We start from the raw sequence: 43,284 nt of genomic DNA on the forward strand, positions 1-43,284 counted from the left end.
GCCGCCGCCTGCTGTGGTCCCGCTGTCTTGAGCGGTTGTGCCGCCGCCTGCTGTGGTCCCGCTGTCTTGAGCGGTTGTGCCGCCGCCTGCTGTGGTCCCGCTGTCTTGAGCGGTTGTGCCGCCGCCTGCTGTGGTCCCGCTGTCTTGAGCCGTTGTGCCGCCGCCTGCGGCCGTCCCGCTGTCTTGAGCTGTTCCGCCGCCGCCCGCTGCCGCCCCGCTGCCTTGAGCCATCCCGCCGTCACGCGGAGTCGTCCCGCCGCCCGGAGTCACCCCGCCGTCATGCGGAGCCGTCCCGCCGCCCGGGCCCTCGCGCCGCGCGGGCTCACCCGTCCGGTCGGTTCCCCGGGAACCTTCCCCGGCGGCCCCGTCCGCCGCGTGGGCGCGGTTCGCGCTCGCCACCATCGCTCCGCTCCCCTCGATCGCCGCACGCCCGGCCGCAGGCTGCTCATTCCGGCCCGCGAGTGGACCCGCGGTGGCGGCCATGGTACGTATGACGCTGGACGTTATACGTACAACGTCATCCACGACCCGCGACGTGCTCGCGACAACCCGACGCAATCCACTGGAATCAACCGGAATCAACCGGAACCACCGGAATTCACCGGAAACCGCAGGAAGGGGCAGGCAATGGCGGCTGGCTACGGGGAACTGCTGCGCACCCCACACGCGGCACGGCTGCTCACCGGCACGCTGCTGGGACGGCTTCCGAACGCCACCGCCGCCCTCGCCGTGCTGCTCTTCGCCCGCGCCGAGGGCGGCAGCTACGCCCTCGCCGGGGCGCTCTCGGCCGTCTACGGCGCGGCGAACGCGGTGGGCCAGCCGCTGCTGGGCCGGGCCGTGGACCGCCTCGGCCAGCCCCGGGTGATGCTCCCCGCCGCCGTGGCCTCGGCGCTCGGGATGGTCCTGTTCGCCGTCGTCGGGCTCGAGCCGCTGCCCGTGGCGTACGTGGCGATGCTGATCGCCGGGCTGTTCACCCCGCCGCTGGAGGGCGGGCTGCGGGCGCTGTGGCCCACGGTGCTGCGGCGCGAGGACCAGGTGCACGCGGCGTACGCGCTGGACGCCGTGGCCCAGGAGGTGATGTTCGCGGTCGGCCCGCTGCTGGTCACCCTGTCCGTGGCCGTGTGGTCCGAGGCGGCCGCGCTGCTGGTCATCAACGCCGTCGGGGTCGCGGGCGCGCTCTCCGTCGTGGTCTCGCGGCCCTCGCGGCAGTGGCGCTCCGCGCCGCGCGAGGCGCACTGGCTGGGCGCGCTGCGCTCGCCCGGGCTGCTGGTGCTGCTCGGCTCGTTCTTCTTCATAGGGCTCGCGCTCGGCGCGATCGCGGTGGCCGCGGTGGCGTACGCCGACGAGCACGGCGGCGGCGCGGTCTCCAGCGCGCTGCTCTCCGCCCTGGGCGTGGGTGCGCTGGTCGGTGGCGTCGTCTACGGCGGCCGCACCTGGCCCGGCGCGCCCGAACGGCGGCTGCGGCTGCTCGTGGCCGCGCTGGCACTGGGCTATCTGCCGCTGGTACTGGTGCCGGGCGTCATCGCGATGACCGTCCTCGCCGGCGTGGCGGGCGTGTTCCTCGCCCCGGCACTGGCCTGCGCCTTCGTCGTGGTGGACCGCCACGCGCCGTCCGGCACGGTCACCGAGGCGTTCTCCTGGCTGGTGACCACCTTCGTGGTGGGCAACGCGGTCGGCACCGCCGTGGCCGGGCCCGCCGTCCAGTTCGGCGGGGTGGCCCCCGGATTCGCGGTGCCGGCGGCCGGTGGCGCGGCCGCGCTGGCGGTGCTGCTGGCGGCCCAGCGGTTCCTCCTGGACGTGCCGCGACCCGTCGTCCGGCCGACCGCGTACCGAACACCGGATGAACCTCGTGCGGAAAATGATCGCAACCATGCCGCCGAACCCGGTTTCAGAGCACGCCATCAGGCGTAATGTTCAGGCATGGACCGCCGCATTTTCGGGCTGGAGAACGAGTACGGCGTCACGTGCACATTCAGGGGACAGCGCCGGTTGTCTCCTGACGAAGTGGCGCGGTACCTCTTCCGCCGTGTCGTCTCCTGGGGCCGCAGCAGCAATGTCTTCCTGCGCAACGGCGCCCGCCTCTATCTCGATGTGGGCTCGCACCCGGAATACGCGACACCCGAGTGTGACAACGTGACCGAGCTGGTCACCCACGACAAAGCGGGCGAGCGCATTCTCGAAGGTCTGCTCGTGGACGCGGAGCGCCGCCTGCACGAGGAGGGAATCGCGGGCGACGTCTATCTCTTCAAGAACAACACCGACTCCGCGGGCAACTCCTACGGCTGCCACGAGAACTATCTGGTGGCACGGCACGGGGAGTTCTCCCGGCTCGCCGACATTCTCATCCCGTTCCTGGTGACGCGACAGCTCCTGTGCGGCGCGGGCAAGGTCCTCCAGACCCCCCGCGGCGCGGTCTACTGCGTCAGCCAGCGTGCCGAGCACATCTGGGAGGGCGTCAGCTCCGCCACGACCCGCTCCCGGCCGATCATCAACACCCGCGACGAACCCCACGCCGACGCCGAGCGCTACCGCCGGCTGCATGTCATCGTGGGCGACTCCAACATGTCCGAGACCACCATGCTGCTCAAGGTCGGCGCCACCGACCTGGTGCTCCGCATGATCGAGGCGGGCACGGTGATGCGCGACCTGACCCTGGAGAACCCCATCCGGGCGATCCGCGAGGTCAGCCACGACATCACCGGGCAGCGCAAGGTGCGGCTCGCGAGCGGGCGCGAGGCGTCCGCCCTGGAGGTGCAGCAGGAGTACTACGAGAAGGCCGTCGACTTCTGTGAGCGCCGGGGCATCCGCACCGGCATGGTCGAGCGCGTCCTCGAGCTGTGGGGCCGCACCCTCGACGCGATCCGCACCGAGGAGCTCGACCGGATCGGCACCGAAATCGACTGGGTGATGAAGTACCAGCTCATCGAGCAGTACCGGGCGAAGAACAACATCACCATGTCGCATCCCCGCATCGCCCAGATAGACCTCGCCTACCACGACATCCACCGCCGCCGCGGCCTCTACTACCTGCTGGAGCGGCGCGGCCAGGCAGCCCGGGTCTGCAACGACTTGAAAATCTTCGAGGGCAAGTCGGTGCCACCGCAGACCACCCGCGCCCGGCTGCGCGGCGACTTCATCCGCCGGGCCCAGGAGCAGCGCCGCGACTTCACCGTCGACTGGGTGCATCTGAAGCTCAACGACCAGGCGCAGCGCACCGTGCTGTGCAAGGACCCCTTCCGCTCGGTCGACGACCGGGTGGAGAAGCTGATCGCCGGTATGTGACCGGCGTACGGCTTACTTCCCCTCGGGCCCCGTGCGTTCTCCGGACGGGGCCCGAGTCACGTCGTAGAGTGGCGCGCACTGGCCATCTCAAGATCTACCTAACGAGGACTCCGTGCGCCGACGCTCCGTACTCCTTGCCGTGCCCGCGGGCCTGCTGACCGTCGCGGGCTGCGGTGACGAAAAGTCAGGGTCCGACAAGACCAAGCCGTCCCAGGAGCCGACGAACCAGAGTCCCTCACCGGCCCCCAGTGGCAAGATCGTCTCCGGCCCGGTGCCGCCCATTACCGCGGGTAAGAAGTTCGGTGAGAAACCGAAGGTCGCCAAGGGCTCGGGGAAGCCCTCGCAGAGTCTCGCGGTCAAGACGATCAGCCAGGGCGACGGCAAGAAGACGGTCAAGGGCGACTGGCTCCAGATCAACTACCTGGCGCAGATCTGGGACACCGGGAAGGTCATCGACAACACCTTCGACAAGAAGAAGACCGCCGCTTTCCCGATCGGCAAGGGCCAGGTCCTCCCGGGCTGGGACCAGGGACTGCTGGGCCGGAACCTCGGCAGCCGGCTGGAGCTGGCCGTCCCGCCCGCGTATGCCTACGGCAAGCAGGGCCAGCCGCAGGCCGGTATCAAGGGCACCGACACGCTGGTCTTCGTCATCGACCTCGTCGGCGCCTACAACGCCAAGAGCTCGGCCAAGGGCAGCAAGGTGGACCAGGCCAACACCGACCTGCCCAAGGTGTCCACCAACACCGACGGCAAGGCGCCCAGCATCACCGTTCCCAAGAAGTCCGCGCCGAAGAAGCTGGTCTCCGAGTACGTCATCGAGGGTGACGGCAAGGAGGTCAAGAAGACCGACGCGCTGCTCGTCCAGTACCGCGGCGTGCTGTGGGACGGCGGCAAGGAGTTCGACTCCACCTACAAGCGCGGCGAGCTCGCCCAGTTCTCGCTCCAGCAGGTCGTCAAGGGCTGGTCGCAGGGGCTGACGGGGAAGAAGGTGGGCAGCCGGGTGCTGATCGTCGTGCCCCCGGACCTGGGCTACGGCAAGGCGGCCCAGAAGGGCATCCCCGCCAACTCCACGCTGGTGTTCTCCGTGGACATCCTGGCGATTCTGTAGCCTGTGCGGGTTGCCCACCACGTCACAAGGAGCAATTTCGTGAGCATCGAGAAGCCCGAGGTCGACTTCCCGGGCGGCGAGCCGCCGGCCGAGCTGGAGATCAAGGAGATCTGGGAGGGCGACGGGCCCGAGGCCAAGGCCGGCGACAACATCGCCGTCCACTACGTGGGCGTCTCCTTCAGCACGGGTGAGGAGTTCGACGCGAGCTACAACCGCGGCACCCCGCTGCGGATCCAGCTCGGTGTCGGCCAGGTCATCTCCGGCTGGGACCAGGGCCTCCAGGGGATGAAGGTCGGCGGCCGCCGTCAGCTCATCGTTCCGCCGCACCTCGGCTACGGCGACCGGGGCGCCGGTGGTGGCCGGATCAAGCCGGGCGAGACGCTGATCTTCGTCTGCGATCTGATCTCCGTCTGAGACGGCCGTCCGTCGCGCCGAGGGCTCCTGCCGGTGAGCAGGAGCCCTCGGCTTTTGCCGCGCGTCCCGGTAGCGGTACGGTCACGTCGTTAAGGTCACGAAGAAAGGGCGTCGATGGCGATTGCCAAGGCCGAGCGGTTGATGAACCTGGCCCTGTGCCTGCTGGGAACGCGGCGTCCGCTGACCAAACGGGAGTTGCGGGGCTCCATAGAGGCGTACCTCCAGACCGACACGGCCAATGACGAAGCGTTCAACCGCATGTTCGAACGCGACAAGGACGATCTGCGTGAACTCGGCCTGATCATCGAGACGGTGGAGGGCCTCGACGGTGAGACCGGCTATCTCGCCCGCCGGGACAGCAACCGCCTCCCGCCGATCACCCTCGACGCCGAGGAGGCCGCCGCCCTCGGCCTCGCCGCCAAGGTCTGGCAGCAGGCCCGGCTCGCGGGCGCCGCCAGCGGCGCGCTCCAGAAGCTGCGCGCCGCCGGGATGCCGGTCGCCGAGGACCCGTACGACACGCCCGGGCACAGCGCGCTGGAGCCGCGCATCCCGGTCCATGAGAGCGCCTTCGAGCCGCTGATGCTCGCCTGCCGCGACCGCCGCCCCGTCGTCTTCGACTACCGCAAGGCGAACGCCGCGCGCCCCGAGCAGCGGCAGGTCGAGCCCTGGACCCTGGAGTGCTGGCGCGGCCACTGGTATCTCGCCGGATGGGACCGGGACCGCGCCGCCGAGCGGGTCTTCCGGCTCTCCCGGATCACCGGCCGGGTCCGGCTGCGGTCCGGCGCGTTCACCGCCGAGGTGCCCGACCACGTCACCGTCCGGGAGACCGTGGAGAGCTGGGCGGGGGAGACGGCCAACGGCACCGCCCGGATCCGGCTGCGCTCGGGCCACGGCTATCCGCTGCGGGCCAAGGCGCTGTCCACCCGGGAGGCCGGCGACGGCTGGGACGAGCTGGAGATTCCGTACGGGCACGGCCTGGACGCCTGGCTCGTGGAGTTCGGCCCGGACGTGGTGGTACTGGCGCCCGAGGAACTGCGGGCGGATGTCGTGGACCGGCTGCGCGCGGTCGCCAAGGGCTGAGGGGACGGATCTACTTCATCATGGCCGGAAACGCCATTGACCAGACCCGGCGGATGCTCTCCCTGGTGACGTATCTGCGCGAGCGCCCCGGCGCCCGCGTCGCCGACGTCGCCCGGGCCTTCGGCATCAGCGAGGACGAGCTGATCGCCGACCTGGATGTGCTGCCGCTGTGCGGCACCAGCTTCCGCGGCGGCGATCTGATGGACATCGACACCGACGGCGAGCGGATCTGGTGGCACAACCCCGATGACGTGGCCGAGCCGCTGCGGCTGGCCGCCGACGAGGCCACCGCGCTGCTGGTCGCCGCCCGCGCCGTCGCCACCCTCCCCGGGCTGCGCGAGGGCGACCGGGACGCGCTGCTGCGGGCCACCGCCAAGCTGGAGGCCGCGGCGGGCGAGGCGGCGGGCGCCAGCTCCCGGCTCTCGGTGATCTTCGAGTCGGAGGGCGGGGTCTTCGCCGACGTCGACCGCGCCATCTCCGAGCGCCGCAGGCTGTGGCTGCGCTACTACTCACCCGCGCGTGACGAGGTCACCGAGCGCGAGGTCGACCCGATCCGGCTCTTCGCCGTCGGCCGCACCTACATGGAGGCGTGGTGCCGCCTCTCCGAGGCGCGGCGGACCTTCCGGCTGGACCGGGTCGTGGAGATCAAGCTGCTGGACGACGCGTCCGATCCGCCGCCGATCGAGCTGCGCGACCTGTCGGAGCTGTCGTCCGCGCTGGTGCAGACCGGCGCCGAGGACCCCGAGGTGGTCGTCGAGGTCGGCCCCGGCGGGCGCTGGGTCGCCGAGTACTACCCGCACGACAGCGCCGATGAGCTGCCCGACGGCGGCCTCCGGATCACGCTGCGCGCGCCCGATCCCGGCTCGCTGCGGCGCCTGGCGCTGCGGCTGGGCAGGGACGGCAGGATCGTCTCGCCGCGGGAGCTGGCGGACAGTGCTCGGGACGCGGCGCGGCAGGCGCTCGCGGCGTACGGTGAGTGAAGGGACGCACACAGTGACCGCACGGGGGAGTGCCACGTCGGTGATCTTCAAGGCAGCCTGTCCGCAGTGCCGCGGCCGGTTCGAGCTGGCCGCGGGCGCCCTGCGGCTGGCCATCGGGGCCAGCCACCGCACCACCTTCTACTCCTTCACCTGCCCCGACTGCGGAACCGCGGTGCGCAAACCGGCGGGGGAGCGGATCGTGGAGCTGCTCACCGGCGGCGGGGTGCGTACACTGCGGCTCCACTCCACCGTCTAGGCTCTGCCGCATGCTCTGGCCGATGCTCGCCCTCGCCCTCGCCTTCTGCGGAATCGCCGTTCTCGCCGTGCTCTCGGTGCGGGTGTACGCGGAGGTCCGCAGGCTGGCCCGGCAGGTGTCGGCCAGCTCGGAGCGGATCACCCGGGCGGCGGAGGACCTGGAGCGGGCCTCTGCTCCGCTGGGGTCAACCGTCGACGCGCTGCGTCGGCAGTGAGGGCCACGCTGCGTCGGCAGTGACAGCTGCTCCAGGTCGGCGATGACGGCCGCCGCTGACGGGCGCTCTGCTGCCGCACAGCCAAGCGGGGTACGCTGACAATTCGTGGCCCCGGAAACGAGGCGGAGGGCCGCAACCCGGAGTCCGCACGGGGATTGCTTACGGTTTACCCCCGCGCGCTACGATCGCTGACAGCACGGCTGCCGGACATCTGTCCGACCGGTCGGGCAGCCCCACCCCCAGCCGCCTCGGTGAGAAGGTAGACGCTTATGCTGTTCGGAAAGATCGGCGTTCCCGAGATTCTCCTCATCCTTGTCGTCGTGCTGCTGCTGTTCGGTGCCAAGAAGCTTCCGGACATGGCGCGCTCGCTGGGCAAGTCGGCCCGGATCCTCAAGAGCGAGGCGAAGGCCATGAAGTCGGATGGCCAGCAGCAGAGCGCACCGGCCGACCCGCCCCACCCCGGTCAGGACGACGCCACTCACCGCACCATCCAGGCCGCGCCCGGAGACGTGACCAGCTCGCGCCCGGTGTCGGAGCCGAGCGACACCACCAAGCGCTGACCCAGGGCCACTTGAAGGCGGCGCGAAGGGCCGCCACCGGACGCACGAGATGAGGACGTGGGTTGCTCAAGTCTGCCCGCAAGAAGGAGAAGGACCCCGAGGGGCGGATGCCCCTGGCTGAGCACCTGCGTGAGCTGCGCAACCGGTTGCTCAAGTCGGTCCTGGCGATCTGCGTGGTCACGATCGTCGCGATGTTCTACTACAAGGACATCGCCCAATTCCTGATGCAGCCGGTGCTGGACGCCGTCGGCTGTGGCGGGGTCTCGCTGTCCGATCTCTCGGGCAACGGGAGCAAGGGGCACGATTGCGCCTACTTCACCGTGAACGGTCTGCTGTCGCCGTTCACGATCATGCTGAAGGTCGCGTTCACGACCGGGCTGGTAGTGGCCACCCCGATCTGGCTCTACCAGCTGTGGGCCTTCCTCGCACCCGGGCTGCACCGCAACGAGAAGAAGTACGGCCTGTTCTTCGTCGGGCTCGGCGTACCGCTCTTCGTCTGCGGCGCGTACTTCGCGTACATGATCCTTCCGACCAGCGCCAAGGTCCTTCTCGGCTTCACCCCGGAGGGGGCCAACAACCTCCTCCCGCTGGACGACTTCCTCGATCTGCTCGCCCGGATGATCGTCGTCTTCGGACTCGCCTTCGAGCTTCCGCTGCTGCTGATCCTGCTGAACTTCACCGGCGTCCTCACCGGGCGCCGGATGCTCGGCTGGTGGCGCGCCATGATCATGGGGATCACGGTCTTCGGCGCCATCGCCACTCCCAGCACCGACCCGATCGGCATGTTCGCCCTGGCCGGGCCGGTCGTCGTGCTCTACTTCGGCGCCGTCGGCGTCGCCCTGCTCAACGACCGGCGCAAGGCGCGCCGCCGGGAAGCCGACCCGGACTTCGGGCTGAGCGACGACGAGGCATCCCAGCTGGATCTGACCCCCGAGGCCGTGGCCGCGCCCAGCGCCAGGCCGGAGCTCACCGACGGGGACGACTCCGGCCCCACGCGGCGCAACGGCTACGACGACGTCACGTAGCCGTATCCGGCCGTGCGCCGCCGTATCCGGCATATCCGGCCGTACCCGGTCATACCCGCCCGCCTGTGGCCGCCCCTCCGGCGGCCCGGCGGGCGGCTTGCCGAGCGGCCCGGTCCGGCGGGCCGAACAAAGCCCCGATAAAGATCGCGTGCGCTGTCGGAGGTGGCCGGTAGGCTCGTAGATACGATGACCGACGAGCTATCTCCCGCCGAGCGCTATGCGGCGTCCCGCACCCGGGCCGCCGAGCAGGCCACCGCGCTGGCCCCCTTCCGCGAGATGTACGACTTCGAGCTGGACCCGTTCCAGATCGAGGCGTGCAAGGCCCTGGAGAGCGGCAAAGGTGTGCTGGTCGCCGCTCCCACCGGCTCGGGCAAGACCATCGTGGGCGAGTTCGCCGTCCACCTGGCGCTGACCCAGGGCCGCAAGTGCTTCTACACCACGCCCATCAAGGCGCTGTCGAACCAGAAGTACACCGACCTGGTGAAGCGCTACGGCGCCGACCAGGTCGGCCTGCTCACCGGGGACAACAGCGTCAATTCCGAGGCCCCGGTGGTGGTGATGACCACCGAGGTGCTGCGGAACATGCTCTATGCCGGTTCCCAGTCGCTGCTCGGCCTCGGCTATGTGGTGATGGACGAGGTCCACTACCTCTCCGACCGGTTCCGCGGCGCCGTGTGGGAGGAGGTCATCATCCACCTCCCCGCGTCGGTGACACTGGTGTCACTCTCCGCGACCGTCTCCAACGCCGAGGAGTTCGGCGACTGGCTGGACACCGTCCGCGGCGACACCGAGGTCATCGTCTCCGAGCACCGCCCGGTGCCGCTGTGGCAGCACGTGCTGGCCGGACGCCGGATGTACGACCTGTTCGAGGAGAAGCACGGCCAGGACGGCGACCAGGGCGGACGCCGCGAGGTCAACCCCGATCTGGTCCGGCTGGCCCGGATGGAGAACAGCCGCCCCTCCTTCGGCCGCGACAAGCGCCGCGGCCGCAATATGCGCGAGGCGGACCGAGAGCGCGAGCGCCGTCAGCGCACCCGGATCTGGACCCCCGGCCGGCCCGAGGTGATCGACCGGCTCGATGCCGAGGGGCTGCTTCCGGCCATCACCTTCATCTTCAGCCGGGCCGGCTGCGAGGCCGCCGTCCAGCAGTGCCTCCACGCGGGGCTGCGGCTCAACGACGAGTCGGCCCGCTCCCAGGTGCGGGCCATCGTCGAGGAGCGCACCGCCGGGATCCCCGACGAAGACCTCCATGTGCTGGGGTACTTCGAATGGCTGGAGGGCCTGGAGCGCGGCATCGCGGCCCACCACGCCGGAATGCTCCCCACCTTCAAGGAAGTCGTCGAGGAGCTCTTCGTCCGCGGCCTGGTCAAGGCGGTCTTCGCCACCGAGACCCTCGCCCTGGGCATCAACATGCCCGCCCGCTCGGTGGTGTTGGAGAAGCTGGTCAAGTGGAACGGCGAGCAGCACGTCGACATCACCCCCGGTGAGTACACCCAGTTGACCGGCCGTGCCGGGCGGCGCGGTATCGACGTCGAGGGCCATGCGGTGGTGCTGTGGCAGCGCACCATGGACCCCGCGGCGCTCGCCGGGCTGGCCGGCACCCGTACGTATCCGCTGCGCTCCTCCTTCAAACCGTCGTACAACATGGCGGTCAACCTGGTCTCCCAGTTCGGGCGGCACCGCTCGCGCGAGCTGCTGGAGACCTCCTTCGCGCAGTTCCAGGCCGACAAGGCGGTCGTCGGGATCTCCCGTCAGGTGCAGCGCAACGAGGAGGGCCTGGAGGGCTACCGCGCCTCCATGACCTGCCACCTCGGCGACTTCGACGAGTACGCGCGGCTGCGCCGCGAGCTGAAGGACCGCGAGACCGAACTGGCCCGGCAGGGCGCGGCCCAGCGGCGCGCGGCCGCCGCGGTCGCCCTGGAGAAGCTGCGCCCCGGCGATGTCATCCATGTGCCCACCGGCAAGTTCGCCGGGCTCGCCCTGGTGCTGGACCCCGGGCTGCCCGCCGGGCGGGTGGGCGGCCACCGCGGCATGGAGTACCACGACGGGCCGCGGCCCCTGGTGCTCACCGCCGAGCGGCAGGTCAAGCGGCTGGCGTCGATCGACTTCCCGGTCCCGGTCGAGCCGCTGGACCGGATGCGGATCCCCAAGTCGTTCAATCCGCGCAGCCCCCAGTCGCGCCGCGATCTGGCCTCCGCGCTGCGCACCAAGGCGGGCCACCACGATATGCGGCGGCACCGCAAGGAGCGCTCGCCAGCCGCCGACGACACCGAGATCAGCAGGTTGCGCGCGGCCATCCGCGCCCACCCCTGCCACGGCTGCTCCGACCGCGAGGACCACGCCCGCTGGGGCGAGCGCTACCACCGGCTGCTGCGCGACACCCGGCAGCTGGAGCGGCGCATCGAGGGCCGTACGAACACCATCGCCCGCACCTTCGACCGGATCTGCTCCCTGCTGAGCGAGCTCGGCTATCTGCGCGGTGACGAGGTCACGGACGAGGGCAGACGGCTGGCGCGGCTGTACGGCGAGCTGGACCTGCTGGCCAGCGAATGCCTGCGCGAGGGCGTCTGGGAGGGGCTGCCCCCCGCCGAGCTCGCGGCCTGTGCCTCCGCGCTCGTCTACGAGGCGCGGACGGCCGATGACGCGCTGCCGCCCAAGCTGCCCACGGGCCGCGCCAAGGACGCGCTCGGCGAGATGGTGCGCATCTGGGGGCGGCTGGATGCCCTGGAGGAGGACCACAAGATCAACCAGGCGGAGGGCGTCGGCCAGCGCGAGCCGGACCTGGGCTTCGCCTGGGCCGCCTACCGCTGGGCCTCCGGCCACGGGCTCGACGAGCTGCTGCGCGAAATCGACATGCCCGCCGGTGACTTCGTGCGCTGGACCAAGCAACTGATCGATGTGCTCGGCCAGATCGCCGCCGCTGCCCCCGAAGGCACGGTGGCGCGCAGCGCCCGCCGCGCGGTCGACGGGCTGCTGCGCGGAGTCGTGGCGTACTCCTCGGTCGGCTGAGCCCGTCGCCACCGCGGTGGGCTCAGACCGGGTCGTAGGTGAAGGGAAGGGTGTTGCTGTTGCCCGCGGGGGTGTGGAGCTGAACATTGACGGTTCCGGCCGCATGGGCCGGAGCCGTCGCCACGGCCAGGTTGTCCGAGAGGACGCTGAAGGAGGCCGGGACCCCGCCGAAGGTCACGGAGTCGGTGTACGTGAGGTTGGAACCGTTGATCGTGACGGAGTCGCCGCCGAACGACGAACCCTCGTCCGGGATCAGCGAATCGATCACCGGGGCGCCGAGATACGTGTAGTACGGGTTCCCCGGGCCCAGGGTGCTGGTGCCGCCCGGTGTGGTCACGGTGACCACGACCGTGCCGGTTCCGGGAGGAGCGGTCGCCGTCAGCTGGTTGTCGGAGATCACGGTGAAGCCGGTGGCGAGGGTGGGGCCGAAGTGGACGGCGCTCGCCAGGGCCAGGCCGCTGCCGGTGACGGTGACGGAGTTGCCGCCGGTGTCGGGACCGAACTGCGGGCTCACACCGGTGACGACCGGGGCGGCGACATAGATGTACGACAGCGGATTGCTGATGCCCCCCGGGGTGGTGACGGTCACGTTCACCACCGACGCCGGCCCAGCGGGTGCGGTGGCGGTGATCTGGGTGGCGGTGTTGGTGAGGATGGTGGCGGGGGTGGCGCCGAAGAGGACTTGGGTGGCGCCGGTGAGGTTGGTGCCGGTGAGGGTGATGGTGTTTCCGCCGGAGGTGGGGCCTGAGTTGGGGATGAGGTTGGTGAGGGTGGGGGCGGAGACCGTGGTGTAGGTGTAGGGGAGTGTGTTGCTGGTGCCGCCCGGGGTGGTGACGGTGACGTTGACGGTGCCGGCGCCAGGGGGTGCGGTGGCGGTGATCTGGGTGGCGGTGTTGGTGAGGATGGTGGCGGGGGTGGCGCCGAAGAGGACTTGGGTGGCGCCGGTGAGGTTGGTGCCGGTGAGGGTGACCGTATTGCCGCCGCCGGTGGGCCCCGAGGCCGGGCTGAGCGCGGTGAGTACCGGAGCCGCGACCGTCGTATAGGTGAAGAACACGTTCTGGGTGCTGGTGCCCGTCGGCCCCGTGACCGTGACCTTGGCCGTGCCGCTCCCCGGCGGAGTCCTCGCCGTGATCTGAGTGTTGCTCACGACGACCACATTGGTGGCGAGATTCGGGCCGAACCGGACCACGGTGGCGCCGATGAAGCCGGAACCATTGATGGTGACGGGGGTGCCCCCGGCCGGATTGCCTTGTGCGGGGCTGACGCTGGTCACTACGGGGGCCATGATGCCCTTCTCCTTCTTGAGCCGTGCGGACGGCCGTGCCCTGACCGGCGGGACGTCGGCCAGGGCACGGGGGATCGGAAATCACCGTGTGCCATGCGGGGTGCTGACTCGGGGGACGACCGTGCGGGGCGTGCCCGCGCACGGTCGGTCGATCAGGTGACGGTGAAGCCGGCGGGGCCGGATGTGCCGCCACACGTGGTGATCGTGAAGGCCCCGGCGCCCGCGGCCGCCGCGGCGGGCACCGCGGTGACGATGGACGTGGCATCGATGGGTGTGTAGGCCAGTCCCGTGAAGGCGGTGGCCGCCGAGTCGGTGAAGGTGACGTCGGTGATGCCGATGAGGCAGGTGGCGCCGGAGATGGTGGTCTCGGTCCCCGGCGCGCCCGTGGCGGGGGTCAGTGTGGCGGTGGTCAGACTCGGCGCGTTGTAGTAGTCGATCAGGGTGGCGCCCGCGCTGCCCGTGCCGCCGGCCGTGGTGACCGTGACCTGCTGGGTGTCGAAGCAGCCGGCCGGGGTGTGAGCCGGAGCGGTGACGGTGACCTGGGTGTTGCTGCCGCCGGCGGCGAACGCGACCGGCGTGAGCGCGCCCACGTTGACGGTGCCCCCGGACGCGAAGCCGGTGCCGAAGACCGTGATCGAGCCGCCGGCGGCGGGCAGGCAGGTCTCGTTCAGCCCCGTGGTCGTCGGCCGCACGATGACGAAGAACGGCACCGAGTTGGTCCTGGTCCCGTTCGACAGGTTGGTGCTGACCGAGACCTGCCCCGAGCACGGCGCGGAGGAGGGGACCACGAAGGTGACCACGGTGTTGGAGACCGCCGTCGGGCTGACGACGGCGCCGCCGAAGTTCACCGAGACGGTCGTGCCCAGCGATGTGCCGTTGATGTTGACGGTGGTGCCGACCGTGCCCTGGCTGGGGCTGAGGGAGGTGATGGGCATGAGTTTTCTCCTGTTCGATCGTCTTGCTGTGGGCGGGTGTGCCGGGAGAGGAGGGACGGGCACGTGGCCGTTGCCCGCACCGGCTTCCGTCGCGCAGAGGGGTGGAAGGGGAGACGGACCCTCGGGGGCCTGGGACGCCATGGCCTTCAGCGGGGACCGCATGACCGGTGATGGCGACTTGAGAGGGACTCGACTCGTGCCCGGGTGCCGGCCGTAGGAGGGCGAGTCATGCATGGAACGGGTCGGCGCCGAGGTCACCGTGGTGCCGAAACTCTCGCTCGATGAAAGTCAACCAAAAGAGGGATAGGTGTGGAAGGTGCGAAAAAGGCTCGAACGGAGCTCATATGACGATATGTCAAACCTTCGCGATGAACTCCCGCGAGCCGGAGTGCGCCCTCCGGGCCGCCGGATCGACGCCGGTCGCTCCGCCGCGCTTGCCCAGGCGGCACATGCGGCGGCCCCGGCCGGGTGCTCCCGGCCGGGGCCTGGGGTCGGAGGAAGTTCGCTACGGTTCGGGCAGCGCCCCGAAGGGGTGCGGGGCTGTGCCTATGTGCGGCTCCGCCGCGTGGGGGCGACCAGCCACGAGGGTGCCGCGGTCGGCCGCCTACGTGGCGCCCGCCGAGTGCGCGGCGCCCGCCGCCTACGCGGCGGCCCCGGCCGGATGCTCTCGGCCGGGGCCTGGGGTCGGAGGAAGGTCCGCTACGGTTCGGGCAGCGCCCCGAAGGGGTGCGGGGCTGTGCCAATGTGCCGGCTCCGCCGCGTGGGGGCGACCAGCCACGAGGGTGCCGCGGTCGTCCGCCTACGTGGCGCCCGCCGAGTGCGCGGCGCCCGCCGCCTACGCGGCGGCCTCCTCGGCCCCCGCGCCCTCCTGCTCCGCCTCGACCTGCTGGTTCCACTCCCGCTTCGACGCCTGCCAGCCGTCCTCGTCATGGCCGCGCCGCCAGTAGCCGGAGATGGACAGCCACTCGCGCGGGATCTGGCGCTCCAGGCGCAGATGGCGGCGGATCTCCTTCACGAAGCCCGCCTCGCCGTGGACGAAGGCGTGGATCTGCCCGGGCGGGAACTCCAGCCCCCGCACGGCCGCCACCAGCGCCTCGCCGACCGGCGCCGCGCCCCGGTGCAGCCAGTTCACCTGGACCCCCTCGTCCATGGTGACCTTGAGTTCCTCCGTCTCGTCCGCCACCTCGATGAACACGTGCACCGGCACCTCGGGCGCGCCGTCCGCCCGGCTGTCGGCGAGCCGCTCCAGCGCCGTGGCGATCGCGGGCAGGGCGCTCTCGTCGCCCGCCAGCAGATGCCAGTCGGCCTCGGCGCTGGGGGCGTACGCGCCGCCCGGCCCCATGAAGTGGATCTCCTCGCCCGGCTGGACCCGGGCGGCCCACGGTCCGGCCAGCCCTTCGTCGCCATGGGTCACGAAGTCCACCGTCAGCTCGCGGGCGGCCGGGTCCCACGCCCGCACCGTGTACGTCCGTGTGACCGGCCACTGCTCGCGCGGGAACTCGGCACGGATCCGCTCCAGGTCGAACGGCTCGGGGTAGACGGCGCCCCCGGTCGGGAAGAGCAGCTTGATGTAGTGGTCGGTCCACTCGCCCGCATGGAAGGCCGCGAGGCCGTCGCCGCCCAGGACGACCCGCACCATATGCGGGGTCAGCCGGTCGGTGCGCACCACCTGTGCGCGGTGCGGCGTGCGCGTCTTACGGGCCGGACGGTCCGCCATGGCGACCTCCCTGATCAACAAGAGTTAGGTTTACCTAACCTAACAGCTCATTCCTCAAGAGTGGACAGCAGTCTGCGCAAAGATCCGCCCAATCCCCAGCGCTCCGCCAGCGCCGCCACGGCTCCAGGGTCGCGCGGTGACCGCGGCAGCGTCGGGTCGAAAGCGGGAAGCGCCACGTCCGAGGCGACCCGCACCACCTTCGGGGCGACCTCGACATACGCCCGCGCCTCGGCCAGCCGCTTGCGCTGGGCGGGGGTCAGCTTGGCGGCGGGGTCGTCGACGGCGGCCATGATCCCGGCCAGGTCGCCATGGGCGGCCAGCAGCTTGGCCGCGGTCTTCTCGCCGACGCCGGGCACCCCCGGCAGCCCGTCGCTGGGGTCGCCGCGCAGCAGCGCCAGCTCCGCGTACCCCCGGCCGGACACTCCGTACTTCTCGCGCACGTAGGACTCGTCGACCAGCTGGAGGGTGCCCACGCCCTTGACGGGGTAGAGCACCCGCACCCCGCGCTCGTCGTCCACCAGCTGGAACAGATCGCGGTCGCCGGTGACGATGTCGACCGGGCCGGCCGCCCGGCCGGTGAGCGTGCCGATCACATCGTCGGCCTCGTAGCCCGCGGCGCCGATCCGGGCGATGCCGATCGCGTCCAGCACCTCGTCGATCATCGGGACCTGCGGGGAGAGGGTGTCCGGCACCTCCTCCTGGTCCACCCCGGCCCCCTCCGGGGCCTCCTCGGCCACCCGGTGGGCCTTGTACGTGGGGATCAGGGCGACTCGCCAGGCCGGGCGCCAGTCGAAGTCCATGCAGGCCACCAGGTCGTCCGGGCGGTGGTCCTGGACGAGCCGGGCGATGAAGTCCAGGAGTCCGCGCACGGCGTTCACCGGTGTGCCGTCGGGGGCCCGGACCGAGTCCGGGACCCCGAAATAGGCTCGGAAGTAGAGAGAGGCGGTGTCGAGGAGCATCAGGCGTCGGGTCACGATCCGACTATGCACTACCCCACCGACAGCGATCCCGAGGATAATGTGAACTGGATCACCGTTTGGTTTACGCCAAACCGATCGGGGCAGGCGCGCCCCCGGAGCGAACCCGTTCAGTGATTCAACTTTTTGCGGCGGTCAGCGGTCCGATGCCGTACCGCTCCACGACCCGCCGGCGGGGGTGGCGGGTCGCTTTTTGGTGCGATCTGAGAGGTACATGTGGCCAAATTGCGAGCCGAGCACCTGTACAAGGTGTTCGGCAGACGACCCGATGAGGCGGTGGCGCAGCTGGAAGGCGGCGCCGACCGCGAGGAGCTCCGGGCGAACGGTACGACCGCGGCGGTCGTCGATGCCTCCTTCGCCGTCGAGGCGGGCCAGATCTTCGTCGTCATGGGTCTGTCCGGGTCCGGCAAGTCCACCCTGTTGCGGATGCTGAACGGGCTGCTGGAGCCGACCGCCGGGCGGGTGCTCTTCGACGACGACGACCTGACCGCGCTCTCCCCCAAGGGTCTGCGCGAGGTCCGGTCCCGCAAGATCAGCATGGTCTTCCAGCACTTCGCCCTCTTCCCGCACCGCAGCGTCCTGGAGAACGCCGCCTACGGCCTCGAGGTGCAGGCCGTGCCGCGCGAGGAGCGCGTCCGGCGCGCCACCGAGGCGCTGGAGCTGGTGGGCCTGGCCGGCTGGGAGAAGTCCTGGCCCGATGAGCTCTCCGGTGGTATGCAGCAGCGCGTCGGCCTCGCCCGGGCCCTGGCCACCAACGCGGACATGCTGCTGATGGACGAGTCCTTCAGCGCGCTGGACCCGCTGATCCGCCGCGATATGCAGGACCAGCTGCTCCAGCTCCAGAAGCGGCTCAAGAAGACCATCGTCTTCATCACCCACGACCTGAACGAGGCCATGCGGCTCGGCGACCGCATCGCCGTGATGCGCGACGGCCGGATCGTCCAGATCGGCACCGCCGAGGACATCCTGGTCACCCCCGCCAACGACTACGTCGCCTCCTTCACCCAGGACGTGGACCGCAGCCGGGTGCTCACCGCCGGCGCGATCATGTCCGGGCCCGAGGAGGCGCTGGGCACCAAGGGCGACGACGGCGCCACGCTGCGCACCGCGCAGGACGTGCTGGCCGCCGCCCCCGCCACCGTCACCGAGGGCACCCCGATCATCGAGCTGTTCCAGCCCTGCTCGCGCAGCGGAGTCGCGGTCGCCGTCACCGACGACGCCGGCGCGCTCACCGGCGTCGTCACCCGCGCCCGGCTGCTCGCCGCCCTCGGCGAGCAGGACGGCGGGCCCGACGGGTCCCAGCCGCCGTCCGGTGGCGCTCCGAAAGCGCCCGAGACCACCAAGAAGGTGATCACCGGTGCCTAGGCTTCAGCTCGGCGACTGGATCAACTCCGGCGTCAACTGGCTCCGAGACAATCTGAGCTGGCTCTTCGACTTCATCTCCAGCGTCGTCCAGGGCATGTACGACGGGGTGAACACGGTGCTCAGCGGCCCCGAGCCGCTGCTGCTCGCGGGCATACTGGCGCTGCTCGCCTGGTGGCTGCGCGGGCTGCTGCCCGCCGTGCTCGCCTTCCTGGGATTCGCCCTCATCGACTCGATCGAGTTGTGGGGCGAGGCGATGAACACCCTCGCACTGGTGCTGGTCGCCGGTGTGATCACCATCGTGTTCGCGGTGCCGCTCGGCATCTGGGCCTCGCGCAACCGCGCGGTGAGCGCCGTGATCCGTCCGGTGCTGGACTTCATGCAGACGATGCCCGCCTTCGTCTACCTGATCCCCGGCATCTTCTTCTTCGGCCTCGGGGTGGTCCCCGGTGTCGTCGCCACCGTCATCTTCTCGATGCCCCCGGGCGTCCGCATGACGGAACTGGGCATCCGGCAGGTGGACGCGGAGCTGGTCGAGGCGGCCGACGCCTTCGGTACCCATCCGCGCCGCACCCTGCTGCGCGTCCAGCTCCCGCTGGCACTGCCCACCATCATGGCGGGCGTCAACCAGGTGATCATGCTGGCGCTGTCCATGGTCGTCATCGCCGGTATGGTCGGCGCCGAGGGCCTGGGCTCCACCGTCTTCCAGGCGATCAGCTCCGTCGACGTGGCCATGGGCTTCGAGGGCGGTATCGCGGTCGTCATCCTGGCCATGTACCTGGACCGGATGACCAGCGCGCTCAATCAGCGCGTCTCCCCGCTGGCCCGCCGCGCGCTGGCCAAGGAGAAGGCCAAGGCGCTCAGCGGCCTGAAGGTGCTGCACTGGCGCCCCGCGACCTCCGTCGCCATGGTCGGCGTCGTCGTCCTGGCGCTGGTCGCCGGCGGCATGAGCATGTTCGGCGGCGACGACGAAGGCCCCAAGGTCTCCGCCAACGTCGGCAAGGGCCAGTCGGTCAACATCGGCTACATCAACTGGGACGAGGGCGTCGCCTCCACCTTCCTGTGGAAGGAGCTCCTGGAGCAGCGCGGCTTCAAGCCCAAGGTGCAGTCGTACGACGTCGGCGCGCTGTACACCGGTATGGCCGCGGGCAACATCGACTTCGAGACGGACTCCTGGCTGCCCACCACCCACGCCTCGTACTGGTCGAAGTACAAGAGCAAGCTGGAGAACCTGGGCTCCTGGTACGGCCCCACCTCCCTGGAGGTCGCGGTCCCCTCGTACGTCAAGGGCGTCAAGACCCTGGAGGACCTCGAGAAGAAGTCCAGCACCTTCAAGAAGAAGATCGTCGGCATCGAGCCCGGTGCCGGTGAGATGAAGCTGATGCAGGACAAGGTCATGCCGAGCTATGGGCTGAACAAGAACTTCAGCCTGGTCAAGGGCTCCACCGCGGCCATGCTCTCGCAGCTGGACCGCTCCTACTCCAAGAAGGAGCCGATCGCGGTCACCCTGTGGTCCCCGCACTGGGCGTACGACAAGTACAAGCTCACCAAGTTGAAGGACCCCAAGGGCGCCTTCGGCAAGGGCGACCACATCGACTCCCTCGCGCGCAAGGGCTTCTCCAAGGAGAACCCGCAGGTCGCCAAGTGGATCAAGAACTTCAAGCTGGACGAGAAGCAGCTCACCAGTCTGGAGTCGGCGATCCAGGACGCCGGTAAGGGCAAGGAGCAGCAGGGCGTGCGCGCCTGGCTGAAGCAGAACCCGGGCATGGCCAACAAGCTCGCCCCGGTGCCCGGCGGCGCCGACCAGAAGGGCAAGGACGCGGGTGCCGCGCCGATGATCGGCTACTTCCCGTGGGACGAGGACATCGCCACCACCTACCTGTGGAAGAACGTCCTCGAGCGGCGCGGCTACAAGCCGGAGATCAAGCAGTACGACGTCGGCTCGATGTTCACCGGCATGAGCACCGGACAGGTCGACGTCGAGTTCGACGGCTGGCTACCGGTCGCCCAGAAGCAGTACTGGGACAGATACAAGAAGAACCTGGTCGATGTCGGATCGTGGTACGACAAGACCTCCCTGGAGATCGCGGTGCCGTCCTACGTCAAGGACGTGAAGTCGCTCGCCGACCTCAAGGGGAAGGCCGGTACCTTCGACGGCAAGATCGTCGGTATCGAGCCCGGGACCGGCGAGATGAAGCTCCTGAAGGGCAAGGTGCTCAAGGAGTACGGCCTGGACAAGGAGTACAAGGTCAGTGACGGTTCCTCGCCGGCGATGCTGGCCGAGCTGGAGCGGTCGTACGCCAAGAAGGAGCCGGTGGCCGTGGTCCTGTGGACCCCGCACTGGGCCTACAGCAAGTACAAGCTGACCAAGCTCGCCGACCCGAAGCAGGCGTTCGGCGCCAGCAACCAGCTCCACACCCTCGCCAACAAGTCCTTCCCGAAGAAGTTCCCCGAGTTCAACGGGTGGCTGAAGAAGTGGCACATGACGGAGAAGGAGCTGGCGAGCCTGGAGCAGGCCGTCCAGGACGCCGGTAAGGGCAACGAGGAGAAGGGCGTCCAGAAGTGGATTGACGCCAACCCCGGCATCGTCGACAAGATGGCGCCGGTCACTTCCTGACCCACCGTCCGCACCACGACACCGCGGCCCGGAGCGTGCGCTCCGGGCCGCGGTGTCGTGCTGTGCGGACCGCGCCGCGCGGGCGGCGGAAAACCGGATGACGGCCCGGGAGGCGGCCCCCTACTGTCGTATCCGTGAACGCACCTCCCGGTGCGAAGACGACGGTTACTTCGGTCGATTTGGGTTCGATTCCTAAAACACTCCGCCCGGTGCGGAGTGGGAAACACACCGTCGTCGACTGTGATCTCGGGAGGCGCGCGCACGGCATCGGAGCGCCTGGTGCGCGGGCCGCGGTTACTTCCTTTCCAGAACGGTCCGCCGCCCACTCCTGACCTCAGGCGCTGCCGACGCACCGGCGCGTCGCCTCCTCCCAATGCCCACTCGGGGGAGAGGCATGACCGCATGACCAAGTTCAACCGCGTCTTCCGGCGCGCCAGGGCCACGACGACCACCTACGAGGGCGGCGCCGCCGTCACCCGCGACAGCAAGTCCGAACTGGTGCTGCTGGCCGTGGTGAACATGGTCGGCGAGCAGACCTTCTACGAGCCCTCCGACGACCGCGACGACCGCTTCCGCGGCCTCGTCCGCAAGGTCGCCGTCGAGGACGCCGACTGGACCGTCCGCTTCATCAGCTGGCTGCGCGCCGAGGCCCTCATGCGCACCGCGTCGCTCGTCGCCGCCGCCGAGGCCGTCGCGGCGCGACTCGCGGCCGGGCTGCACGGCGGCAACCGCCCCATCGTCGACGCCGCGTGTCAGCGCGCCGACGAGCCCGGTGAGTTCCTCGCCTACTGGACCGCCCACCACGGCCGCGCGCTGCCCAAGCCGGTCAAGCGCGGCCTCGCCGACGCCGTCCGCCGCCTCTACTCCGAGCGCTCGCTGCTCAAGTACGACACCGAGAGCCACGGCTTCCGCTTCGCCGACGTCCTGGAGCTGGTGCACGCCGCACCGGACCCCGACAAGCCGTGGCAGGGCGAGCTGTTCCGGCACGCCATCGACCGCCGCCACCAGCGGGACGCCGCGCCCCCGGTCTCGCTGCGCACCCTGCGCGCCCGCACCCGGCTGACGGCCCTGCCGCGGTGGGAGCGCCGTGCCGTGCTGGAGCGGCCGGACGCCGCCGACGCCCTCCGTACGGCGGGCATGACGTGGGAGGCGCTCGCAGGCTGGCTCCAGGGGCCGATGGACGCGGCTGCCTGGGAGGCCGTGCTGCCCTCGATGGGCTACATGGCGCTGCTGCGCAATCTGCGCAACTTCGACCAGGCCGCGCTGCCGGACGCGGTCGCCGAGCGGGTCGCGGCACGGCTGGCCGACCCGGCGGAGGTGGCCCGCTCCCGCCAGTTCCCGTACCGCTTCCTGTCCGCGTACCGGGCCGCGCCTTCGCTGCGCTGGGGCCACGCCCTGGACCGGGCGCTGACCGCGTCCACGGCGGCCGTCCCGGCGCTGCCGGGCCGCACCCTCGTGCTCGTCGACACTTCCGGCTCGATGCAGGCACAGGTCTCGAGCCGTTCCCAGGTGCGCCATGTGGACGTCGGCGCGCTCTTCGGGGTCGCGCTCGCGCACCGCGGCTGCCGGGTGGACCTGGTCGGCTACGCCTCCGGGCACTTCGGCCACCGGCTGACCCCGGGCGGCTCGGTGCTCCGCGACATCGAGGCGTTCTGCGCGCGGATCGGCGAGGTCGGGCACGGCACGGAGACGGGTGCGGCGCTGCGGGCGGCGTACCGCGGCCATGACCGGGTGGTGATCGTCTCGGACATGCAGGCGTTCGCGGAGGCGCGCCCCGGCCGGTCCGTTCCGGTCTCGGAGGCCGTCCCGGCGCGGGTGCCGGTGTTCGGCGTCAACACCACCGGTTACGCGGCTACGTCCATCGACACCGGCCGGCCGAACCGGTACGAGATCGGCGGCTTCAGCGACAAGCTGTTCACGATGGTCGGGCTGCTGTCGGAGGGCCGCGGTGTCGAGGGCGGCGGCCGTGGCGTCCGTGGCGGCCGGACCGTCTGGCCGTGGGAGACGCCGCAGGAGGCGGCGTAGGGGTGGCCGAGCGTTGGGGGCGCGGGCGTTGGGGCCGCGGGTGTTGGGGTGCGGGTATGGGGGCCGTACGGCCGGGTACGCCTCGTCGCGCCGTACGGTGGAGCGATGAGCCCTCGCACTTCCGTACGGCGCGTCGTGTCCCTCGTGCCCTCGCTCACCGAGGCCGTCGCCGCCACCGCCCCGGAGCTGCTCTCCGGGGCGACCGACTGGTGCACCCATCCGCCCGGCCTCACCGCGGAGCGTATCGGCGGCACCAAGAACCCGGACACCGCCCGGATCGCCGCCCTCGCCCCCGATCTGGTGATCGCCAACGAGGAGGAGAACCGTCCCGCCGACCTCGCCGCGCTGCGCGCCGCGGGTATCGAGGTCCTGGTGACCGAAGTGCGCACCCTGGAGCAGGCGTTCACCGAGCTGGAGCGGGTCCTGGTGCGCGGCTGCGGACTGGCCCGGCCCGGCTGGCTGGACGCGGCCGAGGCCGCCTGGGCGGACGTACGGGCCGGGGGCCCGGTGCGGCACGCCGTCGTCCCGGTGTGGCGGCGTCCGTGGATGGTGCTGGGCCGGGACACCTTCGCCGGCGACGTCCTGGCCCGGCTGGGCGTACGCCACCTCTACAGCGGACATCCCGAGCGCTATCCCCGGATCCCGATCCAGGAGCTGACGGCGCGGGAGGCGGATCTGGTGGTGCTGCCCGACGAGCCGTACCGCTTCACGGCCGAGGACGGCCCCGAGGCGTTCCCCGGCCTCCCGGCGGCCCTGGTCAGCGGCCGTCACCTCACCTGGTACGGCCCCTCGCTCGCGGAGGCGCCCGCCGTCCTCACGGCCGCGCTGTCGGCGGCGCGCTGACCGTATGGGGGCCGGGCGCGGTCCGGGGGAGACGATCCGGCCCGTCCTCGCCGACCCGGACCAACCACACCGGCACCTTCACCGGAACACCTTCACCGGAACACCTTCACCGGAACACCTTCACCGGAGGACCTTTGCTGAACGTCATCGCCGTACCCATGGCGCCCGAGGCGGCCCGAGCGGTCCGCGACCGCCCCGACGCGCTGATCGCCACCCCGCTCCCGGACGACGCCGAGGTGCGGGGCGACTGGATCGGCGCGCCCGGCGCACACGGCGGCGCGGTGATCTATGTGCACGGCGGCGGGTTCGCCCACACGATGCCCGAGGCCGAGCGGATGATGGCCTATCGGCTGTCGAAGGCGACCGGACGCCCGGCCCTGCGGGTGGACTACCGGCTGGCGCCCGAACACCCCTATCCCGCGGCGCTCGAGGACGTGCTGGCCGCCTGGCGCGGTGTGCTGGACGAGGGTGTCCCGGCCGCCGAGGTCGTGCTCGCCGGGGAGTCGGCCGGCGCCACGCTGGTGCTCTCCGCCCTGCTGGAGATCGAGCGGACCGGCGGTCCGCGGCCCGGTGCCGCGATCGCGGTCTCACCCATCACCGACTTCGCCCTTACGGGTGCGTCGATCGCCGCCAACGACGGTAAGGACGTGCTGAGCCGGGCCGCCCTCGATTCCCTCAGCGCCCAGTACCTGGCCGACGCGGCCGCCGACCATGCCCCGCAGTCACCGCTGTACGGGGACCCGCGCGGGCTGCCGCCGCTGCTGATCGCCGTCGGCACGGACGAGGCGCTCCTGGACGACGCGCGCCGCTTCGCCGAGGCGGCCGACGCCGCCGGGGTGAGCGTGCGCCTGGAGGAGTACGAGGGCATGCCGCACGCCTTCCACCTCTCCGAGCCGGGCGAGGTGCTGCTGGACCGGATCGGCCGGTGGCTCGCCGACCCGGTCCGCGTCTTCACCGTCAGCGACCCGGACGCGGGCCCCTACGCGCTCACCGGCGGCCCCGACGGCGCCCTGTGGTTCACCTTGGTCCACCAGGGCGCGATCGGCCGCAGGGACGCGGACGGCCGGACCGCCGTCCACCCCGCCGGAGCCAAGCCGACGGTGATCGCCCAAGGGCCCGACGGCGCCCTGTGGTTCAGCGAGTACGGCACCCACCGCATCGGCCGGATCGCGGTGGACGGCACGATCTCCTCCTTCGCGCCGCCGACCGCCGACGGCGGGCCGTACGGGATCGCCGCGGGCCCGGACGGGGCCATGTGGTTCACGCTGTCGGCCGCCGACCGCATCGGGCGGATCACCACGGACGGCGACATCACCGAGTACCCCGCGCCCGGAGCCTTTCCGTCCGCCATGGCGGCGGGGCCCGACGGCGCGATGTGGTTCACCCTCAACCAGGCCAACGCCATCGGCCGGATCACCATGGACGGCCGGACGGCCGCCCACCCCCTGCCGACCGAGGCCGCCGCGCCGGTCGGCCTCGCCCAGGGGCCGGACGGCGCCCTGTGGTTCACCGAGATCGGCGCGGGGCAGATCGGCCGCATCACGGTGGACGGGACCGTCACCGAGTACCCGCTGCCCGACCGCCAGGCCCGGCCGCATGCCATCACCAGCGGTCCGGACGGGGCGCTGTGGTTCACCGAATGGGGCCGCGGCGGGGTCGGGCGCATCACCACGGACGGCCGGATCACGGCGTACGACCTGCCCCGGGCCGACTGCGAACCGCACGGCATCGCCGCGCACGACGGCGCGCTGTGGTGCGCCCTGGAGACGGGAGCCCTGGCCAGGATCGACGTACCCCGTTGACCGCCGGGGTGGGGCGGGGGCCTAAGCCCCCGTCCCACCCCCATCGCCCTCAGCCGTCCACCGAGCAGCAGGAGTCGCGCCGCAGCAGCCGTCCCACCTCCAGCCACTCATCCGCCGACTTCCCGTGCGGCGCCGCCGCGGCACCGGCCCCCGGGAAGGACTCGACCAGCTCGCGCTGCTCGTACGGCACCCCGCCCCGCAGCACCGACACCGTACGTACCAGCGTGTCGAAGTCCGTGAAGGGATCGCCGTCCACGACGGTCAGGTCGGCCAGCTTGCCGACCTCCAGGGTGCCCAGGTCGCCGTCGGCGCCGAAGGCCCGCGCCGGGAGGACGGTCGCCGTGCGCAGCGCTTCCTCCGGCGACAGCCCGAACCGGTGCAGGGCGCGCAGCGCCATGTGCAGATGGAGGCCCACCGGAACCAGCGGCTGGTCCGTCCCCAGGGCCACCACCCCGCCCCTGGCGAGGATCCGCTGGTAGACCCCGATCTCTGTGCGCAGCGTGTTCAGCTGGTCCGCGGTCGGGGGCGCCCCGGCGAGCTGCCGTACGAGCGCGGTGTCCCACGGCGGCATCAGCCGGGTGACCCGCTCGTCCTCGGCCAGCGAGGGGTCCGCTCCGACCAGCGGCGAGGCCGTGAACGGCGTGGCGATGAGCCGGAAGTCGGAGGTCGCGGTGTAGATCTCCGTCAGGTCCTGCTGGGAGTGGCCGGTCGCCGTCGTGGCGTGGCCGTACTCCAGCCGCTGGGTGGCCTGTAGATGCGACGTCAGGTCCTGCCCGAGCTGTATGCCGGGTGAGCACAGATGGCTGCCGGTGCGCACGCCGAGCCGCTCATGCGCGAACCGGGCCGCCTCCTCCATGATCCAACCCGGTGCGCGCACATAGGTCTTGACGAAGTCCCAGTCGAGCGCGGCACCGCGCGCCAGGGAGCGCCGCAGACCGTCGCGGGTGCGATGCGCCCGGCCCATGCTGTACGCCACGCGCGGCCCGTCCAGCAGCTCACCGGTGGCCAGCAGCCGCGGCCCGGCCAGGGCGCCCGCCGCGACGGCCTCCCTGAGGCGCGCCTGCTCATAGGCGAACCCGCCGAGGGAGACCGCGGTGGTGATGCCGTACGCGAGCTGGAGGGCGGTCTGACGGCCGCCATAGGTGTACTGCCAGGGGTGGGTATGGGCGTCCCACAGCCCGGGGATGACGGTGCGGCCGGAGGCGTCGACGCGCCGCTTGGCGGGCCGCCCGCCCCGGTGCGCCTCCACGGCCGCGATGCGTCCGCCGCGCACCACGATGTCCACGTCCTCGCGTACCGTGCCGCCCTTACGGCCATCACCACCGGCACCGCCCTCGCCGCCGGTGCCGTCCCAGAACCGCCCGGCGTGGACGACGGTGTCCGCGGGGCGCGGCCGCCGGTGCTCCAGCGGGATACGGACCGTCCGGGCGGTGCCGCTCTTGACGTCCAGCAGCCGCAGCCGGCCCGCCGACAGATACAGGACGCTGCGGGAGTCCCCGGACCAGGAGGGGTGATCGGCGGCCTCGTCGGTCAGCCGGCGCGGCGCGCCGTCGGGGGTGCCATCCGCCCTCACCGGCAGCAGCCACAGGGCGGACTCGACGATGAGCGCCATATGGCGGCCATCGGGGGACCAGACCGGTCCGGAGTCATAGCGGTCGGAGAGGGAGGTGTGCGGGGCGACGGCATGCTGCACAGCCGCACCCGTACTGGTGTCGATCACCCGGATCAGGTTGTAGCCCTCGCGGAACCGCTGGTTCAGCCGATTGCGATCGCACAGGGCGACATAGCGCCCGTCGGGCGACCAGCTCGGCCGGCCGGGCAGCCCTCCGGCGCCCATCGGCGCGGCGAGCACGCGTTCCGTACCGGCGTCGAGATCGCGCAGAACCAGGTTTCCCGACATGTCGACACTGACGAGCCGCTTGCCGTCGGGGGAGAGCGCCGGATGCACCCGGCCGCCGGAGGCCAGCACGGTCTCCTTGCCCGAGGCGAGGTCCCGGCGGCGCACGGCCAGCAGCCCGTCGCGGTCGTCCGCGTACACCAGGGCGCGTCCGTCGGGCGTCCAGGTGGGAGCCAGCAGATACCGGGTGGGGGCCGCCCGTACGACCCGGCGCGGGGCCCGGCCGCCGGAGACATCGGCGACCCAGAGGGAGTTGAGGGCGGCGAAGGCCACCTTACGGCCGTCGGGGGAGAGCGCGGGCAGATGCAGCCCGCGCACCGGCCGCACCCCGCCACCGTCGAAGTCGTACCGCTTGACGCGGTACCGGGGCCGGTCGACGGGGAGGGTGCCGGAGAAGGGGATCTCCTCGTACGCGAGCGCCTTACGGTCGGCATCCGCACCGGCGCCCCCTGCCCGGGAGGCGCCCTCACCGGCAGCGTCTCCCCCGGCGCCGGACCGCGTCGCCGACGGCAGCCGGAACACCCGGAACCGCCCGTCCACGGTGAGCAGCAACTCGTCCCGCGACACCCAACGGGGCGGCACGGGCTGCACATCGCCCGCGATCGCCACCGGCTCCCCGTCCACGACCAGCGTGCAGGAGGCGGCGGGAGCGGCCGTGGTGCGCAGATAGGCGAGATGGCCGCCCGCCGACACCGACGGCGTCATCACCTGGGCGCCGGCGGTGGGATCGGTGCGCTCGGCCGTGACCGGTCCGGTGCCGTCGGCCCGTACGGAGGCGACCGTACGAGCGCTCAGCGCCGTCCCGGCGAGCGCGCCGCGCACGAACAGCACCCGCTCGCCGTCCGCGGACCAGGCCGGGTCGAAGTCCTCCCAGGCCCCGCCCTGGAGCGGCCCGTCCTGGCCGTCCACCCCCGTGAGCCGGGTCAGCTCACCGCTGGCGACCTCCAGCACCCAGATCCGGTACGGGCTGCCCGCCACGGGGTCGCCGCCGCGCTCGGAGGCGAAGGCGATCCGGGTGCCGTCGGGCGACCAGGCCGGACCGCGGTCATCCCATGGACCGTCCGTTCGCTGCCGCAAACCGGAGCCGTCGGGGCGCAGCGTCCAGACATGGAATCCGCCGCCCCGGTAGGCGCAGACGGCCAGCAGCTTTCCGTCGGGGGAGTACACCGGCCGGGTGGGCTCCAGATCGGCCGGTGTGAGCGCCACGGCCTCGCCGCCCTTGCGGGCCACCGACCACAGGACGTTCTGGACCTCGGCGATCAGGCGGTCGCCGGACGGGGAGAGGGTCGCCGCGCCGTTGGTGGCGGCGGTGAAGGAGAGCGCACCCGCCCGGGTCGGCGCGGCGGCGGCCGCCTCGAGGGGCAGGGTGGCGGCGGTGGCGGCGGCGGTTCCCACGGCGGCGGCCTGGAGAAAACGCCGCCGCGACAGGGCGAGAACATCTGCCGAGGCGGGGGAATTCGAGCCGGTGGAGTTGGGGGAGCTGGTGGGGAGCGAAGCGTCGTGCGAGTCCAACGGTCCTCCTGGAGCAAGGGAGTTGTATGGATCGGCAGTCGATACGCGGTACCAAGCGGCTGATCGTTACACACCCCGCGCCCCGGAGGACAGGGCGTCGATCCCCTTGGCTCGCGGGCCCGGCAAAGAGAGAGTGGGCTTCCATGCGCACAAGATCCATTCGCACCGGATCGACGCGCACCCGGATCGATTTGAGCAAGGAGATGAGACGGCATGTCCGACGGCGGTATCACCCACCGCACCGACCATCTGCCCATGTCCGACGGCGTGGGGGTCGTGACCTACAGCTGGCTGCCGGAGAACGGCGCCGTGCGCGCGATCGTCCAGATCGCCCACGGCGCCGCGGAGCATGCCCGGCGCTACGACCGGTTCGCCCGCTTCCTCGCCGCCCACGGCTATGCGGTGATCGCCTCGGACCACCGCGGCCACGGAGCCACCGCCGATGCGACGGGCGGCTTCGGCGTCGTGGGCGAGGAGGGCGACGGCTGGCGGGCGATCGTCTCGGACCTGCGCACCATCGGCGACCGCGCGCGGGCCGCGCACCCCCGTGCGCCCCTGATCCTGCTCGGCCACAGCATGGGCTCGATGCTGGCCCGCGACTGCGCCCAGGAGTATGGCGAGGAGCTGGCCGGGCTGATCCTCTCCGGCACCTTCCGCTCACTCCCGGGCACCGAGACCGAGGAGGCGCTGGCGGGCATCGCGCGGGAGATCGCGGAACGGGGCCGGAACGGAGCGTCCACCTTCACCCCGACCCTCTTCGCCTCGTTCAACGACCCGTACGAGCGCCTCCAGGACCGGACGGGCTTCGAGTGGCTCTCGCGCGACGCGGCGGAGGTGGCCATGTACGCGGCGGACGAGCGGTGCGGCTTCGCGTTCAGCGCCGGGCTGTCCCAGGACTGGGTCCGTGGCGTCCGTAAGATCAACGACCCGCACCACCAGGCCCGTATCCCGGCCGCGCTGCCGGTGCATGTGGTGGTGGGCACCGAGGACCCGTGCAACCAGGGGATGACGCTCGTCTACGAACTCCTGGAGGACTTCCGCTACGGCGGCACGCGGGAGCTGACCTGGAAGGGATACCAAGGGGCCCGGCACGAGATCCTCAACGAGACCAACCGGGACGAGGTCCAGCAGGACCTGCTGACGTGGCTGGAAAAACACATCTGAACCACCAGCCGGCACGGGCCCGAACCTCTCCTCACCCCCTCACCCCCTCACCGCAGAAAGGCGGAGATCCGCGCCCGCAGCGATGCCGGGTCCAGCCCCTGCCCCGCGAGATGCTCGTCGATCGTGCCGTAGCGGCGCAGCTCGCGCCGGGGAATGCCCAGGCCGAGCACCCGATGCGGGCGATCGGCGAGCGCGTCGTTCACGGCGGCGGTCGAGGTACCCGAGAGATAGGGCTCGACCAGCACGACGTCGCCCACTTCGCCGATCGCGGTGCGCACCGCCGGCGCGTCAAAGGGCCGCACGGTCGTGGCGTAGAGCACGGTGACGTCCAGCCCCGCGACGGCCGTAAGGACGCCATCGAGCATCGGCCCGACCGCGATCACCACACCGCGGCGCCCTCCCCGTACGGTCAGGAAGCGGCCGGGGGCGATGTCGCGCGGGGCGGAGTTGGAGTGCGCCGACAGCCGTACGTACACCGAGTCGTCACCGGCGGCCGCCGCGTCCCGCAGCAGGGTCTCGGCCTCGTCCGGATGGCCGGGCACATGGACGGTCCAGCCGTCGAGCGTGTCCAGCAGGGCCACATCGCCGGGCGCCATATGGGTGTACCCGCCCGCCGGCCAGTCGTACGAACCGGCCGCGCTCACCAGCACCCCGCCCACGCCCTGATGCCCGAAGTCCAGCTTGACCTGCTCAAAGGGCCGCTCGATCAGAAAGCTGGCAAAGGTGTGCAGAATCGGTCGCATCCCGGCCAGGGCCAGTCCACCGCCGACGCCGACCAGCAGCTGCTCTCGGATGCCGACATTGATCACCCGGTCGGGATGCGCCCGGGCGGCGTCCATGAAGCCGTCCTTGCCGATCTCGGCCAGCACGACGGCCAGCCGGGGATCGTCGTCCAGAAGACGGGAGACGACGGAGGCGAAACGCTCACGCATGGTGTCCATGAGAACAGTCCCTCTCACACTGGAATCGCATCAGACCTTGGCCTCGACCCGGGCCACCACGACATGCGGCCGCCCCGGGTGCGGCGCGGTGTACGCCTCGTACAGCGCCTGGTGATCACGCCCGTCCACGGTCGCCGTGGACCACCCCGCGGCCTCGAAGCGCGCGGCGATGCCCCCGGGCCGCCCATGGCTGGCGGAGGCGTTGTCGACAACGACCGCGTGCAGCCGCTCCAGCCCCACGGCCCCGGCGTACGCGATCGCCTCGTGATTGCTGCCCTCGTCCAGCTCGGCGTCCCCGATGAGCACCCACACCGCGGCCCCGGAGAGCCCCCGCGCCCGCAACCCGAGCGCACTCCCCACAGCCAGCGGCAACCCGTGCCCGAGCGACCCACTGCTGATCTCGACCCCCGGCACCAGCACCCGATCCGGATGGTGCCCCAGCGGCGAGTCATACCCCCCGAACCCCGCCAGCAGCGACTCGGGGAAGAACCCCTTGGCGGCGAGCACGGCGTAGTACGCCATCGGCCCATGCCCCTTGGACAACAAGAACCGATCCCGCTCCGGCGCATCCACCCCCTCCGCCGAAACCCGCAGCACACGGTCGTAAAGCACCCAGACCACGTCCAGCGTCGAGGTGGCGGCCGGCCCGTGCTTCTCGTCCCCGGTCATCAGGCTCATCAGCCGAGGAAGATCGTCATACCCATACCCGGTGTGAACGTCGGTGAAGGTCATGCTGCGAGCGTGCAACCTAAACCAAACTTCAAGTCAAGCCCCCGCCCACACGCCCCGCCCACCTGCCCCCGCCCCCACCCCCACCCCCACCATCCTCGCGCCCTCTGGCTAACAATGCGCGATGACCCGACCCCGCAAGGTGAACACCCCAGCTGGTCACGCCGGACTCCCGATCTTCACCCGGGGTGGCAGCGACCACCCCCTGAAGTGCGGTATTGTTCTTCATGCGCGGTCGGCGAGGGAAAGCCCAAGCCGCACGAGCACCGGGACGTGGCGCAGCTTGGTAGCGCACTTGACTGGGGGTCAAGGGGTCGCAGGTTCAAATCCTGTCGTCCCGACGGTGTTATTGCAGGTCGGAGGCCGTTTCCGCCGGAAGGCGGGGGCGGCCTTTTTGGTTGGTGGTCGTTGGGTGGTCGTAGATCGGGCCGGGGGACACGCTTCTGGTCCTGACTTTGTTTCATGCTGCTTGTGTGTAGTGGTCGCTGTGTGGCTGGCTTCGTGGGGCGGGTGGGCTGGTGGTCGTTGTGTGGTCGTAGCGCTTTTCCTCGCGGTCGAGCTGTTGGGCGATGGCGTCGACGGCTTGGCGGGCTGCGGGTTTGGTGAGGTGGCCGTAGATGTTGGCCGTGGTGGAGATTGTGGAGTGGCGCAGGGTTTTCGAGACGATGGTCAGCTCGACGCCATGGGTCAGTGCCAGGGTTGCGGCGAGGTGGCGGAGGTCGTGGACGCTGGTGCGTGGGACGCCTGCCTGGCGGGCTAGGTAGTGGAAGTGGTTGAGGACGTACTCGGGGTGCAGTGGGCGTCCGTCTTCGCGGTGGAAGACGAATCCGCCTCCCGGGGGTGCTGCTGGGTCGCTGGCTGTGCGGTGCTGGGTTTTGCGGTGGGTGAGGATCGCGTGGATGCGGGGTGAGAGGGCGACCCAGTCGCTGCTCTTGCGGGTCTTCGGGCGGGTCAGGGTGAGCTTGTTGTTGTCGATCGCCGAGAGGGTCCAGCGGACGTAGATGGTGCGTGAGCCGAGATGGACGTCGTCCCAGTGCAGGCCGAGGGCTTCGCCTTTGCGGAGGCCGGTGCCGATGAGGAACTCGATCAGGTCGGCGAAGTCCGGATCGTTGGTGTGGCAGTGGCGTAGGAAGCGGATCGTCTGGGCTGGGGTCCAAATGGTGCGTTCGCCGGAGGCCGGGCGGGGGACCACGGTGGGCCGGACGACGTTGGTAGGGAGTCGGTGCTGGCGGACGGCGTCGCCGATCGCGCTGGAGAGGGTGGCGAGGATGTGCCACACAGTGGGGCGTCCTCGTCCGGCGGCGAGCTGGGCCAGTACGAAGTGGTGGATGTGTTCGTAGGCGAGCTCGTCCAGGCGGATCGGGCCGAGGGCCGGGATCAGGTCGTGGTGGACGTAGTCGCGGTAGCGGACCCATGTGGTGGCCTTGAGCCGCAGCCGCTTGGCCGTGAGCCACTGGATCAGGTAGTCGGCGACGGTCTGGTTCGGGTCGGCGCTGATGCCGATCCGGCGGCCGGCACGGTAGCGGTGCAGGGCGGTGCGGGCGTCGCCCTCGGTGGGGAAGCCGCCGCGGCGCACGGTGCGGTTGTGCCCGCCGGGCTCGGTGGCGGGAAGGTCGACGGCGAAGGTCCAGGTCCCGTGCGCGGGATCGGAGATCAGCTGGGGGCAGTGGACGCCGAGCTGGCGGCGCTGCTCGTCGCGGCAGCCGCAGCGCCGGTAGACGCGCCCCACGGTCTCGTGGGCGCGCATGACGATCACCTTCTACGGCGACAAGGAATTGTTGCGGCATGTCCATTGTGAATCGCGGCTAGGGAGAATGGAAATTCCTTACGACCACAATCCGACCACCCGGGTCCTGATCCGCGGCCTGACCAGCGGCGATCCCTTTACTTTCCCCACAGGTGCGGTGGATCCACTGTCTGGGCCTGGCACGAGCAGAAAAAGTGTGCCAAGCGGCTCGGCCACACTCAGAAGCAGGTGTCACGTTCGAGCGCCCGAGCCAGGCACATTCCAACAGCCAGGCCCCCGCGGGGACACGCTCGCGGGGGCCAGCTCGTGCCTGGCAGCCCAAGTGACGGGGCCCTGCTCAGTCCTCCTGATCCATCACTGGCAGGCGCAAGATCGCTTATCAGGGCGGATCGGTGTGCGGGGTCGGCCTGTCCGGCGGGTGCCGGATTGAGAAGACGATCAGCCATCGGAAGGACATGCCCCGGACCGACAGGCGCGGATCATGACGAAGGCTATCGGGCCGACCCCGCACACAATCACTCTGCTGCATTCCAGTGGCTATTGCAACCCATATGCAATAAGCCGGGGTCGACGGCCACGGCTGATGGCGAAGCCGGTGGCGCCCCCACGGCACCGGCGGACAGTTCCGGTCCTGTGCTCCTCGAAGCTGCGTCCGTCATCTCGCCGTCGGCTGTGGCGATGGGGGGGCTTGCCGCCGAGGCCCAGAAGACTCGCCGTTCCCGGAACCTCGCCTGGCGACGTGGCGACTCCCGGGGGCGGCGCACGTCAGACCCACTGCATGGAGCGGTCCTGGAGGTGCTGGCCACGTGCCCGCGAGCCGCTGGCGCCGAAGACCACGACGGGGGGCGGGGCGTGCGAGGGCTGCGAGGTCGTCCTTGAGCAAGAGGGTGATCTCACCGCAGCGGATGAACAGAGCACCGGCCGGGATCGCGGCGTGGGCGGCCAGGCTGAGCGTGGCCATATCGGTGGCCGCCGCGGGCGCGGCCGATCCGCAGGGCACGGGCGTATGAGGGGCGGCCTGCCGCCTCTCCGTACGGCGGCGTGCCCAAGGACATGTCAGGTGCCCGCCCCGTCGCCTTCGGCGGCCGAGGCGCGCAGCCCCGTGCCGCGACGGAACACGTCACCTTAATGCGAACTTCTCGCAGTTGCAGATGATATGCAACAATCGCTGCCCGGCGACGGCATGTACATGAGGGAACGGTGTGGCGATGGTGCGTAGTACGAAGGGTCGGATCGCCTCGATAGCGGCAACGGCCGTGCTCATCGGGGTGCCGGCGTGTTCGGCGCCGGGCGACGGTGGCAGCGACTCGGATGCGGGTGCCTCGCTAGCGGTGGGCATCGCGTACGAGCCCGAGACGCTCAGCCCGCTGCTCGGATACGGCAAGGACGGCAGCTCGAAGATCTTCGACGGACTGCTCACCCAGAATGCCGACTTGGAACTGAAGCCCGCACTCGCCACCACGTTGCCGGACGTCAGCGAGGACGGCCTCACCTACACCTACACCCTGCGCGACGGTGTCACCTTCAGCGACGGCGCTCCGCTCACCGCCGACGACGTGGTCTTCACCTACGAGACGATCCTCGATCCGAAGACGAACAACCCCTCACGCGAGGAGCTCGACGCGATCGAAAGCGTCCGTGCCAAGGACGACCACACGGTGGTCTTCAGGCTCAAGTACCGTTACGCGCCCTTCGCGGGACGCACCGTGCTGCCGATCGTGCCCGAGCACGCGGCGGACGGACAGGACGTCAACACCGGCTCGTTCAACACCAAGCCCATCGGCACCGGCCCGTACGTCCTTACCGGCTGGACCAAGGGGGAGAAGCTCACCTTCAAGGCCAACCCCGACTACTGGGGCGGCGCGCCGAAGGTGAAGAAGCTGACTCTGGCGATCGTCGCCGATGACGACGTGCGCGCCACCCGGCTGCGCTCCGGCGACCTGGACGCGGCAATCCTGCCACCCCATCTCGCCGGCACCTTCAAGAAGGACACGTCGAGAAAGGTCTTCGCGGCGGAATCGGCCGACTACCGGGCCGTCACCCTCCCACAGGGAGGCAAGGTCACCGGCGATCGTGCCGTCCGGCGGGCACTGGACATCGCGGTGGACCGGCAGGCCATCGTCGACAGTGTTCTCGACGGGGCCGGGCACCCCGCGGCGGGCCCGCTGCCGGCCACCAGCCCGTACCACGCCGACGGCACGCAACGCGATCGCGATCCGCGGCGGGCCCGGGAGATCCTCGACCAGGCGGGCTGGAAGCGGGGATCGGACGGGATCCGCACCAAGGACGGGACACGCGCCTCGTTCACCCTCTGGTACTTCTCCGGAGACAAGCTCCGCCAGGACCACGCGCTCGCCTACGCCTCGGACGCCAAGAAGGTGGGGGTCGAGGTGAAGGTGCAGGCCGGTACCCGAGAGGTGGTCAGGCCCCGGCTCGACCGGGACGCGATGCTGATGGGCAACGGGAACCCCGTGGACCCGGACTACGACCTGTACGGGCTGCTGCACTCCTCACTGGCGGGGAACGGCTGGAACAACATGGCCCGCTACGACAACGCCACCGTCGACAAGGCCCTGGACGCGGCCCGCCGCACCGCCGACGACACCGAGCGCCGCGCCGCCTATACCGAGGTCCAGCGCGCGCTGGTGGAGGACCCCGGTTACACCTTCCTCACCCTCATCGACCACATGTACGTGGTGAATGATGGCTGGTCGGGCGTCACCACCCGGGTCGAGCCGCACGACCACGGGCTTGCCGGACCCTGGTGGAACGTCGAGGACTGGAAGCCCCGCGCGTGACGTTCCCCTGGCGCGCCATGCTCCGGATGGCGGGGCGGCGGCTGCTGTTCGCGCTGCCCGTACTGCTCCTGGTCACCCTCGGCGTCTTCGCGCTCGCCGCCGCCTCGCCGTTCGACCCGGTGGCCCAGTACGCGGGTACCGCCGGGCTCAGCGCCTCCCAGCAGACCCTCGACGAACTGCGCGTGAACCTCGGTGTCGACGGGCCGTTCGTGGTCCGCTGGTGGCGCTGGCTCGGCGCCGCGCTCACCGGTGACCTCGGAGACTCCTTCTCCCTGCGCCAGCCCGTGGCCCAGGTCATCGGGGAGCGGATCGGCTGGACGGTGCTGCTCTGCGCGACGGCGTTCGCGGTCACGGTGCCGCTGGGCAGCGTGCTCGGCGTGCTCGCGGCCCGGCGGCCGGGCAGCTGGTTCGACCGGGTCATCACCTCGCTGTCCTACGCGCTGGAGGCGGCGCCGGTCTTCTGGCTCGGGCTGCTCGCCGTCTGGGCGTTCGCCCTTCAGCTGGATGTGCTGCCGGCCGGCGGGCTGACCGACACCCGCAGTGCGGTGGTCTCGCCCGGCCAGGTCACCGAGCATTTGGTCCTGCCCGCCGGGGTGCTGGCCGTCTCCCAGATGCCGTGGTTCGTGCTCTACGTACGTCAGGGCGTCGTGGACGCGTACGCCGAGGACCACGTGACCGGGGCCCGCGCCCGCGGCCTGAAGGAACGCACCGTCCTGGTACACCACGCGCTGCGTTCCGCGCTGCTCACCGTTCTCACCCTGATCGGCTCCCGCATACCCGAACTCATCACCGGAGCGCTGCTGGTCGAGACCGTGTTCAGCTGGCCGGGCATCGCCGAGGCCACCGTCCGCGCCGCCACCGCCGTGGACTTCCCCCTCCTCGCCGCCACCACCGTCCTGGCGACCGCGGCCGTGCTGCTCGGCAACCTGCTCGCCGACCTTCTCTATGGGCTCGCCGACCCCAGGGTGGCCTTCGATGGCTGACCCCCCGACCCTCTCGACCAGGACCGTCCGCCGGTACGCCTCCCTCGGCGTCACCGCGGTCGTGCTCCTCACCGTTCTCCTCGTCCCGCCACTGACCGGCCTGGACCAGCAGCTCGTCGACCTCTCGCAGAAGCTGCGCCCACCGTCCCGGGCGCACCCCTTCGGCACCGACGACGTCGGCCGCGACCTGCTGCTGCGCTGCGTCTACGGCTTGCGGGTCTCGCTGCTGGTCGGCGTGGTCGCCGCGCTCGCGGCCACGGTGCTCGGCACGGCGTTCGGGGCGCTGGCCGGCGCGCTGGGCGGCTGGACGGACCGTCTGCTGATGCGGCTCGTCGACGCCTTCGCCTCCGTACCCCACCTGTTGCTGGGCATCTTCATCGTGGCGATGTTCCGGCCCGGTGTCTGGCCGGTGGTGATGTCGGTCGCCCTCACCCACTGGCTCTCCACCGCCCGTATCGTCCGCGCCGAGATCCTCTCGCTGCGCTCCCGGCCCTATGTCGACGCCGCCATCTCGGGCGGCGCGTCGCGGTGGCGGGTGACAGTCCGGCACCTGTTGCCCGGCGCCTTGCCCCAGGCCGGACTGGCGGCCGTGCTGATGGTGCCGCACGCCATCTGGCACGAATCCGCGCTTTCCTTCCTCGGCCTCGGCATACCCACCCACCAGGCCAGTCTGGGCACACTCATCCAGACGGGGCGGGGATCGCTGCTCACCGGCGACTGGTGGCCCACCCTCTTCCCCGGGCTGTTCATCATCGTGCCCGCCCTGGCCATCGCCGGCCTCGCCGGGCTGTGGCGGGAACGGCTCAACCCGCGCCGCCGATCGGAGCTGATGCTGTGAACCCCGACGCGACGCCCCCAGCACCGCTCCTGAGCCTGCGCGACCTCACCGTGCGCTTCCGGCTCCGCCACGGCGTGGAGGTGGCCGCCGTCACCGGCGCGAGCCTCGACCTCGCCGCGGGGGAGTGCCTCGCACTGGTCGGTGAGAGCGGATGCGGCAAGTCGGTGCTCACCGCCGCCCTCCTCGGGCTGCTCCCCGCCAACACCGAGGTCACCGGAACCGCCCTGGTCGGTGGCGTGGACGTACTGGCCGCCGACGAACGCACCCTCGCCCGGAAGGTACGCGGCCGGCTCATCGGCCTCGTCCCGCAGAGCCCCGCCGCCCACCTCAACCCGGTCCGCACCGTACGCTCCCAGCTCCACGAGACGGTTCGCGAACTCCTCAACCCGCCACGCGACCGTCTGCCCTACCTGGTGCGTCAAGCGGCCGCCCGCGCCTCCTTCCCCGCCGACCGTCTCGACCACCACCCCCACCAGCTGTCCGGCGGTCTCGCCCAGCGCGCCGCCACCGCCCTCGCCCTCGTCGGCGACGCCCCGCTGCTCCTCGCCGACGAGCCCACCACCGGACTCGACCGCGACCTCGTCGACGCCACCGCCGGCGAACTCCGCCGCCACGCCGACTCCGGCCGCGCGGTCCTCATCGTCACCCACGACCTCACCGCCGCCCAGCGCGTCGCCGACCGGGTCGCCGTCATGTACGCGGGCCGGATCGTCGAACTCGCCCTGGCCGCCGACTTCTTCGGCACACCCGGCCCACGCCACCCATACGCCCACGGCCTGCTCGAAGCGCTCCCCACTCGCGCCTTCCGCTCCATCCCCGGCACGCCACCCGAACTCAGCCGGCTGCCCGACGGCTGCGCCTTCGCTCCACGCTGCCCTCACGCCACCACCGCCTGCGACGAGCAGCCACCCCTACGCGATGGCCTCGCCTGCCACCACCCCCGTTTCCCCCTCCCGGAGGCCGCCGGTGCTTGAACTGCGGGACATCACCGCCGGATACGGACATGCCGCCCCGGTCCTCGAGAACGTCTCCCTCACCATCGCCCCGGGGGAGGCGGTCGGGCTGCTGGGCCCGAGCGGCTGCGGCAAGTCCACCCTCGCCCGGATCGCCGCCCTGCTCCACCCGCCCCGGGCGGGCACCGTGACCGTGGACGGGGAGCGGGTACGCGGCTGGCGGCACCGCGCGCCCCGCCACCTGCGTACCGCCATCGGCGTCACCTTCCAGCAACCCCGCGCGGCCGCCGACCCCCGCATCCGGCTGGCGGACACCATCGCGGAACCGCTCCGCGCCTGCGGCCTCGCCGCCACGGCGAAGGCCCGTACGGCGGAACTGGCCGAGACCGTCGGCCTCACCGCCGAACTCCTCCACCGCCGCCCCCACGAGGTCAGCGACGGCCAACTCCAGCGGGCCTGCCTCGCCCGCGCGCTGGTCCACGAACCCCGCTGGCTGGTCTGTGACGAGATGACCTCCATGCTCGACGCCTCGACCACCGCCGCACTGGTCGCCACCGTCGAGACCTACCGGGACCGCACGCGCGCCGGTCTCCTCGCGGTCAGCCACGACCGCGACCTGCTCACCCGCTGGTGCGATCGGATCGTCCAACTGCCGTCGGCCCTCATGACGACATCGAGGCAAGGACCGGGCCGGGGAACACCGGGTTCGGAGGATGATTCGGGCGCTGCTACGCCGCGCTGAATGTGCCGCCTGGCCTGGCGCTGATGCGACCAGGCACGACGCCGGGCGCGGTATGGCCTCGTCGTCACCCGGACGTGTGGAGCGGTGCGGTGCGCGTCGGAGTGCACGTCCACGGTCCGCGGGCCGTCCGCGTATCCGGCGCGGCGGGTCCGCATTCCCTCGAGCGGAGTGGATGCGGATCCGCACGCCGCTGTCTCAGGCCCGGGTGACCAGGCCGGGCATGGCCGCGAGCGTCTCCGCCAGCCGCCCGGCGGGCAGACCGCCGCCCTGCGCCAGGTCCGGCGTGCCTCCGCCCCGGCCGTTCAGAAGCCGCTTCACCAGGGCGGAGGCGTCCTGCGCGGAGGCGCGTGCGGCCGGGTTGACGGCCACGACCACGACCGCGGTGCCGCCGGACACCGCGCCGACCGCCGCCACGCCGGGACGGTCCCGTGGCAGCAGGTCCCGTACGGCGGTCGCGAGTGCCCTGGCCTCCTCGGCGCCCTCCTCGGCGGTCGCCGTGGCGACCAGTACGCCGTGCGCGTCCTCGGCCCGGGCGGCGAGTTCGGCGGCGCGGGCCTGGGTGGCCCGCTGCCGGAGCCTCTGGTTCTCCCGGTCCGTGGTCCTCAGCCGGTCGAGCAACCCGGCGATGCGGTCGGGCAGTTCGGCGCGTGGCGCCTGGAGTTGCTCGGCGATCCGGGACACCAGGTCGCGTTCGCGGGCGAGGTAGCCGAAGCCTTCGACGCCGACCGCCGCCTCCAGCCGGCGCATGCCCGCCCCCACCGACGACTCCGAGGTCAGCGCCACCACTCCGATCTGTGCGGCGTGCTCGACGTGGGTACCGCCGCACAGTTCGCGTGACCAGGCGCCGCCAATCTCGACGACCCGGACCTTCTCGCCGTACGTCTCGTCGAAGAGGGCGAGCGCGCCGAGTTCCTTCGCCTCCGGCAGGGTCATCCAGCGCACGCCGACGGGCAGGTCACGGCGCAGGGCCTGGTTGGCGGCCTCCTCGATCTCGCCGCGGGCGGTGGCGGACAGGCCGCCTCGCCAGGGGAAGTCGAGGCGGAGGTGGCCGGGGCGGTTGTAGGAGCCGGACTGAAGGGCGGTGGGGCCGAGGATCTGGCGCAGGGCGGCGTGCAGGACGTGGGTGCCGGAGTGGGCCTGGCGGGCGCCGAGCCGCCACTCGGCGTCGACGGCGGCGTGGACCGCGTCCCCGACGGCGAGTTCACCGGCGGTGACGCGGACCTGGTGGGCCACCAGGCCGGGCAACGGGCGCTGTACGTCGAGGACTTCGGCCTCCGCGGACGTACCGGAGAGGCTTCCGGCGTCGCTGTCCTGGCCGCCGGACTCGGCGTAGAACGGGGTGCGGTCCAGGACGGCGGTGACGATCTCGCCCTCGCGTGCCACCGGTACCGGACCGGAGGCGGCCAGCAGGGCGAGGACTCGGGAGTCGGTGGTCAGGGTGGACCAGGCCCGCCAGTCGGTGGGGCCGTGTTCCTCGAGCACCGGGCGCAGCGCGGAGGTGCCCGTACCGCCGGACCTGCGCGCGCGGGCGTCGGCACGGGCGCGTTCGCGCTGCTCGCGCATCAGCGCCGTGAAGCCGTCGCGGTCGACCTCGACGCCCTGTTCGGCGGCCATCTCCAGGGTGAGGTCGATGGGGAAGCCGTAGGTGTCGTGGAGGAGGAACGCCTGGGCGCCGGGCAGCTGGTGCCCGCCGTCCGCCTTCACCTGGGCGACGGCGGTGTCCAGGACGGTCGTGCCCTGGCGGAGGGTGGCGCGGAAGGTGTCCTCCTCACCGGTCGCCTGGTCGGCGATCCGGTCGAAGGACTCCGCGACCTCCGGGTAGCTGGGCGCCATGCAGTCCCGGGCGACGGCGAGCAGGTCACCCAACACCGGTGCCCCGTGTCCGAGTTGACGCATCGAGCGGACCGAACGGCGCAGGATACGGCGCAGGACGTAGCCGCGGCCCTCGTTGCCGGGGGCGGCGCCGTCGGCGAGCAGCATCAGGGCGGTGCGGATGTCGGGTGTGAGTAGTTGCGGTACAGAAAGTGCCGCTGAGATTGATCTTGCTGGGGCTGGGCTACTTCGCGGGTGCTTCGAGCTGGTGAGGGATGGCTCCCGACCGCAGCTCGCGCAGGTCGGGGATGTGGTTGTAGAGGGTGCCTGGGGAGACGCCCTGCAGCTTGGCGATCGAGGTGATGGAGCGGCCGGGGTCGGGCAGGAGGTCGCGGGCGGCGCGGATGACTTCCTCGGTGGCGACGGTGGGGTGTCCGCCGACCCGGCCGCGGGCGCGGGCAGCGTCCAGGCCCTCGCGGGTGCCCTGGACGATGAGTTCGCGGATGAACTCGGCGAGTGCGGCGAAGACGTGGAAGACGAGCCGGCCGCCGGGGGTGGTGGTGTCGAGGTTCTCGTGCAGCGAGGTGAAGCCGATCCCCCGCTCGCGGAGTTCGGCGACCATGTTGATGAGGTCCTGGAGGCTGCGGCCGTAGCGGTCGAGCGAGGGGACGACCAACGTGTCGCCGCCGTCGAGGAAGGCGTGGCACGCCTTCAGTTCCGGGCGGAGCGCGTTCTTGCCGGACTTCTTGTCCGCGAAGATCTTCCGGCACCCGGCGGCGGTGAGAGCGTCGATCTGCCGTTCGAGCTTCTGGCCGTTGCTCGGCACCCGGGCGTACCCGATTTTGATCTCGGTCCGGACGAGAGGTTCGGCGAGACCGCGCGTCGCACCGTACTGATCGTTCCGCTGTGTCGGCGGCGGGTGAATCGGGTTCTGTCGCAGGGCTTGTGGTGCGGTGACTGAGTGTTAGCTCAGGAGGATGCGTTTGCGGAGTAGGGGCAGCTTGGCACGGCCGAACATCTGCCGTTTGAGCATCTTCCGGTTTACTGCGCCTTCGACGAGGCCGGAGCTGTAGGGCAGGGTGAGGCCGTTGGTGACAGCCTGGGTGTCCTGTCGCAGGCCTGTGACGAAGGAGTGGAGGTCCGGTAGGTCGGCCGCTTGGACCTTGGACATCCATTCCTCCAGCTGGTCACCGTGGCGCCTGGTCATCAGCTCGGCGAAGGTTCGGACGTGGTGGGCGGTCTTCTCCAGTTCCGGGCAGCGGCCGAGGATGGTCCTGAGACGCTCGGCCTGGTGATCGGCGATGCGGTCCGGGTGGCGGGTGATCCAGCTGGTCACCTCCCGCACGGACGGATGCCGACGGGGTGGCCGGTCAGTGCGGGGGAAGGTGTCGCGCAGTTGCCGGATGTACGCCTTGACCACGCTCTCCCCTCCGGTGTAGCCGCGGTCGCGGAGTTCTTGGAACAGCCGGCGTGCGGTGGTGCAGCCTTCCGCCCACCGCTGGTGGAGGAAGGGCTTGTGCGGGTCGAGGATGCTGGTGCGGCCGGTCCACTTGCCGACCAGCAGGTCGTCCGCGGTAGCCGCGCGCAGGAAGCGGCGGACGGTGTTGCGGGCCAGGCCGAGCTGCGCGGCGATGCCGCGCAGGCTGTGGCCGTTGTGGTGCAGCTCGTGGATGGTCT

General features: G+C 71.2%; 33 protein-coding genes, 1 tRNA gene and 2 pseudogenes. 25 read left to right on the forward strand and 11 right to left on the reverse strand.

Going from position 1 to position 43,284, the window contains the following annotated elements:
- The first annotated feature begins 627 nt into the window (after positions 1-627).
- The 11 genes from ABD329_RS21785 (at position 628) to ABD329_RS21835 (ending at position 11,928) form a co-directional block, all read left to right on the forward strand.
- On the forward strand, positions 628-1,911 hold the full coding sequence (locus ABD329_RS21785; protein ID WP_198276771.1) for an MFS transporter: 1,284 nt from the start codon (positions 628-630) through the stop codon (positions 1,909-1,911).
- Between the two features lie 9 nt (positions 1,912-1,920).
- Positions 1,921-3,282, forward strand: coding sequence for a Pup--protein ligase (gene pafA / locus ABD329_RS21790; RefSeq protein ID WP_037956452.1), 1,362 nt, complete (start codon positions 1,921-1,923; stop codon positions 3,280-3,282).
- Between the two features lie 112 nt (positions 3,283-3,394).
- The gene (locus ABD329_RS21795) at positions 3,395-4,390 is read left to right on the forward strand and encodes an FKBP-type peptidyl-prolyl cis-trans isomerase (RefSeq protein ID WP_198276772.1); all 996 of its coding nucleotides are present in this window, start codon (positions 3,395-3,397) and stop codon (positions 4,388-4,390) included.
- Between the two features lie 39 nt (positions 4,391-4,429).
- A complete protein-coding gene (locus tag ABD329_RS21800; protein ID WP_198276773.1) occupies positions 4,430-4,804 on the forward strand; it encodes an FKBP-type peptidyl-prolyl cis-trans isomerase in 375 nt (124 codons plus the stop codon).
- Between the two features lie 114 nt (positions 4,805-4,918).
- On the forward strand, positions 4,919-5,884 hold the full coding sequence (locus ABD329_RS21805; protein ID WP_086883549.1) for a helix-turn-helix transcriptional regulator: 966 nt from the start codon (positions 4,919-4,921) through the stop codon (positions 5,882-5,884).
- A 20-nt stretch (positions 5,885-5,904) separates the two neighbouring features.
- Positions 5,905-6,864: a helix-turn-helix transcriptional regulator gene (locus tag ABD329_RS21810; RefSeq protein ID WP_198276774.1), complete on the forward strand. Its 960-nt coding sequence runs from the start codon at positions 5,905-5,907 to the stop codon at positions 6,862-6,864.
- A complete protein-coding gene (locus ABD329_RS21815; protein ID WP_044577890.1) occupies positions 6,857-7,120 on the forward strand; it encodes a hypothetical protein in 264 nt (87 codons plus the stop codon). The genes ABD329_RS21810 and ABD329_RS21815 overlap by 8 nt, the downstream gene beginning before the upstream one ends.
- Before the next feature lie 10 nt (positions 7,121-7,130).
- Positions 7,131-7,334, forward strand: a complete 204-nt coding sequence (locus tag ABD329_RS21820) for a hypothetical protein (protein ID WP_198276775.1) — start codon at positions 7,131-7,133, stop codon at positions 7,332-7,334.
- 272 nt (positions 7,335-7,606) lie between these two features.
- A complete protein-coding gene (tatA, locus tag ABD329_RS21825; protein WP_037956547.1) occupies positions 7,607-7,894 on the forward strand; it encodes a Sec-independent protein translocase subunit TatA in 288 nt (95 codons plus the stop codon).
- A gap of 62 nt (positions 7,895-7,956) precedes the next feature.
- Positions 7,957-8,919, forward strand: coding sequence for a twin-arginine translocase subunit TatC (gene tatC, locus ABD329_RS21830; protein ID WP_198276776.1), 963 nt, complete (start codon positions 7,957-7,959; stop codon positions 8,917-8,919).
- Positions 8,920-9,105: 186 nt separating this feature from the next.
- The gene (locus tag ABD329_RS21835) at positions 9,106-11,928 is read left to right on the forward strand and encodes a DEAD/DEAH box helicase (RefSeq protein ID WP_198276777.1); all 2,823 of its coding nucleotides are present in this window, start codon (positions 9,106-9,108) and stop codon (positions 11,926-11,928) included.
- 22 nt (positions 11,929-11,950) lie between these two features.
- Here ABD329_RS21835 and ABD329_RS21840 read toward each other — a convergent pair whose 3' ends face one another.
- The 4 genes from ABD329_RS21840 to ABD329_RS21855 all read right to left on the reverse strand — a co-directional run bounded on the left by ABD329_RS21840 (position 11,951) and on the right by ABD329_RS21855 (position 16,824).
- Positions 11,951-13,213 (reverse strand): IPT/TIG domain-containing protein, encoded by a 1,263-nt coding sequence (locus ABD329_RS21840; protein ID WP_344316774.1) that lies wholly within the window; start codon positions 13,211-13,213, stop codon positions 11,951-11,953.
- A gap of 152 nt (positions 13,214-13,365) precedes the next feature.
- The gene (locus ABD329_RS21845) at positions 13,366-14,148 is read right to left on the reverse strand and encodes an IPT/TIG domain-containing protein (protein WP_198276779.1); all 783 of its coding nucleotides are present in this window, start codon (positions 14,146-14,148) and stop codon (positions 13,366-13,368) included.
- A gap of 835 nt (positions 14,149-14,983) precedes the next feature.
- Positions 14,984-15,865 (reverse strand): siderophore-interacting protein, encoded by an 882-nt coding sequence (locus ABD329_RS21850; protein ID WP_198276780.1) that lies wholly within the window; start codon positions 15,863-15,865, stop codon positions 14,984-14,986.
- 47 nt (positions 15,866-15,912) lie between these two features.
- The gene (locus ABD329_RS21855) at positions 15,913-16,824 is read right to left on the reverse strand and encodes a 5'-3' exonuclease (protein WP_198276784.1); all 912 of its coding nucleotides are present in this window, start codon (positions 16,822-16,824) and stop codon (positions 15,913-15,915) included.
- Between the two features lie 234 nt (positions 16,825-17,058).
- Here ABD329_RS21855 and ABD329_RS21860 point away from each other — a divergent pair, with 234 nt between their 5' ends.
- The 6 genes and pseudogenes from ABD329_RS21860 to ABD329_RS21885 all read left to right on the forward strand — a co-directional run bounded on the left by ABD329_RS21860 (position 17,059) and on the right by ABD329_RS21885 (position 25,491).
- On the forward strand, positions 17,059-18,207 hold the full coding sequence (locus ABD329_RS21860) for a quaternary amine ABC transporter ATP-binding protein (protein ID WP_198276781.1): 1,149 nt from the start codon (positions 17,059-17,061) through the stop codon (positions 18,205-18,207).
- Positions 18,200-20,821 (forward strand): ABC transporter permease/substrate binding protein, encoded by a 2,622-nt coding sequence (locus tag ABD329_RS21865; protein ID WP_198276782.1) that lies wholly within the window; start codon positions 18,200-18,202, stop codon positions 20,819-20,821. Before ABD329_RS21860 ends, ABD329_RS21865 begins: the two co-directional genes overlap by 8 nt.
- Positions 20,822-21,223: 402 nt before the next feature.
- Positions 21,224-22,846 carry a TROVE domain-containing protein gene (locus tag ABD329_RS21870; protein ID WP_198276783.1) on the forward strand — a complete coding sequence of 541 codons (1,623 nt, stop codon included), beginning with the start codon at positions 21,224-21,226 and terminating at the stop codon, positions 22,844-22,846.
- Between the two features lie 105 nt (positions 22,847-22,951).
- Positions 22,952-23,689, forward strand: coding sequence for a helical backbone metal receptor (locus ABD329_RS21875; RefSeq protein WP_198280058.1), 738 nt, complete (start codon positions 22,952-22,954; stop codon positions 23,687-23,689).
- Positions 23,690-23,847: 158 nt separating this feature from the next.
- Positions 23,848-24,561, forward strand: a pseudogene (locus ABD329_RS21880) (alpha/beta hydrolase); the annotation flags it as partial.
- Positions 24,562-24,594: 33 nt separating this feature from the next.
- Entirely contained in the window at positions 24,595-25,491 is an 897-nt protein-coding gene (locus ABD329_RS21885) for a Vgb family protein (RefSeq protein ID WP_246618880.1), read from the forward strand.
- Positions 25,492-25,540: 49 nt separating this feature from the next.
- Here the strand turns inward: ABD329_RS21885 and ABD329_RS21890 are convergent, their stop codons facing one another.
- Positions 25,541-28,816, reverse strand: coding sequence for an amidohydrolase family protein (locus tag ABD329_RS21890; protein WP_198280063.1), 3,276 nt, complete (start codon positions 28,814-28,816; stop codon positions 25,541-25,543).
- 297 nt (positions 28,817-29,113) lie between these two features.
- Here ABD329_RS21890 and ABD329_RS21895 point away from each other — a divergent pair, with 297 nt between their 5' ends.
- Complete coding sequence (locus ABD329_RS21895; RefSeq protein ID WP_198280060.1) at positions 29,114-30,064, forward strand: alpha/beta fold hydrolase; 951 nt, start codon at positions 29,114-29,116, stop codon at positions 30,062-30,064.
- Between the two features lie 47 nt (positions 30,065-30,111).
- Here the strand turns inward: ABD329_RS21895 and ABD329_RS21900 are convergent, their stop codons facing one another.
- Both ABD329_RS21900 and ABD329_RS21905 read right to left on the reverse strand, forming a co-directional pair.
- Entirely contained in the window at positions 30,112-31,005 is an 894-nt protein-coding gene (locus ABD329_RS21900; protein WP_198280061.1) for a transketolase family protein, read from the reverse strand.
- A gap of 30 nt (positions 31,006-31,035) precedes the next feature.
- Positions 31,036-31,737, reverse strand: a complete 702-nt coding sequence (locus ABD329_RS21905; RefSeq protein ID WP_198280062.1) for a thiamine pyrophosphate-dependent enzyme — start codon at positions 31,735-31,737, stop codon at positions 31,036-31,038.
- 264 nt (positions 31,738-32,001) lie between these two features.
- On the opposite strand from ABD329_RS21905, the gene ABD329_RS21910 reads away from it, so the two are divergent.
- A tRNA-Pro gene (locus tag ABD329_RS21910) sits at positions 32,002-32,075 on the forward strand.
- A gap of 119 nt (positions 32,076-32,194) precedes the next feature.
- Here ABD329_RS21910 and ABD329_RS21915 read toward each other — a convergent pair.
- On the reverse strand, positions 32,195-33,481 hold the full coding sequence (locus ABD329_RS21915; protein ID WP_198280750.1) for a tyrosine-type recombinase/integrase: 1,287 nt from the start codon (positions 33,479-33,481) through the stop codon (positions 32,195-32,197).
- Between the two features lie 875 nt (positions 33,482-34,356).
- On the opposite strand from ABD329_RS21915, the gene ABD329_RS21920 reads away from it, so the two are divergent.
- The 6 genes from ABD329_RS21920 (at position 34,357) to ABD329_RS21945 (ending at position 39,795) form a co-directional block, all read left to right on the forward strand.
- On the forward strand, positions 34,357-34,491 hold the full coding sequence (locus tag ABD329_RS21920) for a hypothetical protein (protein ID WP_281404708.1): 135 nt from the start codon (positions 34,357-34,359) through the stop codon (positions 34,489-34,491).
- Positions 34,492-34,689: 198 nt separating this feature from the next.
- Complete coding sequence (locus ABD329_RS21925) at positions 34,690-36,279, forward strand: ABC transporter substrate-binding protein (RefSeq protein WP_198280751.1); 1,590 nt, start codon at positions 34,690-34,692, stop codon at positions 36,277-36,279.
- Positions 36,280-36,296: 17 nt separating this feature from the next.
- Positions 36,297-37,262, forward strand: a complete 966-nt coding sequence (locus ABD329_RS21930; RefSeq protein WP_198280754.1) for an ABC transporter permease — start codon at positions 36,297-36,299, stop codon at positions 37,260-37,262.
- Positions 37,255-38,100, forward strand: a complete 846-nt coding sequence (locus ABD329_RS21935) for an ABC transporter permease (protein ID WP_198280752.1) — start codon at positions 37,255-37,257, stop codon at positions 38,098-38,100. Before ABD329_RS21930 ends, ABD329_RS21935 begins: the two co-directional genes overlap by 8 nt.
- A complete protein-coding gene (locus tag ABD329_RS21940; protein ID WP_344316775.1) occupies positions 38,097-39,074 on the forward strand; it encodes an ABC transporter ATP-binding protein in 978 nt (325 codons plus the stop codon). The genes ABD329_RS21935 and ABD329_RS21940 overlap by 4 nt, the downstream gene beginning before the upstream one ends.
- Positions 39,067-39,795: an ABC transporter ATP-binding protein gene (locus tag ABD329_RS21945; protein ID WP_344316776.1), complete on the forward strand. Its 729-nt coding sequence runs from the start codon at positions 39,067-39,069 to the stop codon at positions 39,793-39,795. The genes ABD329_RS21940 and ABD329_RS21945 overlap by 8 nt, the downstream gene beginning before the upstream one ends.
- A 195-nt stretch (positions 39,796-39,990) precedes the next feature.
- Here the strand turns inward: ABD329_RS21945 and ABD329_RS21950 are convergent.
- The 3 genes and pseudogenes from ABD329_RS21950 to ABD329_RS21960 form a co-directional block, all read right to left on the reverse strand.
- Positions 39,991-41,790: pseudogene (locus ABD329_RS21950) on the reverse strand (alanine--tRNA ligase-related protein); the annotation flags it as partial.
- Positions 41,791-41,851: 61 nt separating this feature from the next.
- Entirely contained in the window at positions 41,852-42,433 is a 582-nt protein-coding gene (locus tag ABD329_RS21955) for a recombinase family protein (protein WP_309142951.1), read from the reverse strand.
- Between the two features lie 138 nt (positions 42,434-42,571).
- Positions 42,572-43,284: transposase (locus ABD329_RS21960; RefSeq protein ID WP_344316777.1), on the reverse strand; the 713-nt coding region annotated here is incomplete at its 5' end.

This window comes from Streptomyces javensis (assembly GCF_039525925.1).
GTDB lineage: Bacteria > Actinomycetota > Actinomycetes > Streptomycetales > Streptomycetaceae > Streptomyces > Streptomyces asiaticus.

Coding starts and splice junctions, on each gene's coding strand:
- ABD329_RS21785 (WP_198276771.1), top strand. CDS start 628: ATGGCGGCTGGCTACGGGGAACTGCTGCGCACCCCACACGCGGCACGG.
- pafA (WP_037956452.1), top strand. CDS start 1,921: ATGGACCGCCGCATTTTCGGGCTGGAGAACGAGTACGGCGTCACGTGC.
- ABD329_RS21805 (WP_086883549.1), top strand. CDS start 4,919: ATGGCGATTGCCAAGGCCGAGCGGTTGATGAACCTGGCCCTGTGCCTG.
- ABD329_RS21810 (WP_198276774.1), top strand. CDS start 5,905: ATGGCCGGAAACGCCATTGACCAGACCCGGCGGATGCTCTCCCTGGTG.
- ABD329_RS21820 (WP_198276775.1), top strand. CDS start 7,131: ATGCTCTGGCCGATGCTCGCCCTCGCCCTCGCCTTCTGCGGAATCGCC.
- ABD329_RS21835 (WP_198276777.1), top strand. CDS start 9,106: ATGACCGACGAGCTATCTCCCGCCGAGCGCTATGCGGCGTCCCGCACC.
- ABD329_RS21840 (WP_344316774.1), bottom strand. CDS start 13,213: ATGGCCCCCGTAGTGACCAGCGTCAGCCCCGCACAAGGCAATCCGGCC.
- ABD329_RS21845 (WP_198276779.1), bottom strand. CDS start 14,148: ATGCCCATCACCTCCCTCAGCCCCAGCCAGGGCACGGTCGGCACCACC.
- ABD329_RS21850 (WP_198276780.1), bottom strand. CDS start 15,865: ATGGCGGACCGTCCGGCCCGTAAGACGCGCACGCCGCACCGCGCACAG.
- ABD329_RS21855 (WP_198276784.1), bottom strand. CDS start 16,824: ATGCTCCTCGACACCGCCTCTCTCTACTTCCGAGCCTATTTCGGGGTC.
- ABD329_RS21870 (WP_198276783.1), top strand. CDS start 21,224: ATGACCAAGTTCAACCGCGTCTTCCGGCGCGCCAGGGCCACGACGACC.
- ABD329_RS21875 (WP_198280058.1), top strand. CDS start 22,952: ATGAGCCCTCGCACTTCCGTACGGCGCGTCGTGTCCCTCGTGCCCTCG.
- ABD329_RS21895 (WP_198280060.1), top strand. CDS start 29,114: ATGTCCGACGGCGGTATCACCCACCGCACCGACCATCTGCCCATGTCC.
- ABD329_RS21900 (WP_198280061.1), bottom strand. CDS start 31,005: ATGGACACCATGCGTGAGCGTTTCGCCTCCGTCGTCTCCCGTCTTCTG.
- ABD329_RS21905 (WP_198280062.1), bottom strand. CDS start 31,737: ATGACCTTCACCGACGTTCACACCGGGTATGGGTATGACGATCTTCCT.
- ABD329_RS21915 (WP_198280750.1), bottom strand. CDS start 33,481: ATGCGCGCCCACGAGACCGTGGGGCGCGTCTACCGGCGCTGCGGCTGC.
- ABD329_RS21925 (WP_198280751.1), top strand. CDS start 34,690: ATGGTGCGTAGTACGAAGGGTCGGATCGCCTCGATAGCGGCAACGGCC.
- ABD329_RS21930 (WP_198280754.1), top strand. CDS start 36,297: ATGCTCCGGATGGCGGGGCGGCGGCTGCTGTTCGCGCTGCCCGTACTG.
- ABD329_RS21935 (WP_198280752.1), top strand. CDS start 37,255: ATGGCTGACCCCCCGACCCTCTCGACCAGGACCGTCCGCCGGTACGCC.